The organism is Streptomyces sp. NPDC025793 (assembly GCF_055558375.1).
In genome coordinates, this window is record NZ_JBVHMR010000003.1 from 394,051 (window position 1) to 448,800 (window position 54,750).

Here is a 54,750-nt window from a genome sequence, read left to right on the forward strand (position 1 = left end):
CGCCAGGTAGCAGGCGCGGATGCCGGGGCGCGAGTCGATGAGCGTCATGTCGAGGTCGAAGCCGACGGTGAGAGTCATGCCGCCCATTGTGCCGGGTGCGTACGAGCGCCCCGAAGGGACAAGGGGAACTCAGCCGCGCCGCTGCGACCGCCACACCAGGAACAACGCCGACGCCACCGCCGCGCCCCGGACCACCCACGGCCACGTCCCCGCGACCGCGTCCCCCATGTGCCCCTGCGCGATCGGCTGACCCCAGCGGCCGTCCTGCCGCCCCCACAGCCACGCCAGGCCCGCCGCCACCGCCGCGCCCGGCAGGATCATCACGGCCGTCTTCGTCTCCGCGGCGGTCAGCCTGCGCGAACCGTAGGCGATCACCCAGCCGAGCAGCAGCGCGAACCAGTTGCCGAGCACCGCGCCGGCGACCAGCGCGGCGGCGGCCAGCAGCAGCAGGGGGTTGGTCCAGCCGGCGGCGGGGCCCAGGGGCAGCAGGCGGCGGCGCCCGGCGGACGCGTCCTCCTCGGCGGCCTCCGGCGCCTGCTCCTCGGCCTCCTGCTCCTTCTTCGACTCCGCGGCGGCCGTCTCCTTCTGCGGCCGCCGGAGCATCTCCGGGATCTCCACACCGCCCACGAACCCCGGCACGGAGTCGGTCCCGGCGCCGCTGAAGGGGGTGTCGCCGGTCCGCCACCACTCGGGCTGGGGGAGGTCGTCCCCGAAGTCGTACGCCGGGCCGGGGCGCGCCGGGGACGACGGCGCCTCGCGCGGGACGGACGGGCCCTCGGGCCCGGGGTCGGCGGGGCGGGGGCGGGGTACGACCCGGCGCAGGCCCTTCGGCCGTCCCGCGCCCTCGGCGGCACCACCGGCGCCGTCCCCGGCCGCCGGCTTCGGCGGCCGCTTCCGCTCGCGCGGCGCGGGCTGTACGGGTACGGCGGCGGGCGGCTGCGGCATACCGCCGGCGCCGGACGTTCCGCCCGCCGCCTCGACCACGTCGTCGGGGCTGCCGAGCCGGTCCAGGATGCGGCGGACGGCGGCGGGCGAGTCCACCGTCACCCTGGCCCGGTGCCGGTCGATCTCGTTGCGCAGCTCCGAGACCAGCCGCATGCGCGTGGACGACGGCAACTGCCGTTGCTGAGCGATGTCTCCGACACGGCTCAGGTACTCGTAGACGACCTTGTCACTCTCGATCCCCAACGGAACCCCTCCGGGGCGACGGTGTGGAAACCCCGCTGAGGACGGTACCGCCTGGCCGCCCTCCCCCGGTTCACTCGGCGGGAACGGACGCACCCGCTACCGTGGGTCAGATGAGCCAAGCGGCCCGACCAGCTCCCCGTTCCCTCGCGGAAGCGTTGCGCGCCAGGGACGACGCCTCGCTGTCCGCGCTCCTGCGCAGCCGACCCGACCTCATCACGCCCGTGCCGACCGACCTCACCCAGCTCGCCACCCGGGCCGGCACCCGCGCCTCGGTGCTGCGCGCGCTGGAGCGGCTGGACCGGTTCGCGCTCCAGACGGCGGAGGCGCTGGCCGTGGCCCCGGACCCGGCGTCGTACACCACGCTGCTCGGGCTGATGGCGGGCGACGCGGCCGACGAGAGCGTGACCGCCGCGCTGCCGAGGGCCGTCGCCACCCTGCGCGAGCAGGCCCTGGTGTGGGGCGACGAGAAGCGGCTGCGGCTCGTGCGGACCGCCCGTGAACTCCTCGCCCCCGCCCCGCAGCACCCCTCCCCGACCGGGCTCGGCCCGTCCGTGCAGGAGGCGACGTCGGGCATGTCGCCGGGCCGGATACAGGAGATCGTGACGACGGCCGGGCTGCCGTCGACCCACGACGCGGTGTCCGCCGTGGCCGGGCTCACCGCCCTGTTCGGCCACCGCAAGAAGATGGCCAGGCTGCTCGCCGGGGCCCCGGAGGCCGCCCTCGACGTGCTGCACCGGCTGGTGTGGGGGCCGCCGTACGGGCAGGTCACCGCCGATCCGGCCGCCCATCTGCGCTGGCTGCTGGACCGGGGCCTGCTGCTGCCGACCACCCCCGGCACGGTCGTACTCCCGCGTGAGGTGGCCCTGCACCTGCGCGAGGGCCGGGCCCACCGCACGCCGGAGCCGCTGCCGCCCGCCGTCGAACCGGCCGCCGCCCACAGCCCGCAGGTGGTGGACGCGACGGCGGCCGGGCAGGCGTACACCGCGCTCGCCACCGTCGAGGAGCTGCTGAAGGACTGGGACGAGGGCGGGCCGGGCGTGCTGCGGGCCGGCGGTCTGAGCGTGCGCGATCTGAAGCGGACGGCCGTCGCCCTGGACGTCTCCGAGCCGGTCGCCGCGTTCTGGGTGGAGCTGGCGTACGCGGCCGGTCTGATCGCCGCCGACGGCGAGGCCGACGAGCGGTACGCGGCCACGCCCGGCTACGACGAGTGGCTGGAGCGGCCCGCCGCCGAGCGCTGGTCCGCCCTCGCGGAGGCCTGGCTCGCGGGCACCCGCACGCCGGGGCTGGTCGGCGGGCGGGACGCGAAGGACCGTACGCTCTCCGCGCTCGGCCCGGGCCTGGACCGCTCGGCCGCCGCCGAGGTACGGCACCGGGTGCTGACCCTGCTGGCCGGGCTGCCGACCGGCACGGCGCCGGACACCGGGTCGGTGCTGAACCGGCTGCGCTGGGAACGGCCCCTGCGCGGGCCCCGGCAGGAGGGCCGCGAGGAGGACCTGCGCTCCCGGCTGGCCCGCTGGACCCTGTCGGAGGCGGAACTGCTGGGGATCACGGGACGGGGCGCGCTGTCGGCACAGGGGCGCGCGCTGCTCGGCGCACCGGCGCCGGCGCCGACTCCGGTCGCCGAGGTTCCGGCGGGCCCGGGCGCCAAGCTGCCGGTCCACCACCACCCGCCCGGCGCCGCACCGGCGCCGCTCTCGCCCGCCGAGCAGGCGGCGGCGACGGCGGCCGCCGCCCGCGTCCTCGCCCCGCTGCTGCCCGAGCCCCTGGACCACGTCCTGCTCCAGGCCGACCTGACGGCGGTGGCGCCGGGCCCGCTCCGGCGGCCGCTCGCCGACACGCTGGACGTGCTCGCGGACGTCGAGTCCAAGGGCGGGGCGACGGTCTACCGCTTCACGCCCGCCTCCGTGCGCCGCGCCCTGGACGCCGGCCGCACCGCCTCCGACCTGCACGCCTTCCTCACCGAGCACTCCCGCACGCCGGTCCCGCAGCCGCTCGCCTATCTGATCGACGACGTGGCCCGCAAACACGGCCATCTGCGGGTCGGCGCGGCCTCGGCGTACGTCCGCTGCGACGACGACGCCCTGCTGAACGAGATCCTGGCCGACAAGCGCGCCGCCGGTCTGCGGCTGCGCCGGCTGGCCCCGACCGTGCTCGCCGCCCAGTCCGACCCGGCGGCCCTGCTGGAGGGCCTGCGCGCGATGGGCTTCGCACCGGCCGCCGAGTCCGCCGAGGGCGACGTCCTGATCGCCCGCGCGCACGCCCACCGCACCCCGCCGCGCACGGCACCCGAGCCGGTCCCGGACGGCCCGCCGCCGCCCGACGCCACGCTCCTCGCGGCGGCGATCCGCGCCATCCGGGCGGGCGACCTGGCGGCCACCGCGCCACGCAAGCCCGCCGCTTCCGAGACCGGCACCGGGAGCAGGGCCCCGCTGGCGGGCGGCGAACTGCCGCGCACCTCCTCCGCCGAGACCCTGGCCACCATGCAGGCCGCCGTCCTGACCGGCGAATCCCTCTGGATCGGCTACGTCAACGCCGAGGGCTCGGCCAGCCAGCGGGTCATCGCCCCGGTCCGCGTCGAGGGCGGCTTCGTCACGGCCTACGACCACACGGCGGACGAGGTACGGACGTACCCGCTGCACCGGATCACGGGAGTGGCGGAGCTGGCGGAGGACTGACCCGGTTCTGCGGGGGATGCGGCACACTGGACGTTTGGCCGACATGGACTCGGCCTGAGTGGAAAGGGTGTGCCGCGCGTGAACGGACCGCTGATCGTCCAGTCCGACAAGACCCTGCTCCTGGAAGTCGACCACGAGCGGGCCGACGACTGCCGACGGGCCATCGCGCCGTTCGCCGAGCTGGAGCGGGCGCCGGAGCACATCCACACCTACCGGGTCACGCCGCTCGGGCTGTGGAACGCGCGGGCGGCCGGGCACGACGCCGAGCAGGTCGTGGACGCGCTCGTGCAGTACAGCCGGTACCCGGTGCCGCACGCGCTGCTGGTCGACATCGCCGAGACCATGGACCGCTACGGCCGGCTGACCCTGTCCAAGCACCCCACGCACGGACTCGTCCTCACCAGCACCGACCGGCCCGTGCTGGAAGAGGTGCTGCGGTCCAAGCGGATCGTCCCGCTGGTGGGCGCCCGGATCGACCCGGACACCGTCGCCGTGCACCCGTCCGAGCGCGGGCAGATCAAGCAGGTGCTGCTCAAGCTGGGCTGGCCGGCCGAGGACCTCGCCGGGTACGTCGACGGCGAGGCGCACCCGATCGAGCTGCTGGAGGACGGCTGGGCGCTGCGGCCGTACCAGAAGCAGGCCGTGGAGAACTTCTGGCACGGCGGCAGCGGTGTGGTCGTCCTGCCGTGCGGTGCCGGAAAGACGCTGGTCGGGGCCGGGGCGATGGCCCAGGCGAAGTCGACGACCCTGATCCTCGTCACGAACACCGTCTCGGCCCGGCAGTGGAAGCACGAGTTGGTGAAGCGGACCTCGCTGACCGAGGACGAGATCGGCGAGTACAGCGGGACGCGCAAGGAGATCCGGCCGGTCACCATCGCCACGTACCAGGTGCTGACGACGCGGCGGAAGGGCGTCTATCCGCACCTGGAGCTCTTCGACTCCCGGGACTGGGGCCTGATCGTCTACGACGAGGTGCATCTGCTGCCGGCTCCCGTCTTCAAGTTCACGGCGGACCTTCAGGCCCGGCGCCGTCTCGGCCTGACGGCGACGCTGGTGCGCGAGGACGGCCGCGAGTCGGACGTCTTCTCGCTGATCGGCCCCAAGCGGTTCGACGCGCCCTGGAAGGAGATCGAGGCGCAGGGGTACATCGCGCCCGCCGACTGCGTCGAGGTGCGGGTCAACCTGACCGACTCCGAGCGGCTCGCGTACGCCACCGCCGAGACGGAGGAGAAGTACCGCTTCTGTGCGACGACGGACACCAAGCGGAAGGTCACCGAGGCGATCGTGCGGCGGTTCGCCGGGCAGCAGATCCTCGTCATCGGGCAGTACATCGACCAACTCGACGAGCTGGGCGAGCACTTGAACGCCCCGGTCATCAAGGGCGAGACCTCCAACGCCCAGCGTGAGAAGCTCTTCGACGCCTTCCGCGAGGGCGAGATCAGTGTGCTGGTCGTCTCGAAGGTCGCGAACTTCTCCATCGACCTGCCGGAGGCGACGGTCGCCATCCAGGTGTCGGGCACGTTCGGTTCGCGGCAGGAGGAGGCACAGCGGCTCGGCCGCGTGCTGCGCCCGAAGGCCGACGGCCACCAGGCCCACTTCTACTCGGTGGTCGCCCGCGACACGATCGACCAGGACTTCGCCGCCCACCGCCAGCGCTTCCTGGCGGAACAGGGCTACGCCTACCGCATCATGGACGCGGACGAGATCCTCACGGAGAGCTGAGGCGACGGCGCGCCGGTGGGTTCGGGGCCGTCACCGACGGCGTATGCCCGCTTCCTCACCGTACTCGCCGAGGATGATCACGTTGAAGGCTGCCTGCGCGAACACCTTGAGGGCGCGCAGGGCGTTGCCGAGCGGGTGGTGGTGGGGGCCGTCCGTCGCCGTGGCACCCGACGGGGGCCGGGCGGGGGCCGGAGAGATGCTTGCTGCGCTCATGTCTCCATGGTGGCTCCGCGGACACCTGACCCGCATCGGTCTCCAGGGCCAGTTGTGGACGGCTCGGACTAGACCTCCGGGTGGACCTCGCCCCCTACGTCAGGGGGGACGGGTCCCCTAGGGTGCCGTCATGGGGAGCAGGCGCAGGGTCCGTCGCATGGTGGTGGACGGCACGGTGTACGGCTGGTGCTTCTGGCACCGGCACGATCGGGTGCGCGGCCATGCCGGGTGCGCGAGCACGGTGTCGCTGTGGCGGCTCGGCAGCCGGGCCCGGCTGCGCCTGGTGTTCCGGCCGGCGTCCGACCGGAACATCGCCGACGGCTGCTTCGACGAGGGCGCCGCGATACGTCTGCCGGACCGGGAGTACCTGAATCTGCACGAGCCCGGCAGCGTGCGGGCGTTGCTGGACGAGGCCCTGGCGCGTGGGCTGTTCCCGGCGGCGGGGCCGGTGGAGGCGGAGGTGGACGGCCGGCCCCTGTTCGACGCGGTGAAGGCGCACGGCACCGGGGGCTGACACAGCGGCCGGGAAATTCATTGGCGCTCGTCTCCCCGCCCCGACTAAAATCCCCTCTCTTGCCCGCCTCCCCTCAGCGGAGTGCCGCCGCCCGGTCGGTAACCGTGCGGCATCGTCGTAGCCACCCAGCAGGTCTACCGGAGGCACCCCCTTGTCCACGCCCGCCCAAGAGCCGCTCGACGCCCCGTCCGCCGCCCCGGCCGACGACCCGCTCGCCCGGGAGCGCGCCCATCTGGCGTCCTCCCGTGCCGCGCTGCGCGCCATGCGCGAGGACGTGGAGGCGCTGGACATCAAGGACGTCGCCGCGAACTGGGTCAACGCCCAGGTGCTGGCCCGCCAGATCGACGACCGGATCAAGGCGCTGGCCGACCTGAGCGACACCCCGCTGTTCTTCGGCCGGCTGAACTACCTCCACGCGCCGGGCGCGGACCGGGCGGAGGGCGCGGAGGGCGAGCAGTTCTACATCGGGCGGCGGCATGTGCACGACCACGACGGTGACCCCATGGTCATCGACTGGCGCGCCCCGGTCTCGCAGCCGTTCTACCGCGCCTCCAAGAAGGACCCGATGGACGTCGGGCTGCGCCGCCGCTTCGGCTACACCGGCGGCGAGCTCACGGCGTACGAGGACGAGCACCTGTCCGACCCGGAGGAGAGCGCGCAGACCAGCAAGCTCCTCCAGCAGGAGATCGAGCGACCGCGCGTCGGCCCCATGCGGGACATCGTGGCCACCATCCAGCCCGAGCAGGACGAGATCGTCCGCTCCGGGCTGGGCGGCACCGTCTGCGTCCAGGGCGGGCCCGGCACCGGAAAGACCGCCGTCGGCCTGCACCGGGTCGCCTACCTCCTCTACGCCCACCGGGAGCGGCTGGCCCGCACCGGCACCCTCGTCATCGGGCCGAACAAGTCCTTCCTGCACTACATCGAGCAGGTGCTGCCCGCGCTGGGCGAGCTGGCGGTGCAGCAGGCCACCGTGGACGACCTGGTGGCGCACGTGGAGGTGCGCGGCGCGGACGAGGCGGCGGCGGCCGTGATCAAGGGCGACGCCCGGATGGCCGAGGTGCTGCGCCGGGCGCTGTACGCGCACGTGAGCATGCCGACGGAACCGGTCGTGGTGGTGCGCGGCTCCCGTCGCTGGCGCGTACCGGCGTACGAACTGGAAGACGTCGTACGGGAGTTGCTGGAGCGCGACATCCGGTACGGCGCCGCCCGCGAGGCGCTGCCGCAGCGGATCGCGCACGCGGTGCTGGTGCAGATGGAGCGGGCCGGTGAGGCGCCGGACGACCGGGTGCAGGACGCGGTGGCCCGCAACAGCGCGGTCAAGGCGGCGGTGAAGGCTCTCTGGCCGGTGGTCGACCCGGCGAAGCTGGTGCTGCGCCTGCTGACGGACGCGGACTTCCTCGCCGAGCACGCCGAGGGGATCCTCGACGAGGACGAGCAGAAGACGATCCTGTGGGACAGGCCGGTGCGCAGCGTGAAGTCGGCCAGGTGGTCTCCGGCCGACGCGGTGCTGATCGACGAGACGGCCGACCTGATCCAGCGCACCCACTCGCTCGGCCATGTCGTGCTGGACGAGGCGCAGGACCTGTCCCCGATGCAGTACCGCTCGGTGGGCCGCCGCTGCACCACCGGCAGCGCGACCGTCCTCGGCGACCTGGCCCAGGGCACCACCCCGTGGGCGACCCGGAGTTGGGACGAGGCGCTGGCCCACCTCGGCAAGCGCGAGGGCGTGATCGAGGAGCTGACGGCCGGTTTCCGTGTGCCGACGGACGTCATCGCGTACGCCTCACGGCTCCTGCCGCACATCGCGCCCGGCCTCACCCCGGTCGCCTCGGTCCGTGAGAACCCCGGTTTCTTCGAGGTCCGCGCGATCACGGACACCGCCGAAGTCGTCGCCGCGTGCGAGGAGTTGCTGGGCAACGAGGGTTCGACGGGCCTGATCGCCGCCGACGCCCGGATCCCGGCCCTGGCCGAGGCCCTGGCGGCGGCGGGGATCACGTATCTCGCCCCCGGCGAGGAGACCACCCGCGAGACCCGCCTCACCCTGGTCCCGGCCTCCCTCGCCAAGGGCCTGGAGTACGACTACGTCGCCCTGGACGAGCCCCAGGCCGTGGTGGACGGCGAGCCGGACGAACGGACGGGCCTGCGGCGGCTGTACGTGGCGCTCACGCGAGCGGTGTCCGGGCTGATCGTGACGCACGCTGCACCGGTGCCTGCGCAACTCGCTGAGAAGAACGATGAGTAGGGTGCTGCTCCGTTCCGCCACGTCCCCATGGAAAGGCCTCCGTTGAGCACACCGCCGTCCCCGCATCCCGGTTACCCGCAGGCGCCGGGGCCGTACCAGCAGCAGCCGGGTGCGTATCCGCAGCAGCCGGGTCCGTACCAGCAGGCTCCCGGGCCCTACGCGCAGGCGCCCGGGGCGTACCAGCAGCCTGCCCCCGGGCCGTACCAGCAGGCGGCCCCCGCGCCGTACCAGCCCCAGCAGGCGCCCGGCGGCTACGGCCAGCCCCAGGCGCCGTACCAGCAGGCACCCGGCGGCTACGGCCAGCAGGCTCCCTACCAGCAGGCGCCCGCCGGACCCGGCTGCGACGTGTGCGGGGCCGGGCCGGCCACGCGGGTGACGATCCGCGGCCACCAGGGCTTCCTGATCGTGATGCGGAACCTGTGGCGGAAGGGCACCTTCTGCCAGACCTGCGCGCTCGCCGTGTTCCGCAAGATGCAGTCGGACACGATGGTGCAGGGCTGGTGGGGCCCGATGTCGGTGATCATCACGCCCATCACGCTGCTGATCAACCTCTTCGCCCTGTCCAAGATCCGCAAGCTCCCCGCCCCGGTGGCCCCCATGGGCCCCGGCCTGGACCCGGGCAGCCCGGTCCTGCGCCGCCCGGCGGGAATGTTCGGCCTGCTCCCGCTGAGCGGCTTCGTGCTCGTGTTCCTGTTCGTCCTGGTCGCGCTCGCCACCGCGTGACGGTGAGCGCCCCGTAGGGGCGCGGGGCTGCATCGATATGCGGCTCCGCCGCGTGGGCGCGACCGGCCACGACGGCGCCGCACCGGGCCTACGGCCAGACCCGGCGCGGCGCTACTCCCCGTCCACCGCCGTCCGCCATTCCCGCACAGCCTCCTCGGAAACGGGCCCGGCCCAACCCGCGGAGCGAGCCGCGCCGCCGATGTGGAACGCGTCGATCCCCGCGTTCCGCAGCGGGCGGACATGCTCCAGGCGCAGCCCGCCGCCGACCAGGACCGTCTGGTCGTACCCGGGCTCGCCACGGCGTCCCGCCTCCGCGACCAGCGTCGCCAGCCCCTCGTCCACGCCGCCGGCGGCGCCCGCCGTGAGGTAGGTGTCCAGGCCGGGCAGGTCGGCGAGCTGTTTGCGCAGGGCGTCGCGGTCGGCGGCGCGGTCGATCGCCCGGTGGAAGGTCCAGGCGCAGCCGTCCAGGGCGGCGACCACCCGCTCCACCGCGGCCAGGTCCACCGCGCCGTCCGCGTCGAGGAAGCCGAGCACGAACTGGTCGGCGCCCGCCGCCCGCATCTCGCCCGCCGCCCGGACCAGAGCGGCGACGTCCTCGGCGGTTCCCGCCGCGAACCCGTCCGACAGCCGCAGCATCACGCGCAGGTCGATGTCGACGGCGGCGCGGATACCGGCGACGGTGGCGGGCGCGGGGGTGAGCCCGTCGGCCGCCATCTCGGTGACCAGCTCCAGGCGATCCGCGCCTCCCGCCTGGGCGGCGACCGCGTCCGCCACGTCGAGCGCGATCACCTCCAGGACTGCACGCTTGCTCATGGCACCCCATTCATCGCGGCTACAGGTCCAGGTATCCAAGTACGGCTCTAGAGGTCTAGTCCAATCCAAAGGGTACGCCCTGCCCCGCCCCGTGGCCGACCGCACCGGCGATGAGCCACCCGCACGCCACAATGGGCCCATGGCCGACCTCGACACCCTGCGCCTCCGCTTCGCCCGCGCCCTGGAAGCCGCCCGCGCCCCCGGCGGCGGCCCCGACAGCGGCCCCGGCGGCCCCGACCCCGCGCCGTACGCCGACAACCTGCTCGCCCGCTGGCAGGAGCCGCAGCGCCGGTACCACACGGTGGCCCACCTGACGGCGGTGCTCGACCACGTCGACGTCCTCGCGGACCACGCCGCCGACCCGGACCTCGTACGGCTGGCCGCCTGGTTCCACGACGCCGTCTACCTGCCCGAGCGCTCCGAGAACGAGGAGCGCTCGGCGCGGCTCGCCGAGCGCGCGCTCCCGGAGGCGGGGGTGGCACCGGAGAAGACCGCCGAGGTGGCCCGGCTGGTCCGGCTCACCGTCACGCACGACCCGGCCGACGACGACCGCGACGGCCAGGTGCTGTGCGACGCGGACCTCGCGATCCTGGCCGCGCCCCCGTCGGCGTACGCCGTCTACGCCGCCGAGGTGCGCGAGGAGTACCACTTCGTGCCGAACGACGCCTTCCGGGAGGGCCGCTGCGCGATCCTGCGCCAACTCCTCGCACTGCCACGGCTGTTCCACACCCCGTACGGCCGCGAGCACTGGGAGGCCACCGCCCGCTACAACCTCGGATCCGAGCTGGAATTGCTGTCGACCTGAGCCGACGCTCCCGCCTACAGTGCGCCCCATGCGAACGATCAGCGGGGATGATGTGAAGCGAGCCGTAGCGAGCTGCACGGCGGCGCTGCGGCAGGCGGCGGACCGGGACTGGACGGCCGTCAAGGCGGGCCGGGTGGAGTGGAGTTGCCACGCCACCGCGTTCCACATCGCCGAGGACTGCCTGGGCTACGCGGGCAACCTCGCCGGACGCACCCGGGACGCGTACGTCCCCTTCGAGATCACCCTCGAAGAGGGCACCGACAACACCGGCCTGCTGCACGTGATCGAGACCACCGGGGCACTGCTCGCCGCCACCGTCGACACCGCCCCGCCCGGCGTGCGCGCCTTCCACCCCTATCCGTTCCGCAGCGCCGACCGCGAGGGCTTCGCGGCGATGGGCATCGCCGAGGTGCTGCTGCACACCCACGACATCACCGAGGGCCTCGGGCTCCCCTACGCACCGGACGAGGACCTGGCCGAATCGGTCCTGACCTGCATCTTCCCGCAGGTCCAGCCCGGTCCCGCGCCCTGGCCGACCCTGCTGTGGGCCACCGGCCGGGGCGAGCTGCCCGGCCGCGCCCCGGTCACCGACTGGCGCTGGCACAACAACCTGGTCGTCCCGGCCGAGCGGTTCGACCTGGTCGGCATCCGCCCGGCCGCCGCCCGCGACCTGCGCCTCGGCGGCGACGGCGGCTTCGACTGGATCGAGGGCGGCCCCTACGAGGGCACCCGGGACGCGTCCGGCTTCCTGGTGAAGGCGTACGAAGCGGGCACACACCGGCCGGAGTTCGGGGTCTTCGCCCTCGTCCGGCACGAGGACGGCCGCGCCATCGGCGGCATGGGCTTCCACGGCGCGCCGAACGAGGAGGGCTGGGTCGAGGTCGGCTACGACCTCGCCGAGGGCGCCCGGGGACACGGCTACGCCACCGAGGCGCTGCGCACCCTGACCGAGCGGGCGCTGGCCCGGGACGACGTCTCGATGGTCGTCGCGACCATCGAGCACACCAACATCCCCTCGCAGCGGGTGGTCTCCCGGGCCGGCTTCACCCGGGCCACGCCGGAGGAGGAGCAGACCGCCCGGACCGAGCACGGCATGGAGGAGGGGCTCGGGCTCTACCTCCGCCGCGCCTGATCCCCCCTGCGCTTACGCCGTCGCAGCCCCGAGGCGTGCAGCAGCCGCACCACCGTGCGGCTGCTGACCTCCACCGCTCCCGCCGCCACCACGTCCGCGTACCGGCGCTCCGGGACGTCGTAGTGGTCGCCGTCGAAGGCACGGTGGGGGATGTCCAGCTTCGCGGCGAACGCGTGCAGTTCGTCGTACGACACATCGCTGACCAGATGCGACCACAGGCGTCCGTGCCCGGGCCAGACGGGCGGGTCGATGTAGAGGGTCACAGGGTCACCGGCGCCTCACGCCTCACGACGAGGCCGCCGGGCCGGCGGCCGAGCCCAGGGAGCCGACCGCCGCGACCTTCACGCCCGCCTTGTGGCAGACCCAGTGCGGATCGGGGCCCAGCTCCGGCTCCACGTCGAGGGCGTGCGGATCGCCCGAGCCGCACACCGGGCACAGCGGCCAGCGGCCGTACCGCTCCAGCAGCGCGTCCTGTACGTCCTGCGCGACCAGCCCCGCGACGAAGGCCACCCCGTCCGGCCACTGCTCGACCCACCAGCGCCGCTCCGCCACGGAGTCCTCGACCAGCGAGACCACGTCCGCGTGCGCGACCTCGCCCGCGACCAGATCGGCCAGCACCCGCGCGCGGGCGGCGTGCAGGGCCTGTTCGAGCGGGGTGACGGGACGGGCCGGGTGGGCGGGATCGACGGGGTCCACGAAACCCATTGTGCGCACTCTTGACCACCACACCGAACCGAAAATATCTTTCACACGTGACCCAGGACGTGAAGGAAATTTTCGGCAGTCCGGGCGGATCCCTCGCCGCGAAGGTGCGCACCCTCGCCCCTTCCATGACCCGGTCCATGCACCGCGTCGCCGAGGCCGTCGCGAACGACCCGGCCGGCTGCGCCGCCCTCACGGTCACCGGCCTCGCCGAACTGACCGGCACCAGCGAGGCCACGGTCGTCCGCACCGCCCGCCTGCTCGGCTACCCGGGATACCGGGACCTGCGGCTCGCCCTCGCCGGGCTGGCCGCGCAGCAGCAGTCGGGCCGGGCACCGGCCATCACGACCGACATCGCGGTGGACGACCCCATCGCCGACGTCGTCACCAAGCTGGCCTACGAGGAGCAGCAGACCCTCGCCGACACCGCCGCCGGGCTCGACACCGCCCAGCTCGGCGCCGCCGTCACCGCACTGGCGGGCGCCCGCCGCACGGACGTGTACGGCATCGGCGCCTCCGGCCTCGTCGCCCAGGACCTCACCCAGAAGCTCCTGCGCATCGGCCTCATAGCCCACGCCCACAGCGATCCGCATCTCGCCGTGACCAACGCGGTGCAGCTCCGCCCGGGCGACGTGGCGATCGCGATCACCCACTCCGGCTCGACGGGGGACGTCATCGAGCCGCTGCGGGTCGCGTTCGAACACGGGGCGGCGACCGTCGCGATCACCGGCCGGCCCGACTCGCCGGTCACCCAGTACGCCGACCACGTACTGACCACGTCCACCTCACGGGAGAGCGAGCTGCGCCCCGCCGCGATGTCCTCGCGGACGAGTCAACTGCTCGTGGTGGACTGCCTGTTCGTGGGTGTGGCCCAGCGGACGTACGAGACGGCGGCGCCCGCGCTGGCCGCGTCGTACGAGGCGCTGGCTCACCGGCATCGCACCAACCCCAGGTGAGTAACCGCACGCGAACCCGAACCTGAGAGAGCCGCTCCCCTCATGACCTCCCATGACCTGCGCAGCCAGCTGGCCTCCCTGACCACCGAGGCCTTCCGCCCCGAACTCGCCGACATCGACCGCCTGCCCACCCCCGACCTCGCCCGCCTGATGAACGGCGAGGACGCCGCCGTGCCCACGGCCGTCGCCCGACGCCTCCCGGAGATCTCCGCCGCCATCGACGCCGTCGCCGCACGGATGGCGCGCGGCGGCCGGCTGATCTACGCGGGCGCCGGTACGGCCGGACGGCTCGGCGTCCTGGACGCCTCCGAGTGCCCGCCCACCTTCAACACCGACCCCGCCCAGGTCGTCGGCCTGATCGCGGGCGGCCCCACGGCCATGGTCACCTCGGTGGAGGGCGCCGAGGACTCCACGGAGCTGGCCCGCCAGGACCTGGACGCGCTGAAACTCACGCCCGATGACACCGTTGTCGGCATCTCCGCCTCCGGCCGCACCCCCTACGCGATCGGCGCCGTCGCGCACGCCCGCGCGCAGGGAGCCCTGACCATCGGCCTGGCCTGCAACGAGCACAGCGCGCTCGCGGCCGCCGCCGAGCACGGCATCGAGGTCGTCGTCGGCCCGGAACTGATCACCGGCTCGACCCGCCTGAAGGCCGGCACGGCCCAGAAACTCGTCCTGAACATGCTGTCGACGATCACGATGATCCGGCTCGGCAAGACGTACGGGAACCTGATGGTCGACGTCCGGGCCTCCAACGACAAGCTCCGGGCCCGCTCCCGCCGCATCGTCTCCCTCGCCACCGGCGCGGGGGACGACGAGATCGAGCGGGCGCTCGCCGAGTCCGGCGGCGAGGTGAAGAACGCGATCCTCGCCCTCCTCGCCGGCGTCGACGGCCCCACGGCCGCCCGCCTTCTGGAGGAGTCCGGCGGCCATCTGCGTGCCGCGCTGGCGCACGCGCCCCGCTGACCCGCACGCTCGGGGCGTGCGCATCGACCCCGCCTCCACCGCGACCGCCGTCCTCACCCTGGTCGGCGGCCCGGCCAACGTCACCTCCGTGACCCACTGCATGACCCGCCTCCGGCTGGCCCTCGCCGACCCGACGGCGCTGGACGAGGCGGGCCTGCGGGCGGTCCCGGAGGTGCTGGGCCTGGTCTGCGAGGGCCCGCACTGCCAGGTCGTGCTCGGGCCCGGGGTGGTCGAGGAGGTCACGGAGGCGGTGGCAGGGACGGTGGCGGAGGCGAAGGCGGAGGCGGCACGGGCCGCGGAGGGGGGAGCGGAACCTCCCGACGCCCGCTCGAAGCAGGAGAGTCCGCCGCAGGAGACGGGCGTCAGGACCACCCTGCGCCGGGTGGCGAACGTCTTCGTCCCCCTCATCCCCGCCCTGATCGGCTGCGGCATCCTCTCCGGTCTCAACGGCCTTCTCCTGAACGCCGGTCGGCTCCCCTCCCTCTCCCCCGCCCTGTCCGTCATCGCCTCCGCCTTCCTGGCGCTGATCGCGGTGTTCGTCGGCATCAACACGGCGCGGGAGTTCGGCGGCACCCCGGTGCTCGGCGGGGCCGTCGCGGCCGTCGTCGTGTACCCGGGCGTGGCGAAGGTGACGGTGTTCGGGGCCCACCTGTCCCCCGGCCAGGGCGGCGTGCTCGGCGCACTCGCCGCCGCGCTCCTGGCCACTCGCGTGGAGAAGTGGGTACGGGGCAGGGTGCCGGGCGCGCTGGACGTCCTGCTCACACCGACGGTCACCGTGCTCGTCTCCGGCCTCGTGACGCTGTACGGCCTGATGTACGCGGCCGGTGCGGTGGCGACGGCGATCGGCACGGCGGCGAACTGGCTCCTGACCACGGCCGGCGCGGCGGCGGGCCTGGTGCTGGGCGGCCTGTTCCTCCCCCTGGTGATGCTGGGCCTGCACCAGGCCCTGATCCCCATCCACACCACCCTCATCTCCCAACAGGGCTACACGGTCCTCCTCCCCCTCCTCTCCATGGCGGGCGCGGGCCAAGTGGGCGCGTCGCTCGCGGTGTACGTCCGCCTGCGCCACGACGGCGAACTGCGGACGACGATCCGCTCGGCCCTCCCGGCCGGCCTGCTCGGCGTGGGCGAGCCCCTGATCTACGGCGTGTGCCTGCCGCTGGGCCGCCCCTTCCTGACGGCCTGCGCGGGCGGAGCCGCGGGCGGGGCGTTCGTCGGCTTCTTCGCGATGCTCGGCACCACGGTGGGCGCGACCGCGATCGGCCCGTCGGGCTGGGCCCTGTTCCCGCTGCTGACGGGCAACAGGGGCGCGGGCGCGGCCGTCGCCGTCTACGCGGGCGGCCTGCTCACCGGCTACGTGGTGGGCTTCGCGGCGACGTATCTCTTCGGCCTTCCGCGCGCCCCCCGGCCGAGCGCCGCCACGTGACGCACGGCGGTGGCCGCTCGTTGCCTCAGCATGACGACGATGAAGCTCCTCACCACGGCCGCCCTCACCGCCGCCTCCGCCGCCGCGCTGGCCGCCCCCGCCCACGCCGACATCCTGGCCGACACCGGCACCACGCCCACCGCCAAGGCCGCCCACGACAACGCGCGGTGGACGATCTCCGACACCGCGAAGTGCGCCGACACCCTCGCCGTGGTCCCCGTCCTCAAGGAGGTCTCACCGCTGGCGGTGCGCGAGAACACCACCGCGTGCGGCGAGGGCAGCCTGATCCGCCCCGGCCACCGGGGCCACCAGGGCCCGCACGGCAACCGCTGAGGGCCTCACAAGGGCTCGTCGGGCCTTTACGGTGCGCGCCACACGAGCGTGTAACGCCAGAAGAGCCGGCGGCGGAGCCGGACCCCGGGAAGGATTCGCCGGGCCTCACGACCGATCTCGGCGAAGGTCATCTCCGGATCCCGGACGGGGGCGGTCATGGAAACGGGTCGGTGCGACGCGGCCCGCCCCCGGTTCTTCACCCACCCGATGAGCGGGTTGAGCGCCACGGCTGCCAGCCCGAGCGCGTGATCGAGAGCCCCTTCCGCCCGCGCACAGCCGACCACGACCAGAGTGCCACCGCTCGCCAGCTCCTCCCGGAACCGGACGAGGCTCTCGGCGAGGGGAAGGTGATGGAGTACGGCGACGCAGGTGATGACGTCGTAGCGTCCCGGGGGAAGGCGGCTGGGCGCCTCGGCGAGCGTGTAGGCGACGGGGGCGTCGGCAGGAGTGGCCTCCCGCGCCCGCTCCAGGATCCCGGCATCGGCATCGACTCCGACGACCGCCTCCGCCCACCGCCCGGCCAGCCGCCGCACCAGTTCCCCACTGCCGCACCCCACGTCCAGGGCCCGCCCGGCCCCGCGGGGCAACTGCCGCAGCAGCCAGCGGTGATAGCGGGCGTTGTGGTCCCAGGGGTGGGCGGCGTTGAAGCGGTGCAGTGCCTCGACCAGTCTGCTCAACGATTCTGCCTCTCCCGGTTCACCTGCCGCACTTTCATACGCAGTTCCTCACCGACGGACATCGCCTTGAGCACGTCCGTCAGCCGCTCGGCGGTACGGACATTGCAGCGCCCCAGATCGACCAACGCAAACGGCTCGTCACTCGCACCGGTCACGCGCCGAGCTACGCCACGCCCGCGAGAAGGCCGGCTTGAGTCAGGACGAACTGGGCCAACGGCTGTTCGTGAGCGGCTCGTTCATCGGCCAGCTGGAGTCGGGTACGCGGCGGATGCAGCCGGACGTCGCGCGGATGGCACAAGTCGAGCTACGGCGGCGGCAACTGCATGGAGGCCGCCCACGACTTCCAGCCCCTCATCCCCGTCCGGGACTCGAAGACCCCCCAGGGCCCGAAGCTCTACTTCAGCTCGGCCGCCTGGGTGTCCTTCACCTCTTCTTTCAAGTGACCGTGGGGCCGCTCGCTTCCTCTCAGTGTCGTGCTTCCACGGCCCGCCTCAAGGGCGCTCACGTTCCGCTTCGCTCCACTCCCGCGTCGCCTTCGGCGATCGGCCTACGGCCGACCCTTGACCCGGCCCGTTCCAGCACGGGGAAGAAGCGAGCGAGCGGCCCGGAAAGGCCGTGGCCCCGGCCGGGGTCGCCCCTTTGCGGCGCTGTGCAGTCGCCGTCGACGGAGGGGCGCACTCGCGCCTCGCATGCACGCCGGGCCGTCTCGGCGACTGCCCCCCCCGATCGCGACGGAGGCCCAAACTGGGCCAATCCCCCCTCGCGGAGGGCAATTGGCAGATATGGGCCAGAGGAGGGGGCGGCAAACCGCCGGGTCCGACCATGGAGGGGCGCCGGGTGGCCCAAATCGTCCAAGAGCCCCAACCAAGCCCACCCCGCCCCGCCTCCGCCCAGAAGATCCCCACCCGCAGCCGCCGCGCCCACCCGGCGTGCATGCGAGGCGCGACCGCGCCCCTCCGCCGACCGTGACTGCGCAACAGCCCCGAGGGACCGGTACCGGTAAGGCGCCCACTTTCCCCGGGCTGCCCGCTCGCTTCTCCCCCGTGCTGGAGCGAGGTGTGTCAAGGGTGGCCCGCAGGGCCATCGGCGCAGCCGACGCGGGAGTGGAGCGCAGCGGAACGGGAGCGCCCTTTACACACCTCGCGGAAGCACGACACTGACAAAGAAGCGGGCGGCCCCACGGTCACCTGCGAACACCGGCCCCGAAGCTCAAGCCTCGATCCCCAAGCTCCGAGCACCCTTTTCAAGGAATGGGTGGAGGGCCTCAACCCACCCTCCCACCCCGCGTGTTGACCTGACGCGTTCGGCTTGCGACGCAGCGTCACATGCCTCTAACGTGCGGCCATAAGCAAACGGCCCCCGCTGGTGCGCCAACACCGGTGCGGGGGCCTGACCTACAAGATCGAAGGACACATTCGATCCCATGGCTTACGCCAACTTTAGTGCTGCCTCTGTCCCCGCGCACCCTTCCTCCGTCCCCTCCCCGCACCCGATGGCCAATCCGGGTTACGGCAAGCGTTCGGTACCCGGCCAACACCCCCGGACGAACCACGACTTCGCCGACCTCCCCGCCCGCGAAGCCGCCATCGCCGCCTACCTCGACCGTCTCCCCGACGGCGCCGACATCTCCGTAAAGACGCTGGCCAAGGTGCTGCCGTACGGTCAGTACGCACTCGGCACCGCCCTCAACCGGCTCCAGGAGGCAGGACACTTACGGCGCGGGCGGGAGCGGCTGGCCGGTGCGGACGGGGTCCGCTGGATCACCCGATCGTGGTTCTCCCGCACCGCACGGGACGATGACTGGTGGGCCGCGTTCGTCCGTGGGGACGCACCGAAGGAGCCGCCACCGGAGCAGTCCGGCTCTCGCCCGACCCCCTCCCGCGCCCATATCCTCCTCGCCGCCCTCGGCCGTACAGCCCCCGCCCTGTCCCTCTCCGCCACGGACTGCGCGACCCTCGCCCCACTGGTCGTGGAGTGGTTCGCGCGGGGCGCCACCGACGAGGCCGTACTCCACGCCCTGACCGCCGGCCTGCCCAGCCCCGTCCACCACCCGGCCGCCCTGGTCCGCCGCCGCCTGACCAGCAAGCTCCCACCCGAACCCGTACAGCAGCCATCCCGCCCGCCCCGCCGGATCCTGGAGTGCGCGGACTGCGGGGTGCCGGGTCGGCCGGAGGCGTTGCCGGGCGGGCTGTGCAGGGCGTGCCGGGGTGCGCCCCCGAGCGACCACGCGCACTCCCACGCGCCCCTGGCAGCTCCCGCAGTCCGCTCCTACACAGCGGAGATGCGTGCTGCGATCTTGCAGAAGCGACAAGAAAGGACACCGGCATGACCGCTCCTACGGTCCGACGAGATCACTCGGGGGCACCATGGAAGGAAGGAGGCAATGCCATGACCCCTGACACCGCCGAGCGCCCGCAGATGTCCGTCGAGGACTTCGAGGAACTTGCCCGCAGGGCTCCGAGGGAGCTGCGCAACCGCCTGGAGTTCCTCGGTGGGCGGCTCTGCATCCGGCACGGTCCGCTCGACGTCGAGGAGTTCGAGGAGCTGGAGGCCGCCGCCCCGGAAACCGTGCGGCTGGAGTACATCAACGGAAAGGTAGTAGTCAAAGCCATGCCGGACGGCAACCACGGCGAGATCTTCATGTGGCTGCTTCGTCAGTGCATGCAGCAGCGCCCCGACCTGAACCTCATGCCCGAGCGAGGCGTCAAGGCCGAGTCCTACCGTAAGGGCCGCGCCCGTACAGACGGCTTCCTCGCACCCGAGGGTCATTTCAGGGGGCACGGGGAGTGGTCAGAGACCGACGGCGCCCTCATGGCGGTGGAAATCACCTCACACGACCGCGACACCGACCAACGCGATCGCATCGACAAGCCCATCGGCTACGCCGAGGCCGGTATCCCCGTCTACCTCCTCATCGACCGCGACAACAACACCCTCACCGTCTTCAGCGAACCGAAGGAAGGCCGCTACCTCCTGTCCCCTCGCTACCCCTGGGGCGCTACCGTCGAGCTGCCGCCCCCGGTCGGCATCACACTGGACACAGAGAAACTCAAGGACTACGCGGACTGACCATGAACCACGCCCAGCTCACCGCCCTCGGACGGGCCCTGCGGCTCGTCGGGGAGCACGGGGAGGCGCTCGGCGCCGACACCCCGGACTCCCGGCTGCACGAGATCAAGGCCGATCTGCGCCGGGCGCTCGATCTGCTGGACGAGAGTGTCGCCGCCGGCGCGCCCGCCACCCGGTGTCCCGAGCATCCGCAGGGCCCCGTGGACGAGAGCGCCCCCGACCTGTGTCTGCTGTGCGAGACCCGGCGCCGGGCCGCACGCCGGTCGGAGTATCACGGCGGCGGCAGGACCGAAGCCGCGGCCGTGGCCACCGCGCCCTCCCGCTACGGCGTCCGCGCCGACCGGCCGCAGCCGCAGCAGCGCTGGCTGCCGGAGGCGTGGAACGGCCAGGAGTGGCAGCTGTGCGGCACGCCCCGGCGGGACAAGCGCGAGGCCGAGGCGTATCTCGCCGCCCAGCGCCGTTCGTCCCGGCCCGCCATGGCGTACCGGCTCGTGCACGAGTTCACCGACTACGAGGTGCTCCGCGTGTGGGGCACCCCCGTGCGCGTCGACATCGAGCCGCTGGGGAACCTATAGCAGCGGCAACGCGCCGAACGCGTACCCCTCCCAGATCCGCCTGCTCGCCTCCTCCGGGTACGGCGCCACCCGCTGTTCCGCGTCCAGGACCTGGACCAGACGGGAGCGGGGGTCGTAGGCCGGCCAGCCCGGGTCGCCGGTGCGGGCGAAGGTCGTCCAGGACCGTTGGATGAACGCCGACAGTTGCTCCGCCTCCTCCGTGGGTTTGCCGCCGGGGAAGAGGAGGGCGCCCAGGTCGGCGCCGAACGTGCCGAAGAGCAGCGGGATGTCCAGGCCGTGGCAGGCGCCCAGCGCGCCCGCGGAGTCGGGGGCCGGCCAGGTCAGTTCGTAGACGTGGGCGCGGCCGCCGCCCGTCCGCTGGGCCTCCGCCAGCCGCAGGCTCGGCTGCCCGAACAGCCAGTCCGTCTGGACCCGTTCGAAGAGCTGCTCCGCGCCCCACTCCGGGAAGGCCGAGCGGTACGCCGCCTCGCCCGCTTCCCCGCCCGGTGCGTACAGCCGCAGGGTCCGGGCCGCCAGGTCGTCCGCGATCTTGCCGGACATGCCGGCCATGACCAGGAAGAGGCGGTACTCGTCGCGGTTGTGGCCGACCAGGAGGTCCACGTCCCGCGCCGCGCCCGACGAGAGCGCCTCCCAGGGAGTCGTGGGCAGGACGTCGCCGTCCACCACCGGCGCGAAGGGCACCGAGGTCGGCGCCGCCCGGCCCCAGCGGTCGGTGTACGCCGGCATCTCGATGCCCAGGGTCTGGCCCGCCCGGGTCAGCTCGCGGGGGTCCGTCGCGGCGAGGTCGGCCGCCGTGGGGGTGCGGCCGGCCCGCGCCGCCAGGGACCCGGCGATGTCGCGCGCCAGGTCCGCGGAGAAGAACGTGCCCGGCACGCTCTGGGCGATGGCGCGGCGGAACAGGCCCCGGGCTCTCGGCATGGCCAGGAGGGAGGCGACGGAGCCCGCGCCGGCCGATTCGCCGAAGACGGTGACCTGGGAGGGGTCGCCGCCGAACGCCGTGATGTTCTCCTGGACCCACTCCAGGGCCGCCACCTGGTCCAGCAGGCCCCGGTTCGCGGGGGCGTCGGCCCAGAGGGCGAAACCCTCCATGCCCACGCGGTAGTTGAAGGTGACGAGCACCGCGTCGCCCGTGCGGGCGAGCTGCCGGGCGTCGTAGCCCGGCTGGCCGCTGAAGCCGAGTTTGAACGCACCGCCGTAGATCCACACCAGCACCGGACGGGCGGCGGACGGATCCGGGTCCGGGGTCCAGACGTTCAGCGTCAGCCAGTCGTCGCCCTCCGGCTGCCGGGACTGCGCCGTGCGGCCGAGGAAGCCGGTCTCCTGCGGGGGCGGCGGGCCGAACGCGTACGCCTCCCGGGTGCCCTCCCAGGGGTGGGGCCGGCGCGGTGCCCGGAAGCGGTCCGGGCCGACCGGGGGCGCGGCGAAGGGAATGCCCCGGAACACCGACAGCCCCTGCTCGCGCAGGCCGCGCACCGCCCCGGAGGCGGTGCGCACCACGGGCCCGGACTCGCTCTTCGTCATCGCTCGCTCCCCTGATTCGGTCTCACCGGTCGTCAGGGGAACGTGCGGCGACGATCACAAGTGCCCGAACGGAGCGACGGACGGGGTCAGCTGAGGGTCTTCAGCGACGCGGCGTCGTACGGCTTCAGCTCGTCGAAGCGGTCGGCGAGCACCTTGGCCGCCCACTCCGGGTCCTGGAGCAGCGCACGGCCGACGGCGACCATGTCGAACTCCTCGGCCTCCAGCCGGTCGAGGAGGTCGTCGATGCTCTTGGTCCCGGAGCCCTCGCCCTGGAACGCCTTGATGAACTCGCCGTCGAGGCCGACCGAGCCGACGCTGATGACCTGCTTGCCGGTGATCTTCTTCGTCCAGCCGGCCAGGTTCAGGTCCGAGCCGTCGAACTCCGGCACCCAGTAGCGGCGGGTGGAGGCGTGGAAGACGTCGACGCCGGCCGCCGCCAGCGGGGTCAGGATGGCCTCCAGCTCCTCGGGGGTCTCGGCGAGGCGGGCCGTGTAGTCCTGCTGCTTCCACTGCGAGTAGCGGAAGATGACCGGGAACTCGGCGGAGACGGCCGCGCGGACCGCCGCCACGATCTCCGCGGAGAACTTCGTACGGGCCACCGGGTCCCCGCCGTAGGCGTCGGTACGGCGGTTGGTGCCCTCCCACAGGAACTGGTCCAGGAGGTAGCCGTGGGCGCCGTGGAGCTCCACGCCGTCGAAGCCGATGCGCTCGGCGTCGGCCGCCGCCCGGGCGAACGCGGCGATCACGTCGTCGAGGTCCTGCTGGGTCATCGCCCGGCCGGTGGCCTCGGCGCCCGCGGTGACCAGGCCGGAGGGGCCCATCGCGGGGGCCTCCGGGAAGGGGGCCTCGCCGTCCTTGCGGACCATGCCGATGTGCCACAGCTGCGGGACGATGGTGCCGCCCGCCGCGTGCACGTCCTCGGCGACCTTCGCCCAGCCCGCCAGCTGGTCCTCGCCGTGGAAGCGCGGCACGCGGTCGCTCTGGCCCGCCGAGTCGTGGCCCACGTAGGTGCCCTCGGTGACGATCAGGCCGACTCCGGCGGCGGCGCGGCGGGAGTAGTACGAGCGCACGTCCTCGCCGGGTACGCCGCCCGGGGAGAACATCCGGGTCATCGGCGCCATCGCGATCCGGTTCGGCACGGTGAGGCCGTTGAGGGTGATCGGGCGGGACAGGATCTGGGCCGCGCGGGAGGCGGGGGTCGTGACGGTCACGTGGGGGGCTCCTCGTGAGGGACGGCGTTAACCGGTCGGTATGTGAACACGCATTGTTGCAGCTCCTTAAGTAATCGCCTATGCGCTGCCCCACATTCCGCCTCAGGCACAGCCCTTACGTGACACCGCTCACACTCTCCCGGTTCAGCCGCCGCACCCGCTCCCGCAGCACCGCGTCCGGCGCCGCCTCCCCCATCTCCCCCGGCGGGCAGTCCCACTCCCGCCCGCCACCGACCGGCCGGAGCTGTACGTAACCTCCCACGCGCCCCATGACCTCGCCGATCCGCCCGCTCCGCAGGTCCACGCCGTACGCGGGCGTACGACTCACGCGTCACCGCCCTTCACGCGAAGGGCCGCCGCCGGCTTCGAGGCGACGCCGATGTTGCAGCGGCCCAGGTCGACCAGGGCGTACGGGTGCCCCTGGGCGCCGCTGACCGGACTCAAAAGACCCCCCACGGCCCGAAGCTCCTGCTCCGGCCCTCGGCCTGGTCCGCGTTCGTCGATCACCTCAAGCGCCCCCAGAGCTGAGTCGCCGTCTGTTCCGTGAACGCCGTCGGTGAGGGGTTCGCCGGCAGCTGCGCGGGCACCGTCGTGTCCTTCTTCTTGCCCGGCTTGTCGGCGAAGAGGGCGACGGTCAGGGTGAGCCGGGTGTCGTAGGCCACGGTCCACACCGTGCGGCGGGTGCTGCCGCCGCCCGCGCCCGCCGTGAACGGCTTCGCCGGTGGGCCGGCGACCGGCGCGGCCACCGCGCGGGCCGCCAGCTCCGGCAGGACCCGGTGGCGGTCGGGGTGTGCGGAGTAGACGGTCCGGCCGTCGCGGGTGATGCGGGCGACGGTGTACGGCGCGGCGTACACGCCGTCGGCCGCGACCGCCGCGTACGCCGACGTGAACTTCAGCGGGGTCGGCGCGGTCGTCTTCGCCAGTGCGGTGAGCGGCGCGCCGAACCGGAACCCGGTCAGCGGCTCCAGCGCCGAGCCCGCCTCCACCGCCCCGCTCACCGCGTCGTTGAAGGGTTGCCGGGCGTAGTCCGACCCTCCGTACAGGACCCGCACCGCACCGTCGCCGGGCTCGATGCCGACGACCGCGGTGTGCAGCCGTACCCCGCCCTTGGCGGGCTTGAGGCCCTTGACCAGTTCCGCCGTGGAGTCCTGCTGGGTGAGGTCGAAGGTGGTGCGCACGGTGTAGCCGCCCTTCGCCAGCTGGTCCTCGGTGATGCCGAGCCGGTCGGCGGCCTCTTTCGCCGCGACGTCGATCAGGTACTGCCGCTGACCGTCGGTGGCCCCCGGCGGATAGAAGCGGAACGCCGGGAAACGCGCCTCGGCCCGCTGTTTCGCCGTGATGTTCCCGCTCGCCGCCATCGCGTCGAGCACCCATTCCCAGCGGCGTTGGAGGGTCGCCGTGACCTTCGGGTCCGAGCCGGCCTTCTCGTAGTAGGAGGGGAGGTTGATGATGGCGGCCAGGGCCGCGCCCTGCGAGACGGTGAGGTTCCTGGTGTCGACGTCGAAGTAGTTGCGCGCGGCGGCCTGGACGCCGGCGGCGCCCCGGCCGAAGTACACGGTGTTGAGGTAGCCCTGGAGGATCTCGTCCTTGGAGCGCGTGCGGTCCAGCTTGACCGCGATCAGCGCCTCGCGCGCCTTGCGTGACAGCGACTGCTCGGGGCTGAGCAGCGCGTTCTTCACGTACTGCTGGGTGATGGTGGAGCCGCCCTGCCGTTCGCCGCCGGTCAGCGCCGCCGCGACGGCACGGACCAGGGCCTTCGGGGAGACCCCGGAGTCGGTACGGAAGGAACGGTTCTCGGCGGCGATCACCGCGTCCTGCACATACCGCGGAACCTGCGACAGCGGTACGTCCTGGCGGTCGACCGGGCCTCGGCGGCCCAGGTAGGCGCCCTTCTCGTCGAGGAAGACGGTGCTCTGGACGACGGTGTCCGGGTGCGGCTCGGGAATGACGGTGAGCTTGTACGCGACGACGACCGCCGCGCACAACAGGACGATCAGGACCAGGAAGGCGGCCAGCAGCCGGCGCGCGATACGGCCCCGGTTGCGGCGCAGGCGGACGCGGAACGGGACGCGACGCGGGGTGCGGCGCGAACTCGCGGGCGGGACGGCCTCCTTGAGTTCTGTGGTCATGCCCGCCACCCCCCGCTCCGCAACCGTGCCACGACGGCGCCCGCGGCGTCGTACACCCTGACGCCCTCACCCCCGCCGGCGCTGCCGGTGCCCCCGGCCGACTCCATGCCCGCGACGATGAGCGTCTTGGTGTCCTGCCCGGACAGCGACGTGCTCGCGTACCAGACGCCCCAGCCGGGGCGGCCCGCCAGGGTGAGCACGTTGGCGGCGACCGGGCCGTGGCCGGTGTCCAGCTCGACACGGCCCGGGTCCCCGGTGACGCCGTAGTACAGGCCGGACAGGAAGTACCCGCCCCGCACCGGCTCCGCCTGCACGGACACCCCCGGCTTGTGGCGCGGACAGGTGTCCAACCCGCGGAACTGGTCGGCCTGTTCGGGCGTCGACCAGTGGCTGCCGTCCGCGGTCAGCCACATCTCCACGCCGGGCGCCGCCTGCACCCGCTCCCCCGGCGCCACGATCCGTACGGAACCCGCCTCGCGGCCGGCCACCGTACCGGCCGACGAACCGCTGCCGGCCCCGCCGACCAGGCCGATGGCGACGAAACCCCCAGCCACCAGCACGACCGCACAGCCCCCGGCGGCCACCGCGGCCCGGCGCCGCCGCCGCGCCCGCCCCCGCACGGTCACCGCCGCCAGCGGGACCGGGCCGGGAACCACGTCACCGGCCGCGGCGGCGCAGGCCGCGCGCAGCCGCTGTTCGTCACCCCCGGCCGCCTTCACCCCACGCCTGGCGACATGGCGCACCGCGCCCGTGGAGATGCCGAGCAACTGACCGATCTGCGCGTCCGGCAGCCCCTCGCCGTACCGCAGCACCAGCACGGCCCGTTGCCGGTCGGCGCGCCGCCCGAGCGGCCACGGCCGCCGCAACCAGCTCCGCACGAGGTGACGCCGTACATGGAAGTCCACGTCGTTGTGCGGAACGCGGCGCCAGCGCGCGTACACCCGTGCCAGCGTCCTCCTCGCCAGATCGTCCGCCTCGGCCGGATCTCCGGTGAGCTTCAACGCGGTGAGAAGGAGCCGGGGCCAGCAGGCGCGCGCGTAGGCGGCGAAGTCGTGATGGATCCGGGCACCCGTCCGCATCGTCTTCTCCTTGGGTCACATGTGTTTCGATGTACGCCGCACACGCGGCCCACGGGACCTGTACGCACGGGCGGGGCAGGCGGGTTGCACCGGAGACGAAAGACGCGGAGGGCATGACCGAGGACGAGTTCGACGCTTTCTACGCGGCCGCGTTCCCCCGCCTGACCGGGCAGCTCTACGCCTTCACCGGAGACCACGGCGAGGCCCAGGACGTGGTGCAGGAGGCGTTCGTACGCGCCTGGGACCGGCGGAAGTCCTTCCTGGCCGACAGCGCCCCCGAGGCCTGGATCCGCACGGTCGCCGTACGGCTGGCGGTCAGCCGCTGGCGGCGCGCCAGGCGCTGGCTGGAACTGGTACGGCGGCACACGCCGCCGGAGTCAACCCCCGGCCCCGGCCCCGAACACACCGCGCTGGTGGCCGCGTTGCGCGCGCTTCCCCCGGCACAGCGGCTGGCGATCGTCCTGCACCATCTGTGCGACCTGAGTGTCGAGCAGGTAGCCTCCGAGACCGGCGCGCCCGTGGGCACGGTCAAGGCCCGGCTGTCCCGGGGCCGGGCGGCACTGGCGAAGCAACTGGGCACGGACGAGGCCGAGGAGCCGGTACGGAAGGAGGGCCGCCGTGTCGGATGACCTCACCGCGCATGAACTGGCCACCACACTCCACAAGTTGGCCACGGCGAACGAAACCCAGCCACCCGTCTCCGCCGCCGGGATCCGCCGCCGCGCCGTCCGCCGGAGCCGCCGCCGTCGCACGGCCCTCGCCCTCGGCGCGGGCGCCACGGCCCTCGCCCTGGCGGCATTCGCCGTGTCCCTGAAGACGGGTGGCACTCCGGAACACCGTCAGCCCCCGGCCGCCACCGCTCCCCGCCTCCCGTCCCCCTCCCTCTCCCCTTCCCCCTCCTCCTCTTTTCCCGGCCCGCCCCCGACCGCGACCCCGTCGGGGATCGCGATCGCCGGAACGGTGAACCTGGGCAAGCAGACCCTGACGATCGACGGCCGGGTCATGCCCATCACCTCGGGTTTTCCGACCCTCGTGGCCGCCGGCCCGCTGACCGTCGCCGCGAAACTCGACCTCAGCCGGGGCTCCGTCGGTCAACTCCCCGAGGCTTCCTGCAAGGTGGCGGGACCGTACGTGGTCGAACTCCGCGACACCGACCGGAACTTCATCCACGTCGGCTCCCTCGCCTGCAGCGCCCGAACCGGCAGCTGGATCGGCCTCGACCCCAAGGACGCCGTCTGGCTCTACAACAGACTGACCCCGGGCGACACGCTGTCGGCGGTCACGCCGAAGGCCTAGGCGCGGCGCGCTGTTCGCGCCACAACGAGCGCCAGGCGTTCGCCGGTGCAGCAGGGACCGAGCACCGTGCCCGAGGTGCTCGGGTTGGAGCGGATGCGGACACCGTCCGTGGACATGCCGGACGGCAACCACGGCGAGATCTTCATGTGGCTGCTCCGTCAGTGCATGCAGCAGCGTCCCGAGCTGAACCTCGTGCCCGAGCAGGGCGTGAAAGCCGAGGCCTACCGCAGGCGCCGCGCCCGTACGGACGGCTTCCTCGCGCCGGAAGGACACTTCAGGGGGCACGGGGAGCGGTCGAAACCGACGGCGCTCTCATGGCCGTGGACATCACCTCCCGCGACCGCGACGCCGAGAAGCTGAAGGACTACGCCGACCGAGAACGCCCGAGGGCGGCACCCCCAGCCGGAAGCTGGAAGTGCCGCCCTCGGTCCGAAGGACAGGCGATCAACCGTCAGGTCGATCAGAAGTCCATGTCACCGCCCGGCATGCCGCCCGGAGCGGCCGCGGCGGCCTTCTCCGGCTTGTCGGCGATGACGGCCTCGGTGGTGAGGAACAGCGCGGCGATGGAGGCCGCGTTCTGCAGCGCGGAACGCGTCACCTTCGCCGGGTCGATGATGCCCTCGGCGATCATGTCGACGTATTCGCCCGTGGCGGCGTTCAGACCGTGGCCGACGGCCAGGTTGCGCACCTTCTCCACGACGACGCCGCCCTCAAGGCCACCGTTGGCGGCGATCTGCTTCAGCGGGGCCTCCAGCGCGAGCTTCACGGCGTTGGCGCCGGTCGCCTCGTCACCCTCCAGGTCCAGCTTCTCGAAGACCGAGGAGGCCTGCAGCAGGGCCACGCCACCACCGGCGACGATGCCCTCCTCGACGGCCGCCTTGGCGTTGCGCACGGCGTCCTCGATGCGGTGCTTGCGCTCCTTGAGCTCCACCTCGGTGGCGGCACCGGCCTTGATGACCGCGACGCCGCCCGCGAGCTTGGCCAGGCGCTCCTGGAGCTTCTCGCGGTCGTAGTCCGAGTCGCTGTTCTCGATCTCGGCGCGGATCTGGTTCACGCGGCCGCCCACCTGCTCCGAGGAGCCGGCGCCGTCGACGATGGTGGTCTCGTCCTTGGTGATGACGACCTTGCGGGCGCGGCCCAGGAGGTCCAGGGTCGCGTTCTCCAGCTTGAGGCCGACCTCCTCGGAGATGACCTCGCCACCCGTGAGGATGGCGATGTCGCCGAGCATGGCCTTGCGGCGGTCGCCGAAGCCCGGGGCCTTGACGGCGACGGACTTGAAGGTGCCGCGGATCTTGTTGACGACCAGGGTCGACAGGGCCTCGCCCTCGACGTCCTCGGCGATGATCAGCAGCGGCTTGCCCGACTGCATGACCTTCTCCAGGAGCGGGAGCAGGTCCTTGACCGAGGAGATCTTGGAGTTGGCGATGAGGATGTACGGGTCCTCCAGCGCCGCCTCCATGCGCTCCATGTCGGTCGCGAAGTAGGCCGAGATGTAGCCCTTGTCGAAGCGCATGCCCTCGGTGAGCTCAAGCTCCAGACCGAAGGTGTTGCTCTCCTCGACGGTGATGACGCCTTCCTTGCCGACCTTGTCCATGGCCTCGGCGATGAGCTCGCCGATCTGGGTGTCGGCGGCGGAGATGGACGCGGTGGAGGCGATCTGCTCCTTGGTCTCTACGTCCTTCGCCTGCTCCAGCAGGGCGGCGGAGACGGCCTCGACGGCCTTCTCGATACCGCGCTTCAGGGCCATCGGGTTGGCACCGGCGGCGACGTTGCGCAGGCCTTCCTTGACCAGGGCCTGGGCGAGCACGGTCGCGGTGGTCGTACCGTCACCGGCGACGTCGTCCGTCTTCTTGGCGACTTCCTTGACCAGCTCGGCGCCGATCTTCTCGTACGGGTCCTCGAGCTCGATCTCCTTGGCGATGGAGACACCATCGTTGGTGATCGTGGGGGCGCCCCACTTCTTCTCGAGGACGACGTTGCGGCCCTTGGGGCCGAGCGTCACCTTGACGGCGTCCGCGAGCTGGTTCATGCCGCGCTCGAGGCCGCGCCGCGCCTCCTCGTCGAACGCGATGATCTTGGCCATGTGAAGTGGTCCCTCCAGGACTGGGGGTGATTCCTTCGGACCGCGCCCGCGCCCGCGACGGACGGCTCGCCGGCCTGTGGTTCCTTGCCCCACGTGGCCTGCGGGCCTCACCGACCCGGTCCTTCTTTGTCACTCTCACCTTCAGAGTGCTAACGCCAATGATTAGCACTCGCCCCTGTCGAGTGCAAGCGCCTTCGGGGGTCGGGGCGCGCGCTCAGCCGCCCGCGAACAGAGGATCCGGGCGCGGCGGAACGGGGCAGCCGGGCACGGCGAAGGGCCCGCACCCCTCGCGAGGTGCAGGCCCTTCGGACAAGAAACGTTCAGGCGCTGAGGCGAACCATGTCGGCCTGCGGGCCCTTCTGGCCCTGCGAGATCTCGAACTCCACCCGCTGCCCCTCTTCCAGGGTGCGGTAGCCGTCCATCTGAATGGCGCTGTAATGGACGAAGACGTCCGCACCACCGTCGACCGCGATGAAGCCGTACCCCTTCTCCGCGTTGAACCACTTGACGGTGCCCTGAGCCATGCCTAACTCCCCTATTACTGGCCCTTGCACAGATCCACACTTCGCGGACCCGGGTCAGACCTCACCCCCCATCGGTCGGGGGCGTGCGCCGGAACGCGTCGACCGCGGCTGAATGTATCTGTCCAACTGCCGTCTGCAACAGGTCAATCGGACGAGAAATCTGGACGACGACGGTCCGGAATCTGCCTAAAATACGGCCGAATACAGGGCAAGTCGGGCCGTACAAAGTGGAACAAAAGCCGCAGAAAGCCCGCATAGTTTGGCTACTTCTTATCGGGCTCGCGGTGCGAAATCCGGGACCGCGACCTTCAGGTCCGGAACGCGTTCCCCAACTGTACCGCGCTCAATCACACTGAATGGCCCCCTCCGTTTCTCTCACGGGGGAGGCCATTCGATGAACAATCGGTAACCGAGATTACCGACGGTAATGATCAGCCGCCGGCGACCGCCGGAATGATGGAGACTCCGGCGCCGTCCGGGGTCGCGGTTTCCAGGCCCTGCTCGAAGCGCACGTCGTCGTCATTGACGTACACGTTCACGAACCGGCGCAGCTTGCCCTGGTCGTCCAGGACGCGGGCGGCGATCCCGGTGTGGTTCTTCTCCAGGTCCTCGATGACCTGGGCGAGGGTCGCGCCCTCGGCGGCGACCTCGGCCTGGCCGCCGGTGTAGGTGCGCAGGATGGTGGGGATGCGAACGGTCACGCTCATGCGAGGCCAGCCTCTCGGAAGGAGTCCAGGGTCGGACGGATGGTGGCGGTGAGACCCGTGCCGGCCACCGCGTCGAGGGTCTTCAGGCCGTCGCCGGTGTTGAGGACGACCGTGGTCTTCGTCGGGTCCAGGACGCCGGCCTTGACCAGCTTGCGGGTGACGCCGACCGTCACACCGCCCGCCGTCTCGGCGAAGATGCCCTCGGTGCGGGCCAGCAGCTTGATCGCGTCGACGACTTCCTCGTCCGTCACGTCCTCCACCGCACCGCCGGTGCGGCGGGCGATGTCCAGCACGTACGGCCCGTCGGCCGGGTTGCCGATGGCGAGGGACTTGGCGATGGTGTTCGGCTTCTGGGGGCGGACCACGTCGTGCCCGGCCTTGTACGCGGTCGACACCGGCGAGCAGCCCTCGGCCTGGGCGCCGAAGATCTTGTACGGCCTGTCCTCGACCAGCCCGAGCTTGATGAGCTCCTGGAGACCCTTGTCGATCTTCGTCAGCTGGGAGCCGGAGGCGATCGGGATCACGATCTGGTCCGGCAGCCGCCAGCCGAGCTGCTCGCAGATCTCGTACGCCAGCGTCTTGGAGCCCTCGGCGTAGTACGGCCGCAGGTTGACGTTGACGAAGCCCCAGCCCTCGCCGGCCGGGTCGCCGATCAGCTCGGAGCAGAAGCGGTTCACGTCGTCGTAGTTGCCCTCGATGCCGACGAGTTCGCCGCCGTAGACCGCGGCCATGACGACCTTGCCCTGCTCCAGGTCGTGCGGGATGAACACGCAGGAGCGGAAGCCGGCGCGGGCGGCGGCGGCGCCGACGGCACCGGCCAGGTTGCCCGTGGAGGAGCAGGACAGGGTGGTGAAGCCGAAGGCGCGGGCGGCCTCCAGGGCCTGGGCGACGACGCGGTCCTTGAAGGAGTGCGTCGGGTTGCCGGAGTCGTCCTTGACGAACAGGCCGCCGGTGACGCCCAGTTCACGGGCGAGGTTGTCGGCCTTGACGAGCTTGGTCCAGCCGGGGTTGATGTTCGGCTTGTCCGCCACGTCGGCCGGGACGGGCAGCAGGGGGGCGTACCGCCAGATGTTCGCGGGTCCGGCCTCGATGCGGGCCCGCAGTTCCTCGGTGTCGTAGGCCGAGAAGTCGTAGGCGATCTCCAGCGGGCCGAAACACTCCTCGCACGCGAAGACCGGGCCGAGCGGGACACGGTGACCGCACTCGCGACAGCTGAGGGCCGCGGCCGGACCGAGGTCGACGGGGGAGGTGGAGGTGCTTGCAACTGTCTGCACAGCCATGGAGGCGAGGCCCTTTCTCCTCATCTTCCTCACGACGCATCTCGCCGTGAGACGGATTTGGCACCTTCCCTAGCCGGGAGCCTCGCCACGTCAACGTGCCAAGAACCGACTGGAGGGTTGCCGGGGCTTCATCGGGCCGTGTCCCTCTGCCCCTCTGGATGAGCGGTATGCGGTTGTATGAGCAGTTGTACGCACGAGTCGTGCGCGCCCGCGCCCCCGACATGCGATGGTCACCGGCGTTGTTCAAGACTGTAACCGAAGGCCAGGACAGTTGAGATAGTCGTCCGAACCGCGAGATGGATCACACAGTCACCACCTGTGATCACGAACAGTGAGGAGCCGCAGAGCGTGCTGGAAGAAGTAGAGCGCTGGCTGGCCACCCGCTCCTGGTCCGTGACCGATCGCCCGCTCCAGCGGATACTGGCCGCCAAGCAGCGCACGGGACAGACGATCAGCGTCGTGCTGCCCGCGCTCGACGAGGAGGAGACCGTCGGCGACATCGTCGCGGTCATCCGCCGCGAGCTGATGGAGCGGGTCCCGCTCGTCGACGAGCTCGTCGTCGTCGACTCCGGCTCCACCGACCGCACCTCCGAGGTCGCCGCCGCCGCGGGCGCCCGGGTCGTCCACCGTGACGCGATCCTGCCGCGCATCCCGCCCGTTCCCGGCAAGGGCGAGGTCCTGTGGCGCTCGCTCCTCGTGACCCGCGGCGACATCATCTGCTTCGTCGACGCGGACCTGCGCGAGTTCTCCGCCGACTTCGTCTCCGGCATCGTCGGCCCGCTCCTCACCGACCCCGGGATCTCGCTGGTGAAGGCCATGTACGACCGCCCGCTCGCCGGTGCCGCCGGGCAGGGCGGCCGGGTCACCGAGCTGATGGCCCGCCCACTGCTCAACATGCACTGGCCGCAGTTGGCCGGCTTCGTGCAGCCGCTGGGCGGCGAGTACGCGGCCCGGCGCAGCCTGCTGGAACAGCTCCCCTTCCCCGTCGGCTACGGCGTGGAGCTGGGCATGCTGGTGGACGCGCTGCACCTGGTGGGCCTGGACGCCCTCGCCCAGGTGGACGTCGGGGTCCGCAAGCACCGGCACCAGGACGGGCAGGCGCTCGGCCGGATGGCCGCCGCGATCTACCGCACCGCCCAGCTCCGGCTGGCCCGCGGCCATCTGATCCGCCCCGCCCTGACCCAGTTCGAGCGGGACGAGGACGGCTTCGCGCCACGGACGTACTCCGTGGACACGGAGGAACGGCCGCCGATGACGGAGATCGCGGAGTACGCCGAGCGCCGGGTGGCGTGACTTCGCCGGACTTCGTATACGGGCGGGGCGTCGGACGTGGCCGTACGTTTGAGCGTTTCCGGGCCGGGCTAGGTTGAGGACCATGGCTTCCACGCACGGTGCCGAGGTGTTGGTCGCGTCCAATCGCGGCCCGGTTTCGTACACGCTCGACGCGGACGGCGAGGGCGGTTCGCTGCGGGCCAGGCGGGGCGGCGGGGGGCTGGTCTCGGGGCTGTCGGCCATCGGCCCGGACGCCCGCGCCGTATGGGTGTGCGCGGCGCTCGGCGACGGCGACCGGGAGGCCGTACGGCGGGCGGGCGGCGGGCTGCTGCCGGCCGAGGACACCGGCGGGCAGCGGGTGCGGATGCTGGACGTCGACCCGGCCGTGCACGCCGACGCGTACAACGGCATCGCGAACTCCGTGCTCTGGTTCGTCCACCACATGCTGTACCAGACCCCGCTGGAACCGGTCTTCGACGCGGAGTTCCACCGGCAGTGGGCGTCGTACGAGGCCTACAACCGCGCGTTCGCCGAGGCGCTGGCCGAGGAGGCCGCCGAGGGGGCGGCCGTGCTGGTGCAGGACTACCACCTGTGCCTCGCGCCCGGCATGCTCCGCGCGCTCCGCCCCGACCTGCGCATCGGCCACTTCTCGCACACTCCCTGGGCGCCGCCGGACTACTTCCGCCTGCTGCCCGACGACATCGCCGCCGCGCTGCTGCACGGCATGCTGGGCGCGGACCGGACGGCCTTCCTGACCCGGCGCTGGGCGGACGCGTTCACGGCGTGCTGCACGGCGGTGCTGGGTCCGGACAGCCTCTCGGGTACGGCGATCGGGGTGCACGGGCTCGGCGCGGACGCGGACTTCCTGCGCGAGCGGGCGCACCGGCCGGACGTGACCGAACGGATGGCCGCGCTGCGGGCGGAGATCGGCGCGGGGCGCAGGACCATCGTGCGCGTCGACCGCACCGAGCTGTCCAAGAACATCGTGCGCGGGCTGCTGGCCTACCGGCAGCTGCTGGACGACCACCCCGAGTGGCGCGAGAACGTCGTCCACGTGGCGTTCGCGTACCCGTCCCGGCAGGACCTCGCGGTGTACCGGGACTACACGGCCGAGGTGCGGCGGGTCGCGGACGACATCAACTCCCGCTACGGGACGCCCGGTTGGACCCCGGTCGTACTCCACGTCAAGGACGACTTCGCGCGCTCGCTGGCCGCGTACCGCCTCGCCGACGTGGCTCTGGTCAACCCCATCCGGGACGGCATGAACCTGGTCGCCAAGGAGGTGCCGGTGCTCTCCGAGGAGGGCTGCGCGCTGGTGCTGTCGCGGGAGGCCGGGGCGTACGAGGAGCTGCGCGCGGACGCGTTCACGGTGAACCCCTACGACGTGCTGGAGACCGCGCGCGCCCTGCACGAGGCGCTGTCGCTGCGGCCGGAGGAGCGGGCGGAGCGCGCCAAGCGACTGGCGGCGGCGGCCACCGCGCTGCCTCCGGCCCAGTGGTTCATGGACCAGCTGCGGGCGCTGGAGGAGCTTCAGCCCGGCTGATCGGCGCCCAGCTGATCGGCGAGGGCGCGCAGCAGGTGTACGACACCGGCGGGGCCGTCGACGACCATGTCGGCCCGCTCCGCCAGTTCCGTGACCTCCGTGCTGCCGCTGCACACCAGGAGGCCGGGGACGCCGTCGGCGCGGAGGCGTTCGACGGTGGCGTAGGCGGGCAGGTCGCCGAGGTCGTCGCCGGCGTAGAGGACCGGGCCGGCGCCGGTCCTGCGGACGTGCTCGGCGAGGGCGACGCCCTTGTCCATGCCGGGCGGGCGCAGTTCCAGGACCAGGCGGCCGGGTTCGACGACCAGGCCGTGGCGGGCGGCGAGGTCGGTGAGGGGGGCACGCAGGGCCTCGAAGGCGGACTCCGGGTCGGCGGCGCGGCGGGTGTGCACGGCGACGGCCCGCCCCTTCTCCTCGATCCAGGTGCCGGGCCAGGCGCCGGCGCGGTCCAGGACGCCGGGCAGCTCGGCGCGGACGGCGGCGACGCCGGGGTGCGGGGCGGGGGCGGTGACCGTGCCGGTGACGGCGTCCCAGCGTTCGGCGCCGTAGTGGCCGAGGACGGTGAGGTGGTCCAGTCCCGGGACACCGGCGAAGCCGCCGTAGCGGACGGCGACGCCGGCGGGGCGGCCGGTGATCACGGCGATGGAGGCGACCTTGGGGGCGAGCCGGGCGAGGGCCGGTACGGCGTCGGGGTGGGCGCGGGCCTGCTCGGGGTCGGCGACGATGGGGGCGAGGGTGCCGTCGAAGTCGAGACCGACGATCGCGGTGCGCGGCTTCGCGAGCAGAGCGGCGAGTCCGTCCCGGCCGAGCTGGGTCTGCGGGGTCGGCAGAGGGTCCATGGACCGACACTATCCAGCTCGGCCCGCCCTCACTCCTGGGACTCCGCCCCAGACCCCGCCAGGGGCTCCGCCCCTGAACCCCGCCTCGCCCACCCGACTCGGTCGGCCGGAGAGGCACCCCGCCTCGCCCACCCGCCGAGCCTGCCGGGACCGCACGCGACCACGGGTCCGTCGTGGCCGGTCGCGCCCACGCGGCGTACCGCATGTCAGACACGGCCCCGCGTCCCTTCGGGGGCGCTCCCCGTCCCTCACCTCTCGGCCGACCGAGTCGGGACGGGGGTCCCCCGCGCGAGCGCAGCCGAGCGTGGGGGAGGGTGGGCAGAGTCAGCGGGACGAGCGGTGCTGGTCGCGGACTCGGCGCAGGCGGTTGACCGTCACCGGGTCGTGGGCCAGGGCGCGCTCGTCGTCCAGGAGGGCGTTCAGGAGTTGGTAGTAGCGGACCGGGGCCAGGTCGAGTTCCTCGCGGATGGCCCGTTCCTTCGCGCCGGGGCCGGCGAAGCTCCGGCGCTCCAGGGCGAGGATCGACTTTTCCCGGGTGCCCAGTTCCATGGAGTCACCGTAGCGCTCAGTTCCTGGCGCTGCTGTCCGCCGCCGTGGCCGTCGCCTGGAGCCGGGTGAGGACGCCGGAGGGGTCGCCGTTGGGGGCGACGGCCTGGCCGATGTTCTGCTTCACGGCCGCGGCGACCGCCGCCCAGGACGTCTTGCCGACCGGGTACAGCTCGGAGGTGGGCAGTTGCTCCAGGAAGGGGTGCAGGGCCTTGTCGGGGGCGGCGTCCGACTCGCTCATCGCCGTCGAGGCGGAGCCCGTGACCGGCAGCAGCCCGTAGTCGCGGGAGAAGGCCAGGACGTTCTTCTCGCTGTACACGAAGTTCAGGAAGTCGCCTATCCGGTCGCGGTGGCCGTTCTGCTTGAACGCCATCATCCAGTCGGCCACGCCCATCGCGGCCCGCGGCCTACCGGTGCGCCCCGGCATCGGCACCATCCCGAACTGCACACCCTTCTGCTGTGCCTGCTGGATCAGCGTGGGGTGCCCGTTGAGCATGCCGACCTGGCCGTTCGCGAACGCGGCGAAGGCGTCCGCGCGGTTGAGCCTGCCGGGCGGGACCGGCCCGGTCAGACCCTTGCCGACCAGGTCGTCCTTGAGCCAGGTGAAGGTGTCCACGTTCTGCGCGGAGTCGATGGTGTAGGTGCCGACGTCGTCGGTGTAGCCGTTGCCGCCGTTCTCGGAGCCGGACCCGCTCAGCAGCCACTGCATCGTCTCCGCCTGGGCCTCCTCGGGCCCGAGCGGCAGCGCGACCGGGTACGTCACGCCCTTGTCCTTGAGCGCCTTGGCGTCCGAGGCCAGTTCGTCCCAGGTGGTGGGCGGGGTGGTGATGCCGGCCTTGGCGAAGAGGGTCTTGTTGTAGAAGAGCACGCGCGTGGAGGCCCCGAAGGGGATGCCGTACTGCGTGTGGTTCCACTGCCCCGCGTCGGAGAGCTGGGAGAGGAAGTCGGCCTGCGTGCGGATGGAGAGCAGGTCGGAGGCCGGGTAGAGCTTGCCGGCGGCGGCGTAGTCGGCGTAGGCGCCGATCTGGGCGAGGTCGGGAGCGTGGCCGTCGGCCACCATCGCCTTCACCTTGGCGTCGACGTCGTTCCAGGAGTAGACGCTGACCTCGACCTTCACCCCGGAGTGCTGGGCCTCGTACGCCTGGACAACGCTGTCCCAGTACTTCTTGGAGCTGTTCGCGGGGGAGTCTCCGTAGTCGGCGGCGACGAGTCTCAGGGTCACGCCTGACGAACCCGTGCTCCCGCAGCCCCCCAGGAGCACTGTCATGCCCATGGCAGACACTACCGCGACCGTTCCTGCCGTACCCCGACGCACCCTCAACGCCCCAACCCTGCCGTCTGACCGTTCAATATATGGACACATAAGGTCTACACCACGTGAGTGGACTAGACCTCTCGCGGGTACGAGGGCCACACTAGGACCGTGGTGAGACATGTCATCGCCCTCGACGTGGGCGGTACCGGGATGAAGGCCGCCCTCGTCGGCGACGACGGCGAGCTGCTCCACCGCGCCCGCCGCGCCACCGGCCGCGAGCGCGGACCGGACGCGGTGGTGGCGACGATCCTCGACTTCGCCGCCGAACTGCGCGCGTACGGCGTCGAGCACTACGGCACCCCCGCGCGCGCCGCCGGCATCGCGGTCCCCGGCATCGTCGACGAGGAGCGCGGCATCGCCGCCTACGCCGCCAACCTCGGCTGGCGCGACGTACCCCTGCGTGCCCTGCTCGCCGAGCGGCTCGGCATCCCCGTCGCCCTCGGGCACGACGTGCGCACCGGCGGGCTCGCCGAGGGCCGGATCGGCGCGGGCAAGGGCGCCGACCGGTTCCTGTTCGTGCCGCTCGGCACCGGGATCGCGGGCGCCATCGGCATCGACGGCCGGGTCGAGGCGGGCGCGCACGGCTTCGCCGGCGAGATCGGCCACATCGTCGTACGGCCCTCCGGCACCCCCTGCCCCTGCGGGCAGCACGGCTGCCTGGAGCGGTACGCCTCCGCGTCCGCCGTCAGCGAGGCCTGGGCGGCGGCCTGCGGGGACCCGGACGCGGACGCGGCCGACTGCGCGAAGGCCGTCGCGTCCGGCGACCCGAACGCCGTCCGGGTCTGGCGGCGGGCGGTGGACGCCCTGGCCGACGGCCTGGTCACCGCGCTCACCCTGCTGGACCCGGGCACGCTGATCATCGGTGGCGGTCTGGCCGAGGCGGGGGAAGTGTTGTTCTCACCGCTGCGCGACGCCGTCCGGCGCCGGGTCACCTTCCAGAGACTGCCGGCCGTCGTCCCCGCCGCCCTCGGCGACACGGCGGGCTGCCTGGGCGCGGGCCTGCTGGCCCGCGACCTGCTCACCACCACCACTTCTACGACTCCGGAGGTAGGCGCCTGATGGCTCCCAGCTTGGTTCTCACAGGTGCTCGGGTGGTGCTGCCCGGCGGAGTGGTGGACGACGGGCGCGTGTCCGTGGAGGGCACGAAGATCACGGCGACGGCCGCCGAGAGCGCCCGGGCCGTCGACCTCACCGGCCACTGGGTCCTCCCCGGCTTCGTGGACATCCACAACCACGGCGGCGGCGGAGCCTCCTTCTCCGGCACGGCCGAGGACATCCTCAAGGCCGTCCACGCCCACCGCACCCACGGCACCACCACCCTGGTGGCCTCCACCGTCACCGACGAGATGGACCTCCTGGCGACGCAGGCCGGGCTGCTGAGCGAGCTGGCCGAGCAGGGCGAGATCGCCGGCATCCACTTCGAGGGGCCGTTCATCTCGCCGTGCCGCAAGGGCGCGCACTCCGAGGAGCTGCTGCGCGACCCGGACCCGGCCGAGGTCCGCAAGCTGATCGACGCGGCACGCGGCAAGGCGAAGATGGTCACCCTCGCCACCGAACTGCCCGGCGGCGTCGACTCCGTGCGGCTGCTCGCCGAGCACGGCGTGATCGCGGCCGTCGGACACACGGACGCGACGTACGAGCAGACGGTCGAGGCGATCGACGCGGGCGCCACGGTCGCCACCCACCTCTTCAACGCGATGCCCCCGGTCGGCCACCGCTCCCCCGGCCCGATCACGGCCCTGCTGGAGGACGAGCGGGTCACGGTCGAGCTGATCAACGACGGCACGCACCTCCACCCCGCCGCCCTGGAGCTGGCCTTCCACCACGCGGGCGCCTCCCGTGTCGCCTTCATCACGGACGCGATGGACGCGGCCGGCGCCGGGGACGGCCGCTACCTGCTCGGCCCGCTGGAGGTCGAGGTCAGCGAGGGCGTGGCCCGGCTGGTGCACGGCGGTTCGATCGCGGGCTCCACGCTGACCCTGGACCGCGCGTTCCAGCGGGCGGTGACGATCGACCGGCTGTCCGTCGAGGACGCGGTGACGGCCCTGTCCGTCAACCCGGCCCGGCTGCTCGGCCTGTCCGACCGCATCGGCTCGCTGGAGCCCGGCAAGGACGCGGACCTGGTCGTGTTCGACGCGGACTTCGCCCTCAAGGGTGTGATGCGGCGCGGCGAATGGGTGGTGGTACCGCCCCAACTGGCGTGATCTGCCCGTCTTTTCCCCGAACGGCGGCCGACTCCTGACTGGGCCGGCCGCCGACTCTTTGGCATGATCGGGCCCCGGCAGACGATGACGGGCGCGACGACAGGCGCGGGGAACTTCGAGGGAGGCGGCCCGGGTGATCCTCACGGTCACGCTGAACACCGCTCTCGACCTGACCTATCGCGTCCGGTCACTGCGGCCGCACGCCTCGCACCGGGTCTCGGAGGTCATCGAGCGGCCGGGCGGCAAGGGCGTGAACGTGGCCCGGGTGCTGGCCGCGCTGGGGCACGAGGTGACGGTCACGGGCTTCGCGGGCGGCGGCACCGGGCAGGCCGTGCGCGAGCGGCTCTCCGCCGTTCCCCGCCTGACGGACGCGCTGCTCCCGGCCGCCGGGGCGACGCGGCGCACGATCGCCGTCGTGGACGGACTGTCGGGCGACACGACCCAGTTGAACGAGCCGGGCCCCCAGATCAGCCCCACCGAATGGGGCACCTTCCTCGACCGCTACGAGGAGTTGCTGCCCGGCGCCGCGGCGGTGGCCCTGTGCGGCAGCCTGCCGCCGGGCGTGCCGGTCGGCGCCTACGCGAACCTCGTGCGCGGGGCCCGCTCCCACGGTGTACCGGTGCTGCTGGACACCAGCGGCGAGCCGCTGCGCCGGGCAGTCGCCGCCCGCCCCGACATCGTCAAACCGAACGCCGACGAACTGGCCGAACTGACCGGCTCCCACGAGCCGTTGCGCGCCACCCAGGACGCCCGCCGGCGCGGCGCCCACGCGGTCGTCGCCTCCCTCGGCCCGCGGGGCCTCCTGGCCGTCACCCCGGAGGGCCGCTGGCACGCGGTCCCGCCCGACCCCGAACACGGCAACCCCACCGGTGCCGGCGACTCGGCGGTGGCGGGCCTGCTGTCGGGGCTCATCGACCAACTCCCCTGGCCGGACCGCCTCGCCCGCGCGGTCGCGCTGTCGGCGGCGACGGTACGGGCGGCTGCGGCGGGCGAGTTCGACCACGCGGCCTACGAGAAACTCCTGGCGCGGGTGTCGGTGACGGCGGCGTGAAAGCGACCTCGGCGGCTGCCGAGGTCGCCACACCGCTTCGGGGCTCAGCCGCCGGAGTTGACCCAGCCCTTCACCAGCCACATCTGGTCGATGAGGGCGTCGCACTGGTCGCCCTGCTCGCACGAGAGCTTGATGGTGTTCGAACCCTTGTTGAGCTGGACATAGCTGTAGGTCTTCGTCCAGCCCTTGTCGTAGCTGCCCGCCGCGCCGTGCGACCAGTTCTTCAGGCCGACCGGCGAATCGGAAGCCGTCCCGTTGACCGTGAGGGTGGCGGTGGCGTCCTTGCCGGGAACGCTGTAACCGATGTAGACGCTGTATTTGCCGGCATCGGGGATGCCGTTGACGGTCCAGGTGACCGAGGATCCGACCTGGTTGAAGCCCGCCACATAGGTCCCGCCGGCCGCTGACGCCCCCTTGACGGCCGAGGCCGGGGACGCGCCGCCGCCCAGTTGGAGGTCCTTCGCGTCGGTCTTCGGCAGGTCCCCCGACGCGCTGCTGCTCGCCGACTGGCTGGGCTGGGAGCTCTGCGAGGCGGACGGCGCGCCGGAGGCGCCGCCGCCCGCCTTGTTGTCCGAGGAGTTGCCGTTCAGCATCGCCACACTGATGCCGATGACGACCGCCGCGACGACCGCGATGGCGCCGATCAGCAGACCCTTGGTGTTGGGGCCGCGGCGCGGCGGGGCCGGCTGGGGGGTGCGGGTGGTGGAGGCGGGGCCGCCCGGGAGGGTCTCCGGGGCCTGGTAGTGGGTGTTCGGCTGGCCGTAGCCGCCCTGCTGCGGCACCTGGCCGTAGGCGGGCGGCTGCTGCTGGCCGTACTGGCGCTCGCCGACGGCACGCACCCTGCTGACCGAGTTCGGGTAGCCGTAACCGCCGGACGGCGGCTGGGCTCCTCTGGCCTGGCCGTCGGCGTACAGATAGCCGAAGGGGTCGTCTTCCTCGGGCGTGCTCGCGCCGTTGTCGCCGGGCGTCATCCCTGGTACTCCTCAGCAGGTGCGGGCGGATGCGATAGGGGGCATGGATGAGCGAGCCTACCCGCTCTCACTGAGCCAAACGGGTGACTCGAACCGCATCAACTCGCTGACCTGCGGATCATCCCGCGCGTCGGTGCTGTTTGGGACGAGATCGTTTCTCTACGTACATCCGCTCGTCGGCTGACTTCAACACTTCGTCCGCGGTCATGCCGCAGTGTGCCCACCCGATGCCGAAACTCGCGCCCACCCGCATGGCCCGGCCTTCGGCCCGGATCGGCTGGATGATCTCGTTGCGCAGCCGTACGGCGAGGTCCTGGGCGTCGGCCCGGCCGAGGCCGTCGGCGAGGATCACGAACTCGTCGCCGCCGAGGCGGGCGACCGTGTCGCCGTCCCGGACACCGCGGGTGAGGCGCCGGGCGACCTCGATGAGGACCGCGTCGCCGGCGTTGTGGCCGAAACGGTCGTTGATCGACTTGAAGCCGTCGAGGTCGCAGAAGAGCACCGCGAGGCCCTTGGTGCCGTCGTCGCGGCCCTCCTCGGGCGCGACCGTGTGCACGTGGTGGTCGAAGGCGTCGTAGCCCTCCGTGCCCGGCCGGAAGTCGAAACCGCCGTGGCTGCCGCCGTGGCTGCCCGGGGCGTCGAAGACGGGGAGGCCGTAGGCCGCGTCCAGGGATTCCAGGTCGCCGGGCTGGGAGGGACGATGACAGAGGCGGGCCGACAGGCGCGAGCGCAGCTCGGCGGAGTTCGGCAGGCCGGTCAGCGAGTCGTGCGAGGCGCGGTGGGCGAGCTGCAGCTCGCGGCGCTTGCGCTCCTCTATGTCCTCGACATGGGTGAGGAGGAAGCGGGGGCCGTCGGCGGCGTCGGCGACGACGGAGTTGCGCAGGGAGACCCAGACGTACGTGCCGTCGCGGCGGCCGAGGCGCAGCTCCGCGCGGCCGCCCTCGGCGGAGGTCCGCAGCAGCGTGCCGATGTCCTCGGGGTGGACGAGGTCGGAGAAGGAGTAGCGGCGCATCGCGGAGGCGGGGCGGCCCAGCAGGCGGCACAGGGCGTCGTTGGTGCGCAGGATGCGGCCGTGCTGGTCGCCGCCCATCTCGGCGATGGCCATGCCGGAGGGGGCGTACTCGAAGGCCTGCCGGAAGGATTCCTCGCTTGCGCGCAGGGCCTGCTGCTCGCGCTCCAGGCGGACCAGGGCGCGCTGCATGTTGGCGCGCAGCCGGGCGTTGCTGATGGCGATGGCCGCCTGGAAGGCGTACATCTGCAGCGCCTCGCGGCCCCAGGCGCCCGGGTGGCGGCCGTTGCGCGGCCGGTCGACGGACAGGACGCCGAGCAGCTCGCCGCAGGAGCCGCCCTGCACGCCCGGTGTGTACATGGGGGCGAAGAGGCGGTCCGAGGGGTGCCACTCGTCCTCGAAGCGGGGGGCGGGGCCGTCCGTGTACCACTGGGGGACGTCGTCGTCGTCCAGCACCCAGCCCTCGGTGTGCGGTATGAAGATCAGGTCGCCCCAGCGCTCGCCCATGTGCAGCCGGCGGTCCCAGGACTCGCGGGAGCCGACCCGGCCGGTGATCAGGGCCTCGGCGGCGGAGTTCCCGGCGAGGGCGGCGACGACGAGGTCGCCGTCCTGGCGCACGAGGTTCACGCACGCCAGCTCGTACCCGAGGGCCTGTACGACGCCGTCGGCGACCGTCTGCAAGGTGTCCGCCAGGCTGCGCGCCGTGTTCATGTCGGCCATGACCTGGTGCAGCTGCCGCAGGGACGCGAGACGGACATACGGCTCCGACTCAGTCTCCATGCTCGCCCTCCCCCCGCGACGTCGCAGCGAACCAAGGGTTGTCTCAGCTTCCACGCCACTGAATCACAGCGCGCTGCTCACTCGGTACACAGGGTCAACAATTCTTGCCCCTTGTGACTCAAGTCACAGGTGAACGTGAACAATTGAGTGGAGTTTCTGCATTTGGCACGTGCGAATACTGAACGCAAGCTTTGCGGGCGTGCGCAGATGATGCCCATAGGTGCCGCATGGTCGTCCCCTGGTCCTAGGACCCGGCTCGGGCGGAGGCCCGATGTGGCCCGTGCAGGGCGGAGACTAGCGTTCCAGGCGTGCTGAAGACTGCCTCTCCCGCCACCCTCACCGCTTCCGGGCATGCTGAGGGGGTGAGCAACGACGAGTTCCGGGCCGCGATGTCCCGGCTGGCCGCGGGCGTGGTCCTGGTGACCGCGCAGGAACCGCCGCTCGACCCGGACGACCCGGGCGCGCCGGGCGTGGAGGACGTCGGCATGACCGCCACCGCCTTCCTGTCGGTCTCCCTCGACCCGCCGCTCGTCCTCGTCAGCCTGCGCGAGGGCTCCCGGATGGACGGCCTGCTGGCCGAACAGCCCCTGTGGGCGGTGTCGGTGCTCACCGAGAGCCAGCGGCACATCGCCGGGCGCTTCGCGATGAAGGGCCGCATCAGCGACCGGCTGCTCTTCGCGGACATCCCTTACGACCGCGGCGAGGTGACCGGCGCGCCCCTGGTGGGCGGCGCGCTGGCCACGCTGGAGTGCCGCACCGAGCAGCGGGTGAGCGCCGGGGACCACACCCTCGTCATCGGCCGCGTGCTCACGGCACAGGTGCCGAGCGCCGAGGGCGGGCCGCTGCTGCACTTCCGGGGCCGGTACCGGCAGTTGGGCTGAGCCCGGCCCCGACCGTCGGGCAGGGAGCGGCGGAGCCACCATTGCCGGGCAGGGGGCGGCGACCCCGCGGGCTGTCAGGTAACCGGCCGGTTGGTCACAGAGCCGCGGGCCGTCACGTCCCCGCCGGATGGTGGCAGAGCCGACAGCTGTCACGCCCCCGCCGGATGGCGGCGGGGGCAACGGCCGTCACGCCCCCGCCGGACAGTCACAGAGCCGACAGCCGTCACACCCCCGCCGGATGACGGCGGAGCCGCGGGCCGTCATGCCTCTGCCGGTTCGATCGTCAGCTCCGCGAGGCGGGTCGGGTCCGTGACGACGTCGATCGTGGCGATGCGGTCGGCGACGAAGGTGAAGGTCAGCGCGCGCTCCAGACGGTCGTCGACGTAGCGGACCAGGCCCGTGGCGCCGTCGACCAGGGCCGGACGGGACTCGACGGCCAGGCGGGCGAAGCTCTTCGCGCCGGAGGCCACCCCGGTCGCGCCGATGGTCGTACCGGCCTCGCCACGGGCCAGGACGTCCGGGTCGAGGACGGCCAGCAGCCCCTCGAAGTCGCCGTCCCGCGCCGCCGCCAGAAAGGCGTCGACCACCGCACGCTGCCGTACCAGGTCGGTCTCCGGCGCGTCCGCGCCCCGCACCCGGCGCCGGCCCCGGCTGGCCAGCTGCCGCGCGGCGGCCGGGGTGCGCCCGAGGATGCCGCCGACCTCCTCGAACGGCACCCCGAACAGGTCGTGCAGCACGAACGCCAGCCGTTCGGCCGGGTTGAGCTGATCAAGAACAACCAGCAGGGCCGAGCCGACCGAGTCGGCCAGCAGGGCGTCCCGTGCGGGGTCCTGTGCGGCGGAGGCCACCGGTTCCCAGGTGTCCAGGGGCTGCTCGCCCCGGGTGCGGCGGGAGCGGAGCAGGTCGAGGCAGACCCGGCCGACGACGGTCGTCAGCCAGCCCCCGAGGTTGGCCACCTCGCTCGTGTCGGACCGGCTGAGCCGGAACCAGGTCTCCTGCACCGCGTCCTCGGCCTCCGCGGCCGAGCCCAGCATCCGGAAGGCCACGGCCCGCAGATGCCCCCGGTACGCCTCGAACCGATCGGCGAGGGCGTCGAGGCCGCCGTTGCCGCCGATGTCGTCCTGGTGCTGGTGCGCGTCGCGCTCGCTCATCGGTGGTGCCGGCCTCTCCGTCGCCTTACAGGGTCTTCACGACCCTGACGTACGGCGGCCCGGAAGTGTGACGGACTCAGCTCCAGTCCCGGCCCGAGCGGCCGCGCTTGGTGTCCGCGCGCTGCTTCTTCTCCCGCAGCCGTCGTTCGTTGATACCGCGCGGGATGCGGGTCGGTCTGCGGGGCTTGGGCGGGGGCGCACTGGCCTCCGCGAGGAGCGCGGCGAGGCGTACGGCGGCGGCCTCGCGGTTGCGCCACTGGGAGCGGTGCTCGGAGGAGCGGACGGTGACGACTCCGTCGACGAGCCGGCCGGCCAGCCGCTGCAACGCCCGCTCCTTCCACACCGGGGGCAGTGCCTCGGTGCGCGCGAGGTCGAAGCGCAGCTCCACCTGCGAGTCACTGGTGTTGACGTGCTGTCCGCCGGGCCCCGACGACCTGGAGAAACGCCACATCAGCTCGGCCTCGGGAAGGGAGACGGAGCCACGGATGAGGTAGGGACCGGACATGCCCACCATGGTCGCGCGACCGGCCCGTCCACGTCACCCGAAATACCCGGGGCGGTGGAACCGGGGACGGGAAGTAAAGAAAGTAAAGCGGGCTGGAACCTTCCCGGGCTCCCTCGGCGTTGATACGGGTAGCTGTACCTTTTCCGCCGTACCGAACCAAAGGAAGGGACTCCCAAGAATGGCTGTAAGCCTGTCCAAGGGTGGCAACGTCTCGCTCACCAAGGAGGCTCCGGGCCTGACCGCCGTCACCGTGGGCCTCGGCTGGGACGTCCGCACCACCACCGGCACGGACTTCGACCTGGACGCCTCCGCCATCGCGGTCAACGCACAGGGCAAGGTCTACTCGGACGCCCACTTCGTCTTCTTCAACAACAAGCAGACGCCGGACAACTCGATCGTCCACACCGGTGACAACACCACCGGCCAGGGCGAGGGCGACGACGAGGCCATCAACGTCAACCTGGCCGCGCTCCCGGCCGACATCGACAAGGTCGTCTTCCCGGTCTCCATCTACGACGCGGAGAACCGCGGCCAGAACTTCGGCCAGGTCCGCAACGCGTACATCCGCATCGTGAACCAGGCCGGCAGCGCCGAGATCGCGCGCTACGACCTCTCCGAGGACGCCGCCACCGAGACGGCCATGGTCTTCGGCGAGCTGTACCGCAACGGCGCGGAGTGGAAGTTCCGCGCGGTGGGCCAGGGCTACGCCTCGGGCCTGGTCGGCATCGCCCAGGACTTCGGCGTCAACGTCTGACGGACGCGGCACCGCCGAGCGGGGCCCCGAGCCACGGCGCACACGGCCGCGGCGCGGGGCCCCGCCGAACCGGGAGCCGTACCGGGGGCGGCGTGCCCGCCGAACGGTGGGTTCCGGCGGTAGATTCCCCGGATGCTCCTCGAACCTCTGCCTTCCGACCGGGAGTTGCCGGCCCCGCTGCTGGCCGAGCTGACCGGGCTGTTCGCGTCCAACCGGGCCTTCCACCGGATCAGCGGCGACTTCCCCGACCCGGACGACGTCCGCCCGGACCAGGTCGCGGCCGTGCTCGCCGAGGAACTGGCCACGCCGGGCGCCGAGGCGCTGACGGCACGCATCGCCGCCGGCGAACGCCTCGTCGGCATCGCGGTCACGCTCGCCCGCCATCCCGACCCTTCCGATCCGGACCCGTGGATCGGCCTGCTGATGGTGCACGCGGACGCACAGGGCAGGGGCCACGGCCGCGCCCTCGCGACCGCCGTGGAGGAACGCTTCCGCGCCCAGGGCCGCACGGCCGTACGCCTCGCCGTCCTGGCCGCCAACCCGAGGGGCCTGGCCTTCTGGACCGCTCTCGGCTACGTCCACCTCGCCGACCGCGCAGACCGCGCCCACGGCCGCCCCTGTACCGTCCTGCGCAAGGCGCTCCACCCCTGAGGCAGTCGGGCCCCGGAGGCAGTCGAGCACCGGAGCGGCGGGCGTCAGGGGTGGGCCGGTTTGCCGTTGCCGTACAGCCAGTCCTTCCAGATCCCGGTGAAGTCCGTGCCGGGGAACTGCTTCTCCACGTACGCGGTGAAGTCGGCGGTGTCGGCGCTGCCGTACCGGTGGGAGGCGGGCCAGCTGCGCAGGAGGGCGAAGAAGCCCTTGTCGCCGACCTTCTGGCGGATCTTGTGCAGGACCATCGCGCCGCGCTCGTACACGGGGCTGTCGGAGATGTGGGCGGCGCCGGACGGCTTCGCGGGCGGATAGGCCCAGATACTGTCGTCGTCGCCGTCGTAGAGGTCGGTGAAGATCTTCTGGGCCGAGTCGCCGTCGTGATCCTCCTGCCACAGCCACTGGGCGTAGGTGGCGAAGCCCTCGTTGAGCCACATGTCCTGCCAGGACTTCGGAGTGACCGAGTCGCCGTACCACTGATGGGCCAGTTCGTGCACGACCGTCCCGGTGTCCGGGGCGCCGGGGAAGGTCGGCCGGTTCTGGGTCTCCAGGGCGTATCCGGCGTCGCCCTCCCCGGCGACGATCGCGCCGACGGAGGAGAAGGGGAACGGCCCGAAGGTGTCCTCCTCCCACTTGACTATGCCGGGCAGCCGCGCGATCACGTCCGCGCTGTCCTTCGCCTGGTCCGGGGCGACGGCGGTGAGGATCGGCAGCCCGTGCGGGCCGGTGGTGCGGGTGAGGGTGAAGTGGCCGACGGCGACCGTGGCCAGATAGCTCGCCATGGGCTGGGCGGTGTGCCAGTGGTACGACGTGCGGCCGCCCCGGGTGCTCTGGCCTGCCAACTCGCCGTTGGAGACGGCCTGGAGGCCCTTCGGGACGGTGACGGTGATGTCGTAGGCCGCCTTGTCGGAGGGGTGGTGGTTGCCGGGGAACCAGGCCATGGAGCCGACGGGCTCGCCGAGGCCGAGAGCGCCGTCGGCGGTGAGCAGCCAGCCCTCCTTGGAGCCGTCGGGGTCGGTGAGGGTGCGCGGGACGCCCGAGTAGCGCACGGTCGTGCGGAACGTCTCGCCCGCGTTCAGGTCGGTGTGCGGGCGGACGGTCAGCTCCTGCCCGGACCGGCCGAAGGGGGCCTTCCTGCCCTCGACGGTGACCGAGTCGACGTGCAGTCCGACGAGGTCGAGGTCGAAGGCGGACAGGTCCTGGAGGGCGCGGGCGGTGATGACCGCCGTACCGGTGAGGCGGTGGCCGGAGGGGCTGTAGTCGAGGGTGAGGGCGTAGTGCTCCACGTGGTAGCCGCCGTTGCCGGCCTGCGGGAAGTACGGATCGTGCACACCCGGGCTGCCCGGGGTGCCGTGCACACCGCCTTCGGCCGCCGTTCCGGTAAGAGCCAGGCTGAAGGTGAGCAGGGCCGCGGCGGCCGGGACGGCCACGGCGAGGCGTACGGAACGGGGCACGGCAGCGATCCTATGGGGCACCGGTCTTACTTATGGGATCCGAAATTAAGGGCCGGGCAGGGACCCGTGACACCATCGGTGCGTGCTCGACATCGGCTACGCCCTCTCCAACAAGTTCCCGGACCCGCCGCAGACCGACTACCGCCGTGCGGACGTCCACGCGCTGCGGCACGACCTGTTCTGCGGTGACGTCTATCTCGCGGACACCGAGTCGGACCGGGAGCTGTCCACAGCCTGGGGATGGGTGCCGGTGCTGGACTTCGCGTGGGCGCTGTGCGACATCGTGGAGCGGCTGGACCGGGACCCGATGGGCTCGCGCGCCGCGCGCCCGCAGCAGGCCGAGCTGGACTTCACCGAGTCCACCGACCGGATGCTGTTCGAGCGCCGCTTCGGCTGGGTGGACATCGAGGCCGACTGGATGCCGGCCGAGGAGGCCCCGCTCAGCTTCGGCCACGCCGAGCTGCGCCGCGAGGCCCGCGACTTCCTGCACGATCTGATCGCGGACCTCACCGACCTCCACGACGACCTGGCGGAGAACCCGGCGATCTGGACCCTCCAGGCCCGCTTCCCCCGTCTGCCGTGAACCATGGCGCCGTAACGACTACTCCACTCTGATCCCCAGCTCCGCCGCCAGCAGCGGTGCCAGATCCAGCAGTTGCCCCGTGCTGATCACCGCCCCGGACAGCCGGTCCAGGCCGCGGACGATCTCCAGCGGGGCGGCTCCGCGCAGATCCACGTCCTTCAGCGTCGCGCTGCCGAAGTCGGCCCCCTTCAGCGCGCAGCCGACGAACTCCACCCGCTCCAGGCTCGCCCCCGCGAAGTCCGGCTCGACCAGCACACAGGACTCGAAGACGACGTCTCTGAGGCGGGCCTCGCGCAGATTGAGATAGTCGATCTTGCCGCCGCGGACCACCACCCGCTCCAGCACGGCGCCGTGCAGCTGGGTGCCGCCGAGGCGCGCGTCGACCACCTCGACGTCCCGGAACGTGGACTCGGCGAGATGCGTGCCGACTCCGCGCAGCCCCGTCAGCACCGAGTCCAGCACTCTGGCCCGGCCGAGCGCCGTACCGTCCACGGCGCAGGCCGTCAGCGCGCAGTCCAGGAAGCGGGCGCCCGAGCCGTCCTGCCCGCTCAGGTCCGCGTCCTGGAACTCCAGCCCGTCGTAGTCCCCGTCCGGCTCCAGCCCGCCGCCGGACCACGGGGTCAGCGGCGGCAGCCGCACCTCCGGCCGCCGCGCGCCCTTCGCCCGCTTCCCGCCCTCACCCGTCGCTCTCCTCGCCATGCCCCCATGCTGCACCCCGCCACTGACACTCACCCCGGCCGCCGCTCGACCTCGACCGGGCCCGAGGTGCGCCCGGCGTCCCCTGGGGAACCGGTTCAGTGGCGCCCCGCCACCCGGTCCGCCGCCTTCGCCAGACGGGAGGACTCGGTTCCGGGGTACAGGCGTTCGCGCTGGTCGGCGGTGCGGTAGGTGGCGTACATGCCGTGGACGCCCAGCCAGCGGAAGGGCTCCGGCTCCCACTTGCGGACCGTGTGGTTCACCCAGGGCAGGTCCGTGAGGTCGGTGCGGCCGCCCTGCCCGGAGTCCCGCTGGACCAGGTCGCGCAGGGTGCGGGCGGCCAGGTTGGTCGTGGCGACGCCGGAGCCGACGTAGCCGCCCGCCCAGCCGAGGCCCGTCGAGCGGTCCAGGGTGACCGTGGCGCACCAGTCGCGGGGGACGCCGAGGACGCCCGACCAGGCGTGCTCGACGCGCACCCCGGCCAGGGAGGGGAAGAAGCGGGTCAGGATCTCGTGCAGGGCCTCGACCGTCGCCGCCTGTGTGCGGCCGTCGTTGTCGGTGCGCGAGCCGAAGCGGTACGGCACTCCGCGGCCGCCCAGCGCGATCCGGCCGTCGGCCGTGCGCTGCGCGTACATGTACGCGTGCGCCATGTCGCCCAGGGTCTCGCGCCCCTCCCAGCCGATCGACGCCCACTGCTCCTCGGTCAGCGGCTCGGTCGCGATCATCGAGGAGTTCATGGGGAGCCAGGTGCGCTTCTGACCCTTCAACCGCGCCGTGAAGCCCTCCGTGCAGCGCAGCACGTACGGGGCGCGGACCGTACCGTAGGGCGTGACGGCGTGCTTGGAGCGGATCTCCGTCACCGGCGTCGACTCGTGGATCACCACTCCCAGCGCCTCGACCGTCGCCGCCAGGCCCTTCACCAGCTTCACCGGGTGCAGCCGGGCCCCGTGCGGGGTCCAGGCCGAGCCCACCGCGTCCGCGACCCGGATCCGCTCGGCCGTCTCGCGGGCGCCGTACAGCTCCCGGTCCGTCTCGCCGTACGACAGCTCGTGCGCGTGGAAGGCCTTCAGGCGCGCCAACTGGGCTGGTGTCGTGGCGACTTCGAGGACGCCGCCGCGGTGGATGTCCGCCTCGATGCCCTCGGCCCCGGCCACCGCGATCACCTCGGCGACCGTGTCGTTCATCGCCTTCTGGAGGCGTACGGCGGCCTCGTGGCCGTGCAGCTTCGCGTACCGGTCGCGGCCCGCGATCCCGTTGTAGAGCCAGCCGCCGTTGCGGCCGGAGGCGCCGTAGCCGCAGAACTTCTGCTCCAGGACCGTGATGCGCAGGAAGGGGGCGGCCTTCTTCAGGTAGTAGGCGGTCCACAGGCCCGTGTATCCGCCGCCCACGATCACGACATCGGCCGTGGCGTCCCCGGACAGCGGCTCGCGTACCGCCGGGAGGCCGTCGTCCGTGTACCAGTAGGAGATCCCGCCGTTGACGACGCCGCCCGCGAAGCCGGGGGCCGCACTGCTTGCCGAGCTGCTCATGGCCGGGACGTTAGCCCCTCGTCCCGGCCAGTGTCTCCTTCGGATTCCATGCTTTTCCGCGCCCTCTGACCAGCGGACAGCAGGCCAGCCCGATCAGCACCGAGACGAAGTGGCCCAGATCGGTGAAGGTCCGCCCCTCGGCCAGCGGCAGCCCGTAGATGACCAGCACCACCAGCAGATACGCGTACCGCCAGGGGGGCGCGATCCGGTACGTGAGCACCGCGATGACCCCGGCCAGCGCGTAACTCACCCCGATGTCCAGGGTGTTGACCGCGCGGTACGGGGCGATGCCGTCCCGGATCGCGATCAGCAGGGCGCCCTCGCTGATCAGGGTCGCGAACACGTGCGCCAGCACGCACACCGCGAGCCAGCGCGCCGTGCCGAGCCAGCGCTCCACGGGCGCGTGGAACACCGTGTACAGGAAGGCGTACGGAATCCAGTGGCCGCTGTCGATCCAGAACGCGCTCGCCACCAGCACCCGCACCGGGTTGTGCGACAGTTCGTGGATGTTGGTCGAGCGCCGGCGCAGGAAGTGCTGCTCGAAGTCGGGCGACATGCGGTGCAGGGCGACGGTCGTGACGAACAGGACCAGCAGCCACACGTAGGTTCCGGGTGCGCTGCGGATCCACGACCACACCGCGGCCCGTACCACTGTGAGGCCCCGCTTGATTCGCATGAGCCGATTCACGCACGCCAGTATCGTCCCGTCCGTGATCGACATCCCCGACGGCCTGGCCGAGGCGCAGGCGAAGTACAACGGCGCGGCGGGGCGGGCCTTCGTCGCCGCGCTGCCCGGGCTGGCGGCCCGCTTCCTGGACCGCTGGGGGCTGCGGCTCGACGGGCCGGCCATGAACGGCGTCAGCGCGCTCGTCCTGCCGGTCACCGGCGCGGACGGCACCCGGGCCGTGCTCAAGCTCCAGCTGCCGGACGAGGAGACCGACGGCGAACCGGTCGCGCTGCGGGTCTGGGACGGTGACGGCGCCGTACGGCTCCTCGACCACGATCCGGCCACCGGCACCATGCTCCTGGAGCGCCTGGACGCCTCCCGGATGCTGTCCTCGACGGCCGACACCCGTGCCGCCGTTCTCGTGATCGCCCGGCTGCTCGCCCGGCTGACCTCCTTCCCCGCACCGCCCGAGCTGCGCCGGCTCGGCGACATCGCCGCCGCCCTGCTGGAGCGGACGCCGTGGGCGCTGGCGCGGATCCCCGACCCCGGGACCCGCCGTACGGTCGCCGACTGCGCGGCGGCCGTACGGGAGGTCGTCGCCGAGCCCGGCGACCGGCTGCTCCACTGGGACCTGCACTTCGAGAACGTGCTCGCGGCCGGCCGCGCCGACTGGCTCGCCATCGATCCCAAGCCGCTGGCCGGCGACCCGGGCTTCGAGCTGTGGCCCGCGCTGGTCAACCGGTTCGAGGCGGCCGAGGTCGCCTGGCGCTTCGACGCGATGACCGACGTCCTCGGCCTCGACCGGGAGCGGGCCCGCGCCTGGACGCTGGGCCGGCTGCTGCAGAACGCCGTGTGGGACGTGACGGACGGCCGCCCGGTCGAGGAGCGCCGGTCGGAGATCGCGCGCCGGCTGCTTCCCCGGCCCTGACCGGGGAAACCATGATCAAGGATTTACCGCCCTCTCCTTGTCCCCGGTGAACGGCGTGGCTAGTTTTCGTCCGCCCCCCAGTCATCACACGGGACCATCAGAAGGGCACTTCCTTGCACTCACGGAGACGTCGGGCGGCATCCGCCGCCGCCGTCCTGTCCACCAGCGCGCTCATATCCACCGCGCTGTCCACCGGCTGGCTCACGGCCGCCGCCTCCGCCGCTCCGTCGGCGAACGGCGCGGCCCACGCCAAGCACCTGTGCGCCCACCCCACCGCGCCGGGCCACGTGGCGTGCCTCGCCGAGGCCCGCACCGATGTCCTCCAGCGTCTGACGGTGAGCCCGCACACCACGCCGTCCGGCTACGGCCCCGCGGACCTCCAGAGCGCCTACAACCTGCCGTCGGCGAGCGCCGGTTCGGGCCGGACCGTCGCGATCGTCGACGCCCTGGACGACCCGAACGCGGAGTCCGACCTCGCCGCCTACCGCGCCCAGTACGGCCTGCCCGCCTGCACCACCGCCAACGGCTGCTTCCACAAGGTGAACCAGACCGGCGGCACCACGTACCCCGCGGCGGACGCGGGCTGGGCCGGCGAGATCTCCCTCGACCTCGACATGGTCAGCGCCGTCTGCCCGCAGTGCCACATCACGCTCGTCGAGGCCTCCTCCACGAGCACCAGCGACATCGGCACCGCCGAGAACGAGGCCGTCGCCCTCGGCGCCAGGTACGTCTCCAACTCCTTCGGCGGCCCCGAGGACCCGAGCGAGACCACCGACGACGTCCAGTACTTCAACCACCCCGGCGTCGCCATCACCGTCAGCGCGGGCGACAGCGGCTACGGCGTCCAGTACCCGGCGTCCTCCCCC

58 protein-coding genes, 1 pseudogene and 1 riboswitch (2 of these 60 cut by a window edge) are annotated in these 54,750 nt (G+C 72.6%); of the genes and pseudogenes, 30 read left to right on the forward strand and 29 right to left on the reverse strand.

The genetic code is table 11. The features are described 5' to 3' along the window. Both ACZ4MF_RS09260 and ACZ4MF_RS09265 read right to left on the reverse strand, forming a co-directional pair. Positions 1-78, reverse strand: the beginning of a protein-coding gene (locus ACZ4MF_RS09260) for an HAD family hydrolase (RefSeq protein WP_356020231.1). It extends 546 nt beyond the left edge of the window; only the first 78 of its 624 coding nucleotides appear in the window; its start codon is at positions 76-78; the stop codon falls past the left edge of the window. Positions 79-129: 51 nt separating this feature from the next. Further along, positions 130-1,188: a hypothetical protein gene (locus tag ACZ4MF_RS09265; protein ID WP_467491278.1), complete on the reverse strand. Its 1,059-nt coding sequence runs from the start codon at positions 1,186-1,188 to the stop codon at positions 130-132. Positions 1,189-1,298: 110 nt separating this feature from the next. Here ACZ4MF_RS09265 and ACZ4MF_RS09270 point away from each other — a divergent pair, with 110 nt between their 5' ends. After that, complete coding sequence (locus tag ACZ4MF_RS09270) at positions 1,299-3,863, forward strand: helicase C-terminal domain-containing protein (RefSeq protein ID WP_467491280.1); 2,565 nt, start codon at positions 1,299-1,301, stop codon at positions 3,861-3,863. Between the two features lie 78 nt (positions 3,864-3,941). Further along, positions 3,942-5,585 (forward strand): DNA repair helicase XPB, encoded by a 1,644-nt coding sequence (locus tag ACZ4MF_RS09275; RefSeq protein WP_467491282.1) that lies wholly within the window; start codon positions 3,942-3,944, stop codon positions 5,583-5,585. Between the two features lie 30 nt (positions 5,586-5,615). On the opposite strand, the gene ACZ4MF_RS09280 is transcribed toward ACZ4MF_RS09275, so the two are convergent. Further along, complete coding sequence (locus ACZ4MF_RS09280) at positions 5,616-5,798, reverse strand: hypothetical protein (RefSeq protein WP_467491284.1); 183 nt, start codon at positions 5,796-5,798, stop codon at positions 5,616-5,618. A gap of 130 nt (positions 5,799-5,928) precedes the next feature. On the opposite strand from ACZ4MF_RS09280, the gene ACZ4MF_RS09285 reads away from it, so the two are divergent. The 3 genes from ACZ4MF_RS09285 (at position 5,929) to ACZ4MF_RS09295 (ending at position 9,277) form a co-directional block, all read left to right on the forward strand. After that, a complete protein-coding gene (locus tag ACZ4MF_RS09285) occupies positions 5,929-6,312 on the forward strand; it encodes a hypothetical protein (protein WP_467491286.1) in 384 nt (127 codons plus the stop codon). 151 nt (positions 6,313-6,463) lie between these two features. Then, positions 6,464-8,554 carry a HelD family protein gene (locus ACZ4MF_RS09290; RefSeq protein WP_467491288.1) on the forward strand — a complete coding sequence of 697 codons (2,091 nt, stop codon included), beginning with the start codon at positions 6,464-6,466 and terminating at the stop codon, positions 8,552-8,554. Positions 8,555-8,596: 42 nt separating this feature from the next. Continuing rightward, positions 8,597-9,277 carry an LppU/SCO3897 family protein gene (locus ACZ4MF_RS09295; RefSeq protein ID WP_467491290.1) on the forward strand — a complete coding sequence of 227 codons (681 nt, stop codon included), beginning with the start codon at positions 8,597-8,599 and terminating at the stop codon, positions 9,275-9,277. A gap of 111 nt (positions 9,278-9,388) precedes the next feature. Here ACZ4MF_RS09295 and ACZ4MF_RS09300 read toward each other — a convergent pair whose 3' ends face one another. Continuing rightward, positions 9,389-10,090 carry a copper homeostasis protein CutC gene (locus tag ACZ4MF_RS09300; protein ID WP_362816806.1) on the reverse strand — a complete coding sequence of 234 codons (702 nt, stop codon included), beginning with the start codon at positions 10,088-10,090 and terminating at the stop codon, positions 9,389-9,391. Between the two features lie 139 nt (positions 10,091-10,229). Between ACZ4MF_RS09300 and ACZ4MF_RS09305 the strand changes: the two genes are divergently transcribed. Further along, positions 10,230-10,895: an HD domain-containing protein gene (locus ACZ4MF_RS09305; protein WP_467491292.1), complete on the forward strand. Its 666-nt coding sequence runs from the start codon at positions 10,230-10,232 to the stop codon at positions 10,893-10,895. Positions 10,896-10,947: 52 nt separating this feature from the next. Further along, a complete protein-coding gene (locus ACZ4MF_RS09310) occupies positions 10,948-12,027 on the forward strand; it encodes a GNAT family N-acetyltransferase (RefSeq protein ID WP_467491573.1) in 1,080 nt (359 codons plus the stop codon). On the opposite strand, the gene ACZ4MF_RS09315 is transcribed toward ACZ4MF_RS09310, so the two are convergent. Together ACZ4MF_RS09315 and ACZ4MF_RS09320 are read right to left on the reverse strand one after the other, a co-directional pair. After that, positions 12,009-12,290 carry a DUF4031 domain-containing protein gene (locus ACZ4MF_RS09315; RefSeq protein WP_356020251.1) on the reverse strand — a complete coding sequence of 94 codons (282 nt, stop codon included), beginning with the start codon at positions 12,288-12,290 and terminating at the stop codon, positions 12,009-12,011. The two genes, ACZ4MF_RS09310 and ACZ4MF_RS09315, sit on opposite strands and share 19 nt — an antisense overlap. A gap of 22 nt (positions 12,291-12,312) precedes the next feature. After that, positions 12,313-12,723 (reverse strand): hypothetical protein, encoded by a 411-nt coding sequence (locus ACZ4MF_RS09320; RefSeq protein WP_467491294.1) that lies wholly within the window; start codon positions 12,721-12,723, stop codon positions 12,313-12,315. A 56-nt stretch (positions 12,724-12,779) separates the two neighbouring features. Between ACZ4MF_RS09320 and ACZ4MF_RS09325 the strand changes: the two genes are divergently transcribed. From ACZ4MF_RS09325 to ACZ4MF_RS09340, 4 genes are read left to right on the forward strand one after another with little or no spacing between them, the layout of a single operon-like run. Next, complete coding sequence (locus ACZ4MF_RS09325) at positions 12,780-13,685, forward strand: MurR/RpiR family transcriptional regulator (RefSeq protein ID WP_467491296.1); 906 nt, start codon at positions 12,780-12,782, stop codon at positions 13,683-13,685. Between the two features lie 42 nt (positions 13,686-13,727). Next, the gene (gene murQ, locus ACZ4MF_RS09330; RefSeq protein WP_356020257.1) at positions 13,728-14,651 is read left to right on the forward strand and encodes an N-acetylmuramic acid 6-phosphate etherase; all 924 of its coding nucleotides are present in this window, start codon (positions 13,728-13,730) and stop codon (positions 14,649-14,651) included. Between the two features lie 16 nt (positions 14,652-14,667). Continuing rightward, positions 14,668-16,077 (forward strand): PTS transporter subunit EIIC, encoded by a 1,410-nt coding sequence (locus tag ACZ4MF_RS09335; protein ID WP_467491299.1) that lies wholly within the window; start codon positions 14,668-14,670, stop codon positions 16,075-16,077. Between the two features lie 39 nt (positions 16,078-16,116). Next, complete coding sequence (locus ACZ4MF_RS09340; RefSeq protein WP_467491301.1) at positions 16,117-16,410, forward strand: hypothetical protein; 294 nt, start codon at positions 16,117-16,119, stop codon at positions 16,408-16,410. A 26-nt stretch (positions 16,411-16,436) separates the two neighbouring features. On the opposite strand, the gene ACZ4MF_RS09345 is transcribed toward ACZ4MF_RS09340, so the two are convergent. Together ACZ4MF_RS09345 and ACZ4MF_RS09350 are read right to left on the reverse strand one after the other, a co-directional pair. Further along, entirely contained in the window at positions 16,437-17,087 is a 651-nt protein-coding gene (locus ACZ4MF_RS09345; RefSeq protein WP_467491303.1) for a class I SAM-dependent methyltransferase, read from the reverse strand. After that, positions 17,084-17,242, reverse strand: coding sequence for a hypothetical protein (locus tag ACZ4MF_RS09350; protein WP_467491579.1), 159 nt, complete (start codon positions 17,240-17,242; stop codon positions 17,084-17,086). The genes ACZ4MF_RS09345 and ACZ4MF_RS09350 overlap by 4 nt, the downstream gene beginning before the upstream one ends. Positions 17,243-17,244: 2 nt before the next feature. Here ACZ4MF_RS09350 and ACZ4MF_RS09355 point away from each other — a divergent pair. The 5 genes and pseudogenes from ACZ4MF_RS09355 to ACZ4MF_RS09375 form a co-directional block, all read left to right on the forward strand. Further along, positions 17,245-17,379 (forward strand): annotated as a pseudogene (locus ACZ4MF_RS09355) (helix-turn-helix domain-containing protein); the annotation flags it as partial. Between the two features lie 31 nt (positions 17,380-17,410). Then, positions 17,411-17,530 (forward strand): DUF397 domain-containing protein, encoded by a 120-nt coding sequence (locus ACZ4MF_RS09360; protein ID WP_467491305.1) that lies wholly within the window; start codon positions 17,411-17,413, stop codon positions 17,528-17,530. A 1,049-nt stretch (positions 17,531-18,579) separates the two neighbouring features. Next, complete coding sequence (locus tag ACZ4MF_RS09365) at positions 18,580-19,416, forward strand: MarR family transcriptional regulator (protein WP_467491307.1); 837 nt, start codon at positions 18,580-18,582, stop codon at positions 19,414-19,416. A gap of 59 nt (positions 19,417-19,475) precedes the next feature. Further along, positions 19,476-20,156: a Uma2 family endonuclease gene (locus ACZ4MF_RS09370; protein ID WP_467491309.1), complete on the forward strand. Its 681-nt coding sequence runs from the start codon at positions 19,476-19,478 to the stop codon at positions 20,154-20,156. Between the two features lie 2 nt (positions 20,157-20,158). Further along, complete coding sequence (locus tag ACZ4MF_RS09375; protein ID WP_467491311.1) at positions 20,159-20,731, forward strand: hypothetical protein; 573 nt, start codon at positions 20,159-20,161, stop codon at positions 20,729-20,731. On the opposite strand, the gene ACZ4MF_RS09380 is transcribed toward ACZ4MF_RS09375, so the two are convergent. The 6 genes from ACZ4MF_RS09380 to ACZ4MF_RS09405 form a co-directional block, all read right to left on the reverse strand. After that, on the reverse strand, positions 20,726-22,252 hold the full coding sequence (locus ACZ4MF_RS09380; RefSeq protein ID WP_467491313.1) for a carboxylesterase/lipase family protein: 1,527 nt from the start codon (positions 22,250-22,252) through the stop codon (positions 20,726-20,728). The two genes, ACZ4MF_RS09375 and ACZ4MF_RS09380, sit on opposite strands and share 6 nt — an antisense overlap. Positions 22,253-22,338: 86 nt before the next feature. Further along, the gene (locus ACZ4MF_RS09385; RefSeq protein WP_467491315.1) at positions 22,339-23,463 is read right to left on the reverse strand and encodes an NADH:flavin oxidoreductase; all 1,125 of its coding nucleotides are present in this window, start codon (positions 23,461-23,463) and stop codon (positions 22,339-22,341) included. A 115-nt stretch (positions 23,464-23,578) separates the two neighbouring features. Next, positions 23,579-23,791 (reverse strand): hypothetical protein, encoded by a 213-nt coding sequence (locus ACZ4MF_RS09390; protein ID WP_467491317.1) that lies wholly within the window; start codon positions 23,789-23,791, stop codon positions 23,579-23,581. Beyond that, positions 23,788-23,919: a hypothetical protein gene (locus ACZ4MF_RS09395; protein WP_467491319.1), complete on the reverse strand. Its 132-nt coding sequence runs from the start codon at positions 23,917-23,919 to the stop codon at positions 23,788-23,790. The genes ACZ4MF_RS09390 and ACZ4MF_RS09395 overlap by 4 nt, the downstream gene beginning before the upstream one ends. 47 nt (positions 23,920-23,966) lie before the next feature. Next, positions 23,967-25,592 (reverse strand): transglycosylase domain-containing protein, encoded by a 1,626-nt coding sequence (locus tag ACZ4MF_RS09400; RefSeq protein ID WP_467491321.1) that lies wholly within the window; start codon positions 25,590-25,592, stop codon positions 23,967-23,969. Further along, positions 25,589-26,671, reverse strand: a complete 1,083-nt coding sequence (locus ACZ4MF_RS09405) for a sigma factor-like helix-turn-helix DNA-binding protein (protein WP_467491323.1) — start codon at positions 26,669-26,671, stop codon at positions 25,589-25,591. The genes ACZ4MF_RS09400 and ACZ4MF_RS09405 overlap by 4 nt, the downstream gene beginning before the upstream one ends. A gap of 113 nt (positions 26,672-26,784) precedes the next feature. Here ACZ4MF_RS09405 and ACZ4MF_RS09410 point away from each other — a divergent pair, with 113 nt between their 5' ends. The 3 genes from ACZ4MF_RS09410 to ACZ4MF_RS09420 are packed head-to-tail and all read left to right on the forward strand — an operon-like array spanning position 26,785 to position 28,327. Further along, on the forward strand, positions 26,785-27,300 hold the full coding sequence (locus ACZ4MF_RS09410; protein WP_351214112.1) for a SigE family RNA polymerase sigma factor: 516 nt from the start codon (positions 26,785-26,787) through the stop codon (positions 27,298-27,300). Then, a complete protein-coding gene (locus ACZ4MF_RS09415; RefSeq protein ID WP_467491326.1) occupies positions 27,290-27,967 on the forward strand; it encodes a L,D-transpeptidase in 678 nt (225 codons plus the stop codon). Before ACZ4MF_RS09410 ends, ACZ4MF_RS09415 begins: the two co-directional genes overlap by 11 nt. A gap of 45 nt (positions 27,968-28,012) precedes the next feature. Then, entirely contained in the window at positions 28,013-28,327 is a 315-nt protein-coding gene (locus ACZ4MF_RS09420) for a hypothetical protein (RefSeq protein WP_467491328.1), read from the forward strand. A gap of 100 nt (positions 28,328-28,427) precedes the next feature. On the opposite strand, the gene groL is transcribed toward ACZ4MF_RS09420, so the two are convergent. The 4 genes from groL to thrC form a co-directional block, all read right to left on the reverse strand. Further along, the gene (groL, locus tag ACZ4MF_RS09425) at positions 28,428-30,050 is read right to left on the reverse strand and encodes a chaperonin GroEL (protein ID WP_356020274.1); all 1,623 of its coding nucleotides are present in this window, start codon (positions 30,048-30,050) and stop codon (positions 28,428-28,430) included. A 320-nt stretch (positions 30,051-30,370) separates the two neighbouring features. Beyond that, positions 30,371-30,574: a cold-shock protein gene (locus ACZ4MF_RS09430; protein ID WP_004929928.1), complete on the reverse strand. Its 204-nt coding sequence runs from the start codon at positions 30,572-30,574 to the stop codon at positions 30,371-30,373. 431 nt (positions 30,575-31,005) lie between these two features. Continuing rightward, positions 31,006-31,281: a MoaD/ThiS family protein gene (locus ACZ4MF_RS09435; RefSeq protein ID WP_071372534.1), complete on the reverse strand. Its 276-nt coding sequence runs from the start codon at positions 31,279-31,281 to the stop codon at positions 31,006-31,008. Further along, positions 31,278-32,561 (reverse strand): threonine synthase, encoded by a 1,284-nt coding sequence (gene thrC / locus ACZ4MF_RS09440; protein WP_467491330.1) that lies wholly within the window; start codon positions 32,559-32,561, stop codon positions 31,278-31,280. The genes ACZ4MF_RS09435 and thrC overlap by 4 nt, the downstream gene beginning before the upstream one ends. Positions 32,562-32,578: 17 nt before the next feature. After that, positions 32,579-32,726: riboswitch (SAM riboswitch) on the reverse strand. A gap of 183 nt (positions 32,727-32,909) precedes the next feature. Between thrC and ACZ4MF_RS09445 the strand changes: the two genes are divergently transcribed. Next, the gene (locus tag ACZ4MF_RS09445; protein WP_467491574.1) at positions 32,910-33,854 is read left to right on the forward strand and encodes a glucosyl-3-phosphoglycerate synthase; all 945 of its coding nucleotides are present in this window, start codon (positions 32,910-32,912) and stop codon (positions 33,852-33,854) included. Between the two features lie 82 nt (positions 33,855-33,936). After that, positions 33,937-35,376: an alpha,alpha-trehalose-phosphate synthase (UDP-forming) gene (locus tag ACZ4MF_RS09450; protein WP_376287640.1), complete on the forward strand. Its 1,440-nt coding sequence runs from the start codon at positions 33,937-33,939 to the stop codon at positions 35,374-35,376. On the opposite strand, the gene otsB is transcribed toward ACZ4MF_RS09450, so the two are convergent. The 3 genes from otsB to ACZ4MF_RS09465 all read right to left on the reverse strand — a co-directional run bounded on the left by otsB (position 35,364) and on the right by ACZ4MF_RS09465 (position 38,031). Further along, entirely contained in the window at positions 35,364-36,212 is an 849-nt protein-coding gene (gene otsB, locus ACZ4MF_RS09455; RefSeq protein ID WP_467491333.1) for a trehalose-phosphatase, read from the reverse strand. The two genes, ACZ4MF_RS09450 and otsB, sit on opposite strands and share 13 nt — an antisense overlap. A 324-nt stretch (positions 36,213-36,536) precedes the next feature. Next, a complete protein-coding gene (locus ACZ4MF_RS09460) occupies positions 36,537-36,761 on the reverse strand; it encodes a DUF3263 domain-containing protein (protein WP_356020285.1) in 225 nt (74 codons plus the stop codon). A gap of 16 nt (positions 36,762-36,777) precedes the next feature. Then, positions 36,778-38,031, reverse strand: coding sequence for an extracellular solute-binding protein (locus ACZ4MF_RS09465; RefSeq protein WP_467491335.1), 1,254 nt, complete (start codon positions 38,029-38,031; stop codon positions 36,778-36,780). Between the two features lie 153 nt (positions 38,032-38,184). On the opposite strand from ACZ4MF_RS09465, the gene ACZ4MF_RS09470 reads away from it, so the two are divergent. The 3 genes from ACZ4MF_RS09470 to ACZ4MF_RS09480 all read left to right on the forward strand — a co-directional run bounded on the left by ACZ4MF_RS09470 (position 38,185) and on the right by ACZ4MF_RS09480 (position 41,328). Next, complete coding sequence (locus ACZ4MF_RS09470) at positions 38,185-39,132, forward strand: ROK family protein (RefSeq protein ID WP_467491575.1); 948 nt, start codon at positions 38,185-38,187, stop codon at positions 39,130-39,132. Further along, positions 39,132-40,277: an N-acetylglucosamine-6-phosphate deacetylase gene (gene nagA, locus ACZ4MF_RS09475; RefSeq protein WP_467491337.1), complete on the forward strand. Its 1,146-nt coding sequence runs from the start codon at positions 39,132-39,134 to the stop codon at positions 40,275-40,277. Before ACZ4MF_RS09470 ends, nagA begins: the two co-directional genes overlap by 1 nt. Positions 40,278-40,410: 133 nt before the next feature. Continuing rightward, a complete protein-coding gene (locus ACZ4MF_RS09480) occupies positions 40,411-41,328 on the forward strand; it encodes a 1-phosphofructokinase family hexose kinase (RefSeq protein WP_467491339.1) in 918 nt (305 codons plus the stop codon). A gap of 44 nt (positions 41,329-41,372) precedes the next feature. Here the strand turns inward: ACZ4MF_RS09480 and ACZ4MF_RS09485 are convergent, their stop codons facing one another. Together ACZ4MF_RS09485 and cdgB are read right to left on the reverse strand one after the other, a co-directional pair. Further along, complete coding sequence (locus ACZ4MF_RS09485) at positions 41,373-42,299, reverse strand: CBM35 domain-containing protein (RefSeq protein WP_467491341.1); 927 nt, start codon at positions 42,297-42,299, stop codon at positions 41,373-41,375. A 118-nt stretch (positions 42,300-42,417) separates the two neighbouring features. Further along, complete coding sequence (gene cdgB, locus ACZ4MF_RS09490) at positions 42,418-44,088, reverse strand: diguanylate cyclase CdgB (protein ID WP_402062604.1); 1,671 nt, start codon at positions 44,086-44,088, stop codon at positions 42,418-42,420. Positions 44,089-44,396: 308 nt separating this feature from the next. Here cdgB and ACZ4MF_RS09495 point away from each other — a divergent pair, with 308 nt between their 5' ends. Continuing rightward, the gene (locus ACZ4MF_RS09495; RefSeq protein WP_467491344.1) at positions 44,397-44,969 is read left to right on the forward strand and encodes a flavin reductase family protein; all 573 of its coding nucleotides are present in this window, start codon (positions 44,397-44,399) and stop codon (positions 44,967-44,969) included. A gap of 260 nt (positions 44,970-45,229) precedes the next feature. Here the strand turns inward: ACZ4MF_RS09495 and ACZ4MF_RS09500 are convergent, their stop codons facing one another. After that, entirely contained in the window at positions 45,230-46,120 is an 891-nt protein-coding gene (locus ACZ4MF_RS09500; RefSeq protein ID WP_467491346.1) for a sigma-70 family RNA polymerase sigma factor, read from the reverse strand. Between the two features lie 76 nt (positions 46,121-46,196). Continuing rightward, positions 46,197-46,634 carry an alternative ribosome rescue aminoacyl-tRNA hydrolase ArfB gene (gene arfB, locus ACZ4MF_RS09505; protein ID WP_356020305.1) on the reverse strand — a complete coding sequence of 146 codons (438 nt, stop codon included), beginning with the start codon at positions 46,632-46,634 and terminating at the stop codon, positions 46,197-46,199. A 169-nt stretch (positions 46,635-46,803) separates the two neighbouring features. Here arfB and ACZ4MF_RS09510 point away from each other — a divergent pair, with 169 nt between their 5' ends. Continuing rightward, complete coding sequence (locus ACZ4MF_RS09510; protein ID WP_467491348.1) at positions 46,804-47,379, forward strand: TerD family protein; 576 nt, start codon at positions 46,804-46,806, stop codon at positions 47,377-47,379. Positions 47,380-47,511: 132 nt separating this feature from the next. Then, a complete protein-coding gene (locus tag ACZ4MF_RS09515) occupies positions 47,512-48,030 on the forward strand; it encodes a GNAT family N-acetyltransferase (protein ID WP_467491350.1) in 519 nt (172 codons plus the stop codon). A 44-nt stretch (positions 48,031-48,074) separates the two neighbouring features. On the opposite strand, the gene ACZ4MF_RS09520 is transcribed toward ACZ4MF_RS09515, so the two are convergent. Continuing rightward, the gene (locus tag ACZ4MF_RS09520; protein WP_467491352.1) at positions 48,075-49,481 is read right to left on the reverse strand and encodes a M1 family metallopeptidase; all 1,407 of its coding nucleotides are present in this window, start codon (positions 49,479-49,481) and stop codon (positions 48,075-48,077) included. 82 nt (positions 49,482-49,563) lie between these two features. Here ACZ4MF_RS09520 and ACZ4MF_RS09525 point away from each other — a divergent pair, with 82 nt between their 5' ends. Continuing rightward, complete coding sequence (locus ACZ4MF_RS09525; protein ID WP_356020314.1) at positions 49,564-50,064, forward strand: hypothetical protein; 501 nt, start codon at positions 49,564-49,566, stop codon at positions 50,062-50,064. A gap of 18 nt (positions 50,065-50,082) precedes the next feature. On the opposite strand, the gene ACZ4MF_RS09530 is transcribed toward ACZ4MF_RS09525, so the two are convergent. The 3 genes from ACZ4MF_RS09530 to ACZ4MF_RS09540 form a co-directional block, all read right to left on the reverse strand. Next, the gene (locus ACZ4MF_RS09530) at positions 50,083-50,763 is read right to left on the reverse strand and encodes a pentapeptide repeat-containing protein (RefSeq protein ID WP_467491354.1); all 681 of its coding nucleotides are present in this window, start codon (positions 50,761-50,763) and stop codon (positions 50,083-50,085) included. A 95-nt stretch (positions 50,764-50,858) separates the two neighbouring features. Next, positions 50,859-52,289: an NAD(P)/FAD-dependent oxidoreductase gene (locus tag ACZ4MF_RS09535; RefSeq protein ID WP_467491356.1), complete on the reverse strand. Its 1,431-nt coding sequence runs from the start codon at positions 52,287-52,289 to the stop codon at positions 50,859-50,861. 10 nt (positions 52,290-52,299) lie between these two features. Next, entirely contained in the window at positions 52,300-52,965 is a 666-nt protein-coding gene (locus tag ACZ4MF_RS09540) for a rhomboid-like protein (protein ID WP_467491358.1), read from the reverse strand. Here ACZ4MF_RS09540 and ACZ4MF_RS09545 point away from each other — a divergent pair. Then, positions 52,964-53,884 (forward strand): aminoglycoside phosphotransferase family protein, encoded by a 921-nt coding sequence (locus tag ACZ4MF_RS09545; protein ID WP_467491360.1) that lies wholly within the window; start codon positions 52,964-52,966, stop codon positions 53,882-53,884. The genes ACZ4MF_RS09540 and ACZ4MF_RS09545 overlap by 2 nt on opposite strands. Positions 53,885-53,997: 113 nt before the next feature. Further along, positions 53,998-54,750: the 5' portion of a hypothetical protein gene (locus ACZ4MF_RS09550; RefSeq protein WP_467491362.1), read on the forward strand. Its footprint extends 1,221 nt past the window's final position; only the first 753 of its 1,974 coding nucleotides appear in the window; its start codon is at positions 53,998-54,000; its stop codon lies beyond the right edge, outside the window.

Coding starts and splice junctions, on each gene's coding strand:
- ACZ4MF_RS09380 (WP_467491313.1), bottom strand. CDS start 22,252: ATGACGAAGAGCGAGTCCGGGCCCGTGGTGCGCACCGCCTCCGGGGCG.
- ACZ4MF_RS09305 (WP_467491292.1), top strand. CDS start 10,230: ATGGCCGACCTCGACACCCTGCGCCTCCGCTTCGCCCGCGCCCTGGAA.
- ACZ4MF_RS09515 (WP_467491350.1), top strand. CDS start 47,512: ATGCTCCTCGAACCTCTGCCTTCCGACCGGGAGTTGCCGGCCCCGCTG.
- ACZ4MF_RS09400 (WP_467491321.1), bottom strand. CDS start 25,592: ATGACCACAGAACTCAAGGAGGCCGTCCCGCCCGCGAGTTCGCGCCGC.
- ACZ4MF_RS09530 (WP_467491354.1), bottom strand. CDS start 50,763: ATGGCGAGGAGAGCGACGGGTGAGGGCGGGAAGCGGGCGAAGGGCGCG.
- ACZ4MF_RS09465 (WP_467491335.1), bottom strand. CDS start 38,031: ATGGGCATGACAGTGCTCCTGGGGGGCTGCGGGAGCACGGGTTCGTCA.
- cdgB (WP_402062604.1), bottom strand. CDS start 44,088: ATGGAGACTGAGTCGGAGCCGTATGTCCGTCTCGCGTCCCTGCGGCAG.
- ACZ4MF_RS09365 (WP_467491307.1), top strand. CDS start 18,580: ATGGCCAATCCGGGTTACGGCAAGCGTTCGGTACCCGGCCAACACCCC.
- ACZ4MF_RS09545 (WP_467491360.1), top strand. CDS start 52,964: ATGAGCCGATTCACGCACGCCAGTATCGTCCCGTCCGTGATCGACATC.
- ACZ4MF_RS09450 (WP_376287640.1), top strand. CDS start 33,937: ATGGCTTCCACGCACGGTGCCGAGGTGTTGGTCGCGTCCAATCGCGGC.
- murQ (WP_356020257.1), top strand. CDS start 13,728: ATGACCTCCCATGACCTGCGCAGCCAGCTGGCCTCCCTGACCACCGAG.
- ACZ4MF_RS09510 (WP_467491348.1), top strand. CDS start 46,804: ATGGCTGTAAGCCTGTCCAAGGGTGGCAACGTCTCGCTCACCAAGGAG.
- ACZ4MF_RS09435 (WP_071372534.1), bottom strand. CDS start 31,281: ATGAGCGTGACCGTTCGCATCCCCACCATCCTGCGCACCTACACCGGC.
- ACZ4MF_RS09500 (WP_467491346.1), bottom strand. CDS start 46,120: ATGAGCGAGCGCGACGCGCACCAGCACCAGGACGACATCGGCGGCAAC.
- ACZ4MF_RS09460 (WP_356020285.1), bottom strand. CDS start 36,761: ATGGAACTGGGCACCCGGGAAAAGTCGATCCTCGCCCTGGAGCGCCGG.
- ACZ4MF_RS09535 (WP_467491356.1), bottom strand. CDS start 52,289: ATGAGCAGCTCGGCAAGCAGTGCGGCCCCCGGCTTCGCGGGCGGCGTC.
- ACZ4MF_RS09410 (WP_351214112.1), top strand. CDS start 26,785: ATGACCGAGGACGAGTTCGACGCTTTCTACGCGGCCGCGTTCCCCCGC.
- ACZ4MF_RS09430 (WP_004929928.1), bottom strand. CDS start 30,574: ATGGCTCAGGGCACCGTCAAGTGGTTCAACGCGGAGAAGGGGTACGGC.
- ACZ4MF_RS09280 (WP_467491284.1), bottom strand. CDS start 5,798: ATGAGCGCAGCAAGCATCTCTCCGGCCCCCGCCCGGCCCCCGTCGGGT.
- ACZ4MF_RS09360 (WP_467491305.1), top strand. CDS start 17,411: ATGGAGGCCGCCCACGACTTCCAGCCCCTCATCCCCGTCCGGGACTCG.
- ACZ4MF_RS09270 (WP_467491280.1), top strand. CDS start 1,299: ATGAGCCAAGCGGCCCGACCAGCTCCCCGTTCCCTCGCGGAAGCGTTG.
- otsB (WP_467491333.1), bottom strand. CDS start 36,212: ATGGACCCTCTGCCGACCCCGCAGACCCAGCTCGGCCGGGACGGACTC.
- ACZ4MF_RS09285 (WP_467491286.1), top strand. CDS start 5,929: ATGGGGAGCAGGCGCAGGGTCCGTCGCATGGTGGTGGACGGCACGGTG.
- groL (WP_356020274.1), bottom strand. CDS start 30,050: ATGGCCAAGATCATCGCGTTCGACGAGGAGGCGCGGCGCGGCCTCGAG.
- ACZ4MF_RS09300 (WP_362816806.1), bottom strand. CDS start 10,090: ATGAGCAAGCGTGCAGTCCTGGAGGTGATCGCGCTCGACGTGGCGGAC.
- ACZ4MF_RS09375 (WP_467491311.1), top strand. CDS start 20,159: ATGAACCACGCCCAGCTCACCGCCCTCGGACGGGCCCTGCGGCTCGTC.
- thrC (WP_467491330.1), bottom strand. CDS start 32,561: ATGGCTGTGCAGACAGTTGCAAGCACCTCCACCTCCCCCGTCGACCTC.
- nagA (WP_467491337.1), top strand. CDS start 39,132: ATGGCTCCCAGCTTGGTTCTCACAGGTGCTCGGGTGGTGCTGCCCGGC.
- ACZ4MF_RS09370 (WP_467491309.1), top strand. CDS start 19,476: ATGACCCCTGACACCGCCGAGCGCCCGCAGATGTCCGTCGAGGACTTC.
- ACZ4MF_RS09340 (WP_467491301.1), top strand. CDS start 16,117: ATGAAGCTCCTCACCACGGCCGCCCTCACCGCCGCCTCCGCCGCCGCG.
- arfB (WP_356020305.1), bottom strand. CDS start 46,634: ATGGTGGGCATGTCCGGTCCCTACCTCATCCGTGGCTCCGTCTCCCTT.
- ACZ4MF_RS09485 (WP_467491341.1), bottom strand. CDS start 42,299: ATGACGCCCGGCGACAACGGCGCGAGCACGCCCGAGGAAGACGACCCC.
- ACZ4MF_RS09540 (WP_467491358.1), bottom strand. CDS start 52,965: ATGCGAATCAAGCGGGGCCTCACAGTGGTACGGGCCGCGGTGTGGTCG.
- ACZ4MF_RS09405 (WP_467491323.1), bottom strand. CDS start 26,671: ATGCGGACGGGTGCCCGGATCCATCACGACTTCGCCGCCTACGCGCGC.